Source organism: Methylophaga pinxianii, assembly GCF_020447225.1.
Classification (GTDB): Bacteria; Pseudomonadota; Gammaproteobacteria; order Nitrosococcales; family Methylophagaceae; genus Methylophaga; species Methylophaga pinxianii.
In genome coordinates, this window is the sequence record NZ_JAJAEO010000158.1 from 1 (window position 1) to 40585 (window position 40585).

Consider the following 40585-nt stretch of genomic DNA (forward strand, 5'->3'; position numbering starts at 1 on the left):
TGGTGGATGAGGATGATTGGCCGCAGTTTCTCAATATGTTGCAGCTTAAGGGTAAAGCCCGCATACGTGTGGCAGCTGTTTTGTCTGATGGCGACCAGCCAGCCGGTCAATTTTTGGGAGAATATGTTGCATTGTCTGATAGACAATAAATTAGCCGGTAAGCTGGACGATAGCCGGATAAATTACTGATACACTCAGAGAAGATACAAAGCAAGGATCAACCTCATGTCTGCCAAACAGCCCTTTGTTTATCCGGAAATGCGCGTGGTATTTGTGTTACTGATTACCTGTTTTGCTGCCTGGGGCGTGGCCGCGAATATGACCGATCCATTGGTGAAGGTATTTAGCAAAATCTTTGCGATGAGTAACTTGCAGGCGGCATTGGTGCAGTTTGCTTATTACGGGGCATATTTTTGTCTGGCAATTCCTGCCGCGTTTATTAACCGTCGATATTCTTATAAAACCGGTGTTTTATGTGGTTTGGGCTTGGCTGTAGTAGGGGCCTTAGCGTTTTATCCAGCCAGTCTGGCAATGGATTATCATTATTTTCTGGCCGCCTTATTTATTCTGGCCGCAGGCTTATCTATTCTGGAAACTTCAGCCAATCCGTTTGTTATGGCGATGGGGCCTTTAGAAAACGCAACGCGTCGGCTTAATCTGGCACAGGCCTTTAATCCGGTGGGGACCAATCTTGGCGTTTTTCTCGCCGCCACCTTGATTCTGCCAAATTTGCATATTGCCGAAGCGGCTGATCGGGCATTAATGACGGTTGAAGAATTACAGTTGGTGCAATCTGCCGAGCTTAAAGCCGTCATGTTGCCCTATGTCAGCATGGCATTGGCGTTATTAATTATTTGGCTGATGATTTTATTCTCAAAAGTGCCACAACCCCGTGAGGCCGTTGCCTCAAGCATCAGTGAACTGAATTTTGCTCAGATATTTAAACGCCTGATGGCCAATACCCATTATCGCTATGGTGTGATTGCTCAGTTTTTTAATGTGGCCGCACAAGTCTGCGTATGGACGTTCACCATCCAGTATGTGCAGCAGATACTGGGTGGCACTGCAGCCGACGCCAGCATTTATCTGCAATACAGTTTGCTGGTTTTTTTAGTGTCACGCTTTGCGATGACCTGGTTAATGGGCTATGTTCGGCCGACAGTGCTGATGACCCTACTTGCACTCACCGGAAGTGGTTTATGTGTCTTTGCGATGTTCAGTACAACAATTTTTGGTGTGTGGGCAGTTGTGTTGATCTCGGCCTGTTTATCACTGATGTTTCCAACTATATACAGTGTGGCATTAAAAGGATTAGCTGAAGATACTAAATTTGGCGCGGCGGGCTTGGTGATGGCGATTCTCGGTGGAGCCATCATGCCTTTGTTTCAGGGGGCATTGATTGATGTTTCTAATACGGCGTTGTCGTACAGTGTGCCAGCTGTGTGTTTTCTGGTGGTCGCGGCGTATGCTTATTTTGATGTGCGGTCAAAAAGAGCATGTTAGTGTTAACAATGCTGTGCTTCACAAGGTATGCCATCATTATCCCCATCCATTTCAGTGTTGGGGCAATGTTCAAGAAAATAAGCGGCCTCATCACATGACGTTATCTCACTACAATGGGTTCTCCCATCACAGGTAAATTGATTCGCATTCACCTCCGATAACGTTTGACTTGTGTTATTCGGTGCAGTGGATTGACTGGTTACTGCTGCCGGAGCAGAAGTAAATTTTTGAGCAACGCTCATCACAATCAAACCAATCACCAGCAATGCAATGACTGCACTTATTGATTTGGTGGCTTTTCCTGGTGTTTTACTGAGTTGAACCGTCGAAGCATGGGCTTTGTTTTTTGTGTTTCCTGCCCGGCTGATATTTATTGCTCTGGTTTTTCCATCAGCAGTAGTCTCGATTTCAAACCCTAATAGTTCTCCGACTTTGGGGCGCGGGCTACCGCTCGGAAAAGCGGAAATATGCACAAACACTTCTTGTTGATTTTGCTCGCAGAGAATAAATCCAAACCCTCTGTTGTCTTTCCATTTGACTAATTTTCCATGCATCTTCATTACACAGTCTTTTCATTAACAGCCTCGCAACATAACAAAGCTTCGGACTTTAAGAAAGTGTTAAGTGTTCACAAGACGAAATGTGATGCTGGTTTATCCTGCGTTAATCAACCTCCGAGCGAGCGGATTTTTCTTTCCCCGGAACCACAATACCTCTCAGGCTGGAGCGTGCTTGACTGTTTTCTTGCTGCACTACACTGAATGATCCGTCGGTTTCCAAAACCACAGCCTTAACATGTTCAAAGGTTTGCTTGCCCGCTGAACGCACAGCAGAGTGAATTTCAGCTTCCGTAACACGGGCATGCTTCATGGCTGTCGGGATAAGTTCTCCTTCATAAACCAGCAATGCCGGTTCGCCGGTTATTATCTTGCGAACCCATGGCACTCTTACACTGGTCCAGGTCACCAGAAACTGGATGCCGATAAGTAGTGCAAAAGCCAAGGTACCCTCTGCCAGTGCGACATCACGGTTTAATAAAATAGTAGCCAGCGTCGAACCCAAGGCAACGGTCACCACCAGATCAAAAGCATTCATTTTTGACAGAGTTCTACGGCCGGATATTCTCAGCAGTAACACTAAACTGATATAGGCCAGCAGCCCAATAATTAAGGTACGAAACAATGTCTCCCAATTATCAAAAAATAGTTGGCTCATAATTATCTCCACAGATATTTATTAGCGTTGAAAGGAGCTGGGACTTATGACCTGAAATTTAAGCAGTAAAGAACAGGTTATCTATCCTGATGACAAGCGTGACTGTCACCCAGTAAACAAAAGAGCGCCTGATTGGCTGATTCCAGCTGGATGGTGGCATGTTCAATAGCAAAATGGTCATGCAGATCATGCTGCAGCTGAGATAAAAAAGCGTTATCCAGCGGGATACCCTTGACTACCAGATGCACGGTGAGTGCGGTTTCACTGGTACTTAATGGCCAGATATGTAAATCATGCAACGAGTCGACCTGTTCCAAATCTAACAAATAACGCTGGATTTGTTGCAAATCGATATTTTTCGGAACAGCATCCATCGCATAATTTAATGATTCACGTAATAAGCGCCAGGTTCCTACCAGAATAATCGCCACAATCAGTAAGCTGACCATGGGATCAATCCATAACCAGCCTTTAAAAATAATAAATAATCCGGCAATCACTACCCCAAGGGACACCCCGGCATCTGCTGCCATATGGAGGAACGCCCCCCTAATATTCAAGTCATGCTGTTGTCCCTTGAAAAACAGCAATGCGGTAATGGTATTAATCACTACGCCAATACTGGCGACAATAATCACGGTTAAACCCTGAACAGGCTGGGGATCTAACATTCGGTTGATAGACTCCCAGGCAATGCCTCCTAAAGCAATCAACAGCATGATAGAGCTGATTAAGGCCGCCATCACCGTTGCTTTTCGAAAGCCATAGGTACGTTTTTCAGTGGCGGCTTTTTTCGCCAGAATATTAGCGCCCCAGGCCAGCAGTAAACTTACTACATCACTCAGGTTATGCCCGGCATCTGCTAATAGCGCCATTGAACTTGCCAGAATGCCATAGCTGGCCTCAATAATGACAAATGCGACATTGAGTGAAATACCTATCGCAAAAGCGCGATTGTAGTTAGCAACTTCGTGGTGATGGTGGTGACTGTGTTCCATTCTGCTTCCGGGATCAATTGATATCAAAAGCTATTGTCGGCCAAAACAATAGATTCACTTTGGATGAGCTTTCAGACAGGCAAGGATCACGCTTATTAAAGCGGATGTCTATAAAAATGCCTTTATTGTTCAGGAGCCGCTTTGTCTCAGAGCATTAATGATTCGGTTTTGTTCTTCTTCGGCATAAAAACTTGGGTCATCAAACAAATCACGTTGTTGTGGATCAAACATCATATTCAGCGCTTGAGCACTGGTTTGTAGCATGGGTTCAAAGTGTGCGCTTTTACCACTGACCAAGTCGACTACATGGCGACGGCGATAGATGGCGTATGCCGCCAGACCAATGAAAACAACCCCTATATAAATGGGTAAGCCATGCGCTCCGATAACCGTCATTAACCAGCCTGAGATAACCGGGGCGAAAGCACAGCCAGCGCCATGCAACACCAGCATGTCAGAAGACCCGGAAACGATTTCATCCGGATTTAACTGGTCAATCAACTGGGCGACAGCCAGAGGATAAATGGAAAATGATAGACCGCCCCAGATAAAGAACATGCCCAGCAAAATACGCTGGCTAGGCGCAATCGTCATTAATAGCGCCATGATGGCGGCCAGGATCACCACCCACGTCATGACTTTTGGGCGATCATGTTTATCCGAGTAGCGACCGATAGGGATTTGCAAAACCGCTCCACCGATAATGGTCAAACTCATGATCATTGCGATACCACTGATATCGTAGCCAAGTTGAGTGGCATAAATCGGTGTCATCGACCAGAAAGCACCCATTGCCAAACCGGACAAAGCCGCTCCGGCAACCGCCAGAGGAGCGATTTTTAATAGATTCTTCAGACTGCTTTTGGGTCTTTCAGTGGCGATATTGGGTTGATTGCGACGAGTCAGTGTCAATGGCAGAATCGCCCAGCTCACCAAAATGGAGACCAAAGCGAATAATAAAAATCCTTCAGGCGAATCAAGATGCAGCATTTGTTGGGCAATGGCGAGCGCGCCCAGATTGACCACCATGTAGAACGCAAAGATGCGACCACGCTCATGGCTTGCAGCCTGACTGTTTAGCCAGCTTTCAATCACCGTCATTAAGGTGATGTAGGCTAATCCATAAAAAAAACGAAAGCCCATCCAGGCCCATTGATCGATAAAGATAATATGCAACAGCGTGGTCGTCGCGCAGACTGAGGCACAAAAAGCAAACGTACGAATATGCCCCATACGGCGAATCAAGCGTCCACTGACCCAGGTGCCACAGATAAAACCGACAAAATAGGCCGACATAATCATGCCCATGACAGCACTGGAAAAGCCTTCACTGGTACCGCGGAGGGTGAGGAGAGTACTAATCAATCCATTACCCAGTAACAGCAGAGCGACACTCCACAAAATGGATTGGATTGGTTTGAGCAGTGCCAGAGATTGCATGCCGTGCTCCTTGATGAATTATCCATTTGTTTGTTTCTGAATCATTGCGCACCAAAATAAGGCTAATAATGATTCTGCGTCTTCAGCATGCTGAGAGTTGAACGGTTGCTCAACACGCATAAATAAATGTTCAGGGCGTGATCACAGCTTACCAGTGATGAGACCGAAATGGTTTATGCAAGGTCCTATGCAATTGTCGAACCGTATCGCGTCAGCGATATAGCGACGATGTGAATAATGCGAAACAGCTCAAAAAATAGAGTCTGACAGTTTAACCAATCAAACTGTGATAAAGCGGAATGCCGACAAGCACATTAAAGGGGAAAGTCAGCCCCAAAGAAGCCAGCATCGCCAGGCCAATATCCGCTTGCGGAATGGCTGCCCGCACGGCAACAGGAGCAGCGATATAGGAAGCACTTGCCGTCAAACTGGCCAAAATTAATATGGAACCTTCAGGTAAGCCAAGCAGTTTACCGGTGAATAATCCAACCAATGCCAGAATGGATGGTGCAATCACAGCAAAAAGCACCACGGGAATTTTCTCGCGAGACATGTTGCTTAACGCTTCAGCTGCGACCAGCCCCATTTCCAGAAGAAACAAGGCCAGCACGCCCATAAATGCACCCATATAAAGATCGGTCACGCCGGCACCTTGCCTCGGCCCATACATCCAACCAATAATGACCCCACCAATTAACAGGATAACCCCTCGGTTGGTTAACGATTCATGCAAAATACTGAATATCCCACCTGAGGAGGTCTGTTTTAACCCGCTAAATTGACGGTAAAGCATCAAACCGATAACAATGGCGGGTAGCTCCAGTAGCACCAGATAAAGTGTCACCTGACCACCAACGACCATTTGATGACTTTCAGCATAAGCCAGTGCTACTGCAAAGGTACCTGCACTCACCGAACCATAATGAGCCGCAAAGCTGGCGCTATCGGCCAAAGGCAAACGTACGATTTTTAACAAGAGCGGGAACAGGATAAGCGGGATCAGGAATCCCAGTAAGGCGACTGATAATAGCTCGGGTAAAAGTCCCCAACCCATATTGCCATGTAATGCCATGCCGCCTTTAAGGCCGATTGTCAGCATCAGTAACAGGCTTAAAACATCGTAAGCCGCTTTGGGGATGGCCAGATCAGATTTGACTAATCCACCGACTAAACCCAATATAAAAAACATGACAACGATATCTGGCATATAGAGTCCTCATTTCCAAGCCAGCGCACTTTAATGTAATTTGTGCAAAATTCCTACCTGGATCGTTCAAAAGTCACCATACTGCGAGTCATCTCTTGCCCAGGCCAATTGGTCATCACACCCCATGGCGTAAAGACTTGTAGCCGATCACCAGTTATTTTGAATTCACGAGCTTGCTCGGTATCAACCCATTGAGGGTTGCAAGCTACTTCAACGCTAGTGACCCATTGGTTACCTTCAATGCGATATCTCCCGGTATAGGAGATGATTGAATCCAACAAGCGGGCCTTGTCTTCTATCTTTTTTGCAGGCTTACGGCCTTCACCCGTTAAAACAAATCAGACACGTTGTTCTGCTGTGAATATGACATAGCCGGCTGGCTTTTTACCCATTGGATGAAATATTTCACCGGTTTTTTTCAACCTCGACTTCATAGGAAACCAGCTTCCACGCGCCGTGCATTTGACTTTGATCACTGGCAAAACTGTTTGACATCAACATGATGAAGAACAGGGCAGATAGGTTTCTCAGCATCTCTGTTTAATGAGACGGCTTAAAATTCAAAAGCGGCAATCAGAGGAGCGTGATCCGATAGCATTTTCCATGAAGAATGGGGAGGGCATTCACAAAATGTCGGTTCAAGACCACGGTAGTAAATTCTATCCATTTTGAAAATAGGCATCCAGGACGGCCAGGTGCGGGCATGACGCTTATGCAGGGTTCGAAACGCTTCTTTTAAATCAAGCCGTTGAGTAAAGTGTTTTTCTGCCTGTCCGTTCCAGTCATTAAAGTCCCCGGCAACAATCAGCGGGGCATCATGTGGTACATGTTCATCGATACGCTCACAAAGCGTCTGCAACTGGCGTTTGCGCTCGGTGCCGGTCAAGCCAAGATGCAGACAGATAATATGTAATTCATTTTGAGTGTCTGGAATATGAATGACGCCGTGCAATAAACTGCGGCTGGCCCAGGAATAGGGTGATACATTGATGTTTTCCCAGCTCTGCAGAGCATATTTGCTGAGAATGGCATTACCATGATGACCCACGCTGTAAACGGCATTTTTGGCGTAAGCAAAGTGTGGCCACATATCTTCCGCAATAAAATCACAGTGTGGACAATCCGGCCAATGCTGATGTTTTTGCTGATGGCCCGAGTGCTCACCCTGGATTTCCTGCAACAGCATAATATCGGCATCTGCTTCACGAAGTGCCTCACGCATTTCATGCAAAATAAACTGCCGATTGCCGGTATTAAAGCCCTTATGCAGGTTGTATGTCAGAATTCTAAGTGATTGTTTGGACATTCCATCTCTGAAAAAAAGCGAAAGTCATACAGTAACATCTCTTTATGACAGAGAGTATCACTCATGTTAAATACGACTAAGCCATGGTAAAAAAATGCCTGCTCATCTTTGAACAGGCATTTTAAACCAGATTGTTTTGACGGGGCTTAGCAATTTAAGGTTTCACGACAGGAAGTTCTTCCGGGTCTTTCTTAGCTAATTTCACTTCACATTCTGGCGAGGCAATCATTTTCTCTGCTGAACTCACCAGTAATGAGTTTTCGAGAAAATTACGACCAACCAGGATCGGGAAAGTCATGTTGCTACGATCTGCCAGAGTAAACCGGGTTTCTTCATAATAGTCACCCACACACAGTCCCATTTCGACAACATAGCGTGTTTGCTCACCACTGGCCTGGGTCACGGTGACCGTTTCAACCAAAGGTCGGGTAATGACATGCTCATTATCTTCATGATCCACAAACTTGAAGCGGATCATTTTTTCACCATCTTGCTCAAAGGTTTCAGTATCAACGGCATACATTGAATTGGTTGCTGCTCCGGTATCGATGCGAGCATTGGTTTTGATGTCGCCCGGAAATAAAGTCACGATTTCCTGATGACCGAGAACCGATTGTTCTTCAATATCAATTTTGTCTTCATTGGCATGTGCTGCGAAGCTGAAAGCCAATAACAAGCTCAAAGTGAGTTTACGCATGGTGTCTATCCTTTTCTAAATTATTTGAATTGGGTGGGCATCATGGCCATGGGTCTATTTATCTTTATATCGCCACCACTGCTGGTGGCGATATAAAGATAAATAGACCCTAACACAAGGTTTATTAATTCAAGCTTAATCGATGTTAAACAGCTGATTAATGAGATTTTTACGTTTTTTAAACTCAAATACTCTTGATATCCAATCTGACCAACCCCATCTGTGAGTCATCGTTAAAACAGCCAGATGGAGGCAACACAGAAATGGGCGTTGATGCACATAAGGAAACCATGGGGTTTCAGACAGAAGTTAAACAACTTCTTAATCTGATGATTCATTCGCTTTACAGCAACAAAGAGATTTTTCTGCGTGAGCTGATTTCTAACGCGGCCGATGCCGCAGACAAACTGCGCTTTGAAGCACTTTCCGATGATGCACTTTACGAAGAAGACGGTGAGCTGAATATCCACGTCGCCTTTGACAAGGATGCGCGTACCATCACCATCACCGATAACGGTATTGGCATGACCCGTCAGGAAGTGATCGAGAATATCGGTACCATTGCCCGAAGCGGCACCAAAGCGTTCTTTGGTCAATTAACCGGAGATCAAGCTAAAGATTCTCAACTCATCGGTCAGTTTGGTGTGGGCTTCTATTCCGCATTTATTGTTGCCGATAAAGTCACGTTAAAAACCCGCCGGGCCGGTACCACCAAAGAACATGGTGTGTTATGGGAATCTGCCGGTGAAGGCGAGTTCAATATTGAAACCATCGAAAAACCGACACGCGGTACCGAAGTTACTTTGCACCTGCGTGAAGGTGAAGACGAGTTCTTAAATGGCTGGCGTTTGCGTAATGTGATCCGTAAATATTCCGATCACATCAATTTGCCAATCATCATGTTGAAAGAGCCTGTGCCGGATGAAGAGGGCAAAATCGATGAAAGTATCATCGAAGAAGAGACCGTTAACAAAGCTACGGCATTATGGACCTTGTCGAAAAACGATATTACTGAAGAACAATACAAAGAGTTCTACAAGCAGATTGCTCATGACTTTCAGGATCCGTTGACCTGGAGCCACAACAAGGTCGAAGGTAATACCGAATACACATCCTTGCTGTATATCCCGTCCAAAGCGCCGTTTGATCTGTGGGATCGCGATCGCATGCACGGCATCAAACTGTATGTAAAACGTGTGTTTATCATGGAAGACAGTGAACAGCTGATGCCACGTTACCTGCGCTTTATTCGCGGTGTCATTGATACCAACGATCTGCCATTAAATGTATCACGTGAAATCCTGCAAAGCAGTAAAGTCATTGATACCATCCGTGCCGCTTCAGTGAAGAAAATTCTCTCTGAACTGAACAAAATGGCCAATAACGAACCAGAGCAATATGCGGAATTCTGGAAAGAGTTTGGTCAGGTAATCAAAGAAGGCCCAGGCGAAGATTTTGCTAACAAAGAAGCCTTGGCGAAGTTACTGCGTTTTGCCAGCACTGAAACCGGTAATGCTGATCAAACCGTTTCACTGGAAGATTATGTCAGCCGGATGAAAGACAAGCAGGACAAAATCTACTACATCACTGCCGAGAGCTATGCCGCGGCGAAAAACAGCCCGCATCTGGAAGTATTCCGTAAGAAAGGTATTGAAGTCCTGTTGCTGACGGATCGCGTTGATGAATGGCTGGTCAATTCCCTGACTGACTTTGATGGCAAACATCTGCAATCGGTTGCCAAAGGGGATCTGGATCTGGGTGAGCTGGAAGATGAGGAAGAGAAAAAAGCCCACGAAGAAGTTGAGAAAAACTTTGAAGATCTGGTTGAGCGGGTCAAGAAAACACTGGATGACAAAGTCAAAGATGTACGTATTACACATCGTCTGACCGATTCGCCAGCCTGTCTGGTTGCCGATCATTACGATATGAGCGGTAATCTGGAGCGTATGCTTAAAGCCGCTGGACAACAGGTTTCTGGCAGCAAACCGATTCTGGAACTCAATCCGGAACATCCCATGGTCGCCAAATTGAAAGACGAACAGAACGATGATCAATTTGCTGACTGGACATCCATCCTGTTTGACCAGGCCTTACTGGCAGAAGGTGGACAACTGGATGACCCTGCCAGCTTCGTGAAAAAACTCAACGCAATGCTGTTGCAACGCGCCTGATTTGAAACCAGTCCATGACTCCGTTTTGTAGGAGTCATGGACAATTTCATCGTCTTCTTATCGTGACCAGTTAATCCTAAACCCTAAATCGTGAATCCTGAGCACATTGGCTCTGATAGTTTGGGTTAAGCATGATGCCCAACCATCCACCTCTGCGTCTTACAGCAGCATATGGTCCATAAAGCTTTTATTCCTCTTGATAAAAAACAATCAGCCACTCACAATCAACCTCTCGATATAAATCACTTTAACCCTCGCGAGGGACAACGCTGATGCACCTCACTAAAAAACAGCTTGATTCTGCTGTAAAGCAAGATCTCATCTCGCAGGAACAGGCAGATAAGCTGTTCGTTTTTTTCAAGTCCCAATCAGCGACTGGCCCCAGCTTTGACTTTACCCATGTGCTTTATTACATGGGCGGATTAATTGCCATTGGTGCAATGACTTTATTTATGACCTTGGGCTGGGAAAGCTTTGGTGGTTGGGGAATCTTTTTTATCAGTCTGGCCTACGCTGGGGTGGCGCTGAAACTAACCGATCGTTTTCAGGCGAAAGGCTATGTTATTCCGGCTGGCATTTGTGCCACGTTTGTTGTGGCACTGACGCCTTTGGCAATTTATGGTTTGCAGCAGGCATTGGGCTGGTGGCCTGATGATAGCGTTTATCGAGATTATCATCGCTATATTCAGTGGCATTGGTTGTATATGGAATTGGGTACGCTGATAGTTGGGGGCGGCATCTTTTATCGCTATCGTTATCCTTTTTTGGTGATGCCGATTGCCGTGACACTGTGGTATTTGTCGATGGATATCGCAGCAATGCTTGTAGGGGATTATGCCCACTTTGAATTACGGGCCTTGGTATCTCTATACTTTGGTCTGCTGATTACACTGTTTGCCTTTTGGGTCGATATGCGCGGGCATAAATCCGTTGATTATGCATTTTGGTTATACCTGTTCGGTGTCGTTGCTTTCTGGGGCGGCATGACTTCGCAATACTCAGATAGTGAGCTGTCTAAGTTCATTTATTTCACTATCAATGTGTTGATGATTGGCATCGGTGTACTGATTGCTCGTAGAGTCTTTGTGATATTTGGTGCACTGGGTGTGGCGTTTTATCTTGGGCATCTTGCCAATGTTGTTTTTGAGGACAGTTTACTGTTTCCAGTTGCGCTAAGCGCCATCGGATTCGGACTGATTTATCTGGGGGTATTGTGGCAAAAACATGAACAAAAAATCAGTGAACGCATTCAGTCCTGTTTACCTGCTGCGTTAAGGGAATTTTTAGTGGCTAAACACTAACTGAATACTATGGCTTGATCTTCGCCAGCAGAAACCCCACTTGTGAACAGATACGTTAAAATGCCTTTATCAGCCGGCATTTTCAATTGCCACATCATTACTCGCTAGATGCAGAATGAGGAATCATCATGCAAGACGACGCCATTCAGGCAGATCATTTACAACGTTTCATCTTCGACAATGCCGCTATTCGCGGTGAATGGGTTCAACTCAAACAATCCTGGCAGACAGTTAAAGCGCAACGTGACTATCCACCGGCTGTTGCTGATTTACTGGGTGAAATGCTGGCGGCAGCTGCTTTGCTGGCCGAAACAGTCAAAATGTCCGGCCGCCTGGTATTGCAATGTCGCTCAGATGGACCAGTCTCTTTACTGATGGTGGAATGTACCAGTGACCATACCTTAAGAGGATTAGCGAACTGGAATGGTGAAATTACCAACGATGCCACCATGCAGGAATTGCTGGGCGAGGGCAATCTGGCGATCACCATCGAAAATGTCGAAGCCAAACAACCTTATCAAGGCGTCGTCAGCGTACAGGGCGAAACAATTGCCGAAATGCTGGAAATGTATTTTGCTCAATCCGAACAATTAAAAACCCGCATCTGGTTATCGACTGATGAGCAGACTGCAGGGGGGTTAATGTTGCAGCAACTGCCAGAACAGGATCCAGAGCAACACGATGAGAACTGGACCCGAATCAATATTCTGGCTGAAACTGTCACCGATGAAGAACTGCTGAACCTGGATGCGGTCTCGTTGTTATATCGTTTATTTAATGAAGAAATGGTGCGTCTATTGAGTACGACCGTATTGGAATTTGCCTGTACTTGTTCACGCCAGCGGGTGGCTGATACCATCAAACTGCTGGGTCGGCAGGAAGCTGAAGATATTATTGCCGAGCGTGGCGTTGTTGAGCTGGCATGTGAGTTTTGTAATACGCATTATCAATTTGATCCGGTGGATGTCGCAGGTCTGTTCAGTGACCCGCTGAATATCCAGAATGATTCAAACACTTTGCATTAAGCTGGAATAAATATGGCGCATATTGTCATTATCGGAGCGAGTACCGGTGGTTTACCGGCTGCATATGAATGCCGGGCTGCCCTCGACAAAAATCACCATATCAGTGTGGTATCTAACACACCGATTTTTCACTTTGTCCCGAGTAATCCCTGGATCGCGGTAGGTTGGCGGAAACGAGCGGATATCAGCTTTGAACTCGCTTCCGTATTATCCAGTAAAAATATCGATTTCTATGATTCCGGTGCGACCAAAATCAAACCGGAAACCAATCAGATCCTGCTGGGTGATAACACCATCCTCAACTATGACTATCTGATCGTCGCGACCGGTCCTAAACTGGCTTTTGATGAAATTGAAGGCTTCGGTCCAAAAGCCCATACCCATTCGATTTGTACCGTCGACCATGCTGAAGACAGCTATCATGCGTGGCGTGACTTGTTGAAAAACCCTGGACCGATTGTCGTGGGTGCCGTCCAAGGGGCTTCCTGCTTTGGACCAGCCTATGAATTTGCTTTCATCATGAACAGAGCCTTACGCAAGGCTAAACTACGTGACCGGGTCCCGATGACCTTCGTCACACCTGAACCGTATATTGGCCATATGGGATTAGGCGGGGTAGGCGATTCAAAAGGGCTATTCGAGTCTGAGTTTCGTAAAAATGATATCAAGTGGATCACTAATGCTCGGATCAAATCTATCAATAAGGGGAAAATGCTGGTCGAACAAGTGAATGATAATGCAGAGACCATCAAAACCCATCAACTGGCTTTTGATTACAGCATGTTAATTCCGGCATTCAAAGGGGTCGAATGTGTTGCCAGCCTTGGTGATGACCTGGTCAATCCTCGTGGTTTTCTTAAAATCGATGAGTTCCAGCGTAATCCGGCTTACCCGAATATTTATGGTGTCGGTGTTTGTGTGGCCATACCTCCGGTTGAGGCCACAGCATTGCCAGTAGGTGTTCCAAAAACCGGTTATATGATTGAAAGCATGGCAAAAGCCGCAGTGGCCAATATCAAAGCCACAATTGAAGATCGTCCTATAGCCACACGAGCCAGCCTCAATGCTGTTTGCCTGGCAGATATGGGACATACCGGGGCGGCGTTTGTTGCTTTGCCACAAATCCCACCGCGTAACCTGGCCTGGATGAAAAAAGGCCGTTGGGTGCAGTTGGCAAAAATCGCCTTTGAAAAATACTTTCTGTTCCGTATGAAACGTGGCCTGCCAGAATCTTTATACGAACGCTGTCTGTTGCGTTGTTTCGGGATCAGCAAAATCAAATAATCTGATGCCAATAATCCGTCTCAGACCTGACTGGTTGATCGTAATGGGTTTTACCATTTTGGTATCAAGCGGTTGCTCAGGCCGAATTATTCCGCCACCGGTTCCTGAAACTCCACGAGCAGTGTTTGTACTCGATCATGGTCAGCATTCCAGTTTGGTCCTTGAAGATAAACACGGATCTTTAACGCGCTACTCCTATGGAGATTGGCGTTATTATGCCGAAGGAAAAACTGGTTTCTGGTCAGGGTTTCGGGCATTGTTTATCCCAACTCAAGCGGCGTTAGGTCGTAAACAACTTGCCGGTCCGGCAACGCTGGACAATGTGCATCAGCAAATCAAAATCGGGGTTATTAATACTGTTTCACTGAAAGCTGAAGCTTCTGTGGTGGATACTCTACAACACCAACTCGACCTTATTTATCAGCAAAATCAGCATGCTAAACGATATCGTTACGATTTTGATCTGGAGTTTGTACCTCATCCAAGACCCTACAGTCTTCGGTATAACTCCAATCAGGCAGTAGGGCAATGGTTAACGACGCTGGGCAGTGAAATACAAGGCTGGCCTCTATTATCGAATTGGACAATCCAGCACTAGTCGTTCCAGCTTGACCCTCAGTCCAGCAACTGCCGACACTTTTGGAATGGCAGGCAACCTTATTTGTAAAACCCGCTGTTACCATTCGCTTTGCTCAATTTATCGGGATAGGTCATGGCACAGAAAATTAAAAATCTGGTAAACCACTCTTTGGCTATTGCCCAGGAAATAGGGCTGATCATCGTCGCAATTGCTACTTTGGTCGCCGTAGGCATTGAAATTGATTTTATGTTTGAAAACGGCACGGTTTTATTAACCGATTTACTGTTGCTGTTTATCTATCTGGAAGTGTTGACCATGATCGCGGTTTATTACCAGTCGGGTGAGCTACCAATCAAGTTCCCGTTGTACATTGCGATTGTGGCACTGGCCCGTTATCTGATTCTGGATATGAAAAATATTGATACCTGGCGGATTCTGGGGATTACGGTGGCGATCCTGTTGCTGGGGTTATCTATCATCGTTATCCATTACTGCAAAACCAATTTGCTTGAGAAAAAAACTAAACTGGATGACTAAACCGAACGACTGACCGAGCCCCCACGGCTAACCAGGCATAATAAAGGTTTAAACCAGTGCTGTCGCCAGGTGAGGATACTGGCGACACCTTTGGCGGCTAGACTGAGCAACATGATCCAGACCAGTACAGCCATAGAGGGGTGATCCGCTGCCAGACAAAGCAGTAAAGACGCGACTAAACTTAAGTAGCCAATAATGCGTAAGCTGAGCTGTTCAGAAGGCGAGGGCAGACTGGTTTCGATGCCGGTTACCTGACGCCAATGATTGGGCAAACTAAGTGAGAGACAGGCCATACCCAACATGGTGATGACTATGGCGGCGATCCAACAAATGACTTCAACCACGACTTGTCTCCAGCTTCTGTGTCGAAAATTCAATAGCTTTACTGACAGCAACGTTCTCACGTTTTTTCAGGTATCGCGCTGCGTATACCGCAATGGCACTGCTGACCAGCAAGCTTAGATCCACTCCGGCTACAGGCCAGTAATGGAACGCTGTTTTAAGCAAATGATCGCCCGTGGTAATCCAGTTAAGGACAACGGCTGCAACGGCAAGCACAGCGAATAAAATGCTCTGTTCGCGCCATGCTGGAGAAATACGCATATGACGCACGGCAGAACTGCGCCAGAAGGCATGTAATAACATGACAGCCCAGCTCGCCCAGAAAGCAACCTGTTCCCAATAGCCTTTACCAATCATATCTGCTGGTAGTAAACGGTTTGCTACCAGCATACTCACGGTGGCTACCAACATGCCTGTAACCGTAGTGACCGCCAGCGCATCAACAATTTGGCTGCCCGAGCTGCCTTGCAAGGTATGCTGACGTTTACGTTTTTCGACAAAGAAGATAAAACCGGTGGCAATACAGATAGCGCCGACCAGACCACCAAACACATACAACCAACGTAGCAGCCAATGCTCGAAATGCTGTAAATGCAGGCCAGTCAAGAATTCGTTAATTTCAGAAACAGCTGTGCGGGGTGGTTCTTCACGGATGAGCTCTCCAGTTGTTCCACTAAAATGCATGCCTTCACCGACTAACGCAACGCGGTCACTACCAGCACGATAAATACTGACAAAGCTGTTGGCAACATCCACATGCGTGATTTTCAAAAAGCCAACTTCCCCTGGCATATCTTTTTCTGTCCAGCGTTGTTTGGCCTTTGCGACCATGGCATCCACAGAAGCCATTTCAGCAGGGATACCCGCGCCATCATGAGGCAGCCCCGTCTCGCTGGCTTCGACCATTTCATGATAATCGTGTAACGGTTCCAACTGGGTGTGGGTGACCGGGAAAAAGTAAAAACTGGCAAAAATCAGCAAACCGGTAAAGGTAAAAAAGAAATGGAAGGGTAACGCCACCATGCCGGTGAGATTATGTAAATCCAGCACGCTACGTTGGGTTTGCTTAGTGGGACGGAAGGTAAAGAATTCACGAAAACGTTTACGATGAATAATCACGCCACTAACCAGTGCTGCCATCATGATAAAGGCCGCGATGCCGACGATATAGATGCCAATTTGATTCCAGTTCCAGTTCAGGCTGTAGTGCATTGGATAAAAAAATCGGCTGCCAATTTTCAATTGATCATCGGGCAATGCCTTACCCGTACGAGGATCAATGGTGATATCGCCATGAATATGGTTATGCCCTTCTGGATCAAGTGGTTGAGGAATACCGAAACCCACGCCCATGATTAACACCGGATCACGATGCGTTGTGTAAGCCCAGAATTCATCCGCAGGTAATTCGGTGCGGGGTGTCATTGGCCCCTGACTCAAATCATGCAGCAGCGGCATATTGGTATTGTAATCCTGCTCATCGGGTTCAACTGAGCGCAGGATAGGTAATAACATCTCATCAAATGAAGGCATCACCTGTGGTTCAAACCGGCTTTCAGGAATTGACCAGCGATCAATCTCACGGTCAAATACTGACAGGCTGCCAAAAAAGAAAACCACCATCAGAATAAAGCCGAGCGTCAGGCCAAACCATGTATGCAGCCAAGCCATTGCCTGTCGAAAACTACTGAACATGATTTAAATTCCTTGTAAAAATGACTGTTGAACAACACTGGCCAGCATAGTCATGGCCACACCACCACCAAACAGAATCAGCCATAAGCGGATGAGTTTATCAGTGGCCATGCCCCACAAAAACAGGCTTAAATAGGTCAGCAATCCCAGCATCAGCATGCCCATTTCGGCATCATGAAATTCCACGCCCAATGGAATTAACGCCGCGATAACGATGGCAATCAAACCCCAGGTGAACAGATAGCCACCCACAAGACTGGCAAAAATCCGACTGGCCATTGGCCAGGCAGGAGATGAAAAATTCGGCATGAAAACTGACCTGTTTGAAAAACAAAAACGCATCACCAATATTCTATTATCCAAATGCATATGGAGCTTAATGCTAAATGATAATTATTAACATTCACATTGTATAGCGATTAGTGACGTAATTCAAAGTAGAAAATGTGTCTGAAAATGACAAACCCCATTGAATTGTCAGTGAGGTGTTTGTGCTGGTATGGTTTGATTAAATTTTGAGCACTAACCATTGCATACCGACAAGGTGCTGAAATGAAACCATCCTAAGGAGCGCGGACCATGAACAATCGCTTCACTCGTAGACAAAGTCTCAAGCTGATCGGTGGCAGTCTGGCTGCGACGCTGCTGCCATCGATGCCGATCATTGCGGCAAGCAGTGAATTGCTTCACAAAGCTTATTCAGGTGATAAAAAGCTGCCAGTAATTGGTATGGGCACATGGCGGACTTTCAATGTCGGTACCGATCCAAAATTGCTGGACGCTCGTACCGAAGTGGTAAAGACATTTTTTGAATTGGGTGGTGGGCTGATTGATTCTTCACCCATGTACGGTTCCGCGCCAGATGTGATGGGGTATGCTTTGCAAAAGTTGGGTATTCCAGAAAGTCTGTTTTCAGCGGAAAAAGTCTGGAGTCCAGCCGGTGGATCAACTCGTCAGCAGGTCGCGGATCTGCAATCACGCTGGCACGTTGAGCAATTTGATTTAGTACAAGTCCACAACCTGACAGATTGGCGTGAGCATCTGGAAGCTCTGCGGGAAATGAAAGCCGAAGGCAAAATCCGTCATATTGGTATTACCACCTCGCACGGTCGTCGCCATCAAGAGTTCGAAAAGATTATGGCTTCTGAGGATATCGACTTCGTTCAACTGACTTACAACATTACTAACCGTGGTGTCGAAAACCGATTATTACCCCTAGCAGAAGAAAAGGGGATTGCCGTGATCGCTAACCGTCCCTTTGATGGCGGTAGTCTAATTAAAGGCATAAAACGCCGAGACCAACCCCTTCCAGAATGGGCTGAGGCAGAATGCGGCTGCACTACTTGGGCAGAATTTCTGTTGAAGTTTATCGTCAGTCACCCAGCGATTAACTGTGCAATTCCTGCAACTTCTCAAGTCGAACATTTACGTGAAAATATGCGTGCTGGAATGAACCCCATGCCATCAGCAAGCACCCGACAGAAGATGGCAAAATATTTCGAGTCTTTATGAACGACTGGGCCAGCTACGCACTGCAGGATTTTATTCCGTTTACGGCGGATATCTATTTCCGCCTAATCGAACGTATGAGCGAAACCTTCTGGCCGTTACATTTGCTGACGCTGATGTTGGCAGTCGTAGCAATCTGGCTGGCTTTCAAAAACCATTATCGGTTTGCCAGCTTGCTTATTGCACCTGTCTGGGCGTTTATCGCAGTTGCTTTTTTTATCCAGCGTTATGCCGAACTAAACTGGGCAGGTGGCTATATTGGTTATTTATTTCTCGCTCAAGCCTTTCTATTATTAGTGATAGCCTGGACTGGATTTGGGCTCGACAGCGGGCCACGCAAAAGACCAATTGCCGTTATGGCGATTATCATCATCCTTGTCGGGTTAATCGGGTTGCCATTTATGGGACCGCTCACCGGTGGAAACTGGTCCCAGGCTGAAGTGTTTGGTATTCATGCTGATCCCACAGCAGTCACCACGTTAGGATTATCATTAATTATATTTAGAGGATGGGCTTTGTGGCTTATTGCTCTCATTCCTTTGCTCTGGCTGCTGCTTTCTGGCTTAACTCTATGGGTATTGGGATCACCAACAGCTATTTTGCTATTCAGTGTAATGGCAATAGGACTGATCGGTTTGGTTTTGAAGAGCTTTGAATACCAATTGCTTAAACAGGAACAAAAATAACATGCAGCTTGAGTTTAAATGGTCCAGACTGGAGTCTTATACCGCGCTTGAGCTTTACCAGATCATCAAGGCCCGCGAATCCGTTTTTGTTGTGGAGCAACACTGTGCCTATCAAGAAACGGATGATTTGGATCTGCACGCTTGGCATCTAACGGCTTCGGTAAATGGTGAACTGGCCGCTTATGCCAGAGTGATTGGGCCAGGGATTAAAAACAGTCTGCCTTCCATTGGTCGGGTGATGACGCTGAAAAAATTCAGAGGACAAAATATTAGCCGTTCACTAATGGAAGAAGCCATATATTTCACAGAACAAACATTTCCAGCAAATGACATCAAAATCTCAGCACAGGTCTACTTGCAAACGTTTTATGAATCACTGGGCTTTCGTGCTTCCGGGAAACCGTATGATGAAGATGGCATAGCTCACATCGCGATGATTAAACCAGCAGCCAGCAGGGTATCCATTAATTGAAATGAAATGCTTGCCCCAGGCTAATTAAAACCTGTTGTCATGCCGACAAATAACTAATTAAATCATCGTCTTGGATTAATGAATTCCCCGGATTTTCTTGTCTCTGCGCTTTGAAAATTATTTTGGTAATGTTTAAAACGCATAGTTAAACCAGCAGTTGAGATCAATTCAGCGAGGAGGGGGTATGCAACCATCGCTTAACAGACTCAAACGTGATCAGTCTGGCGGGGAGGAAGCCGCCAATGCTATTAGTCATGCTCTGGGATTTATTGGTGCAGTGATTGGTACACCGATTTTAATTAACGAAGCTGTTCGTCATAGTGATACGGCTTTTGTCGTCGGGGTGAGCATTTTTTGTGTGTCGATGATCATTCTTTATTTCGGTTCCACGGTCTATCACGCTTTACCTGCAGGCAACGCAAAGCGGATTTTTTTGCGTGTTGAGCTTTCTGCCATCTTTTTATTAATTGCTGGCACGTATACTCCGTTTACTTTTGGTGTACTCAAAGGACCATGGGGCTGGACGCTGTTTGGTATTATTTGGGCGCTGGCAGCTATTGGGATTTTTCTTAAAGTATTTAAAAAACAGCAGCATCGCATCTTTTGCACGAGTTTATATTTATTGATGGGGTGGGTTATTGTGATTGCTATTAAGCCGTTACTGGAACTCTTACCCACAGCGGGTTGGATATGGTTAGTGGCGGGTGGTTTGTCCTATACACTTGGTGTCGTCTTTTTCTCTGTGGATTCAAGAATGAAATACGGTCACTTTATCTGGCATTTATTTGTGCTTGGCGGTACAACATGTCATTTTTTTGCCATCCTTTGGTATGCCGCTTAAGAGACTTCCGAATTCAAAGGGCAAAACAGTCAACATATTGGATGTATTTATCAATTGCTGATTTAGCCAGGATTATTACTAAAAAGGATTTTTATGATTAGGTATGCGCTATTAGCGACGATAATTGCCGTTGTCTCGACTTTTTGTATGGTTGCTGTTTTCAAGACTTATGGAATCGCAATCTCCATTGCTAGTGCATCGTTTACCGCAATTACTACTAACTTTTTGTGGTGGCGTTTTCGAGAACGTTCACCCACATATCATGAGAAAACAGTCTTAACCCTAGTTTATGGTGTCTTAATAGCATCATTACTTTTAGGCCCTGTCTCGCAAGCACAATATAATGCAATAGGCTTAACCATTATGTTTATTTATGCCTCTGTTTATCCAATCTTTATGGCTAATTTGTTTGGAGAGAGAAAAAATCTGAATGAACAGTTCCAAAGAGCAATGATTTTTTGCCTGGTAATCGGTGCACTTTTAGTCATTGCCATGACTTTCTATCATGGCTTTTTAAAAATCTCAGAGATTCTTGGTTAACCACGAACGGAACATTTACCACCACAGGAAGGCCAAATATTTACTTCTAGATTGGACTCGTAACGGTGAAAAAATTAAACAAGAAGTGTATGTTTGGTCAGAATAAATCATCTGGTCAATTAATTAGGTTTTTGCGACGCTGTTAGTTACATCCATTAACTTGATTAGTGTTATCGACGTAGTTGAATTAGGTACTTATAGTTTTATAACAGTGTCGCATAAGTTTCTTGAGTAATAACGCTATCCCACAAGGGAATAAATACTTGCAACACGCATTGTTAATTATTAATCCGCACAGCCGGAATGGCCGAGCCGAGGCATTGGAAGAAGCCGTGCGAATGCTGGAAGCTTCAGACTTTGAGGTCACTGTTTGTGAGTCTGAAAGTGAAACACATTTGGTTTCGCTGATTGATGATTATGAACGGAAAGACGGAATCGTGATTATCGGCGGTGGTGATGGAACTATTAGTTCGGCTTTGGAAGCGTTACATAACAGTAAGCGCACTTTGGCTATTTTCCCTATGGGAACAGCAAATGATCTCGCACGCTCACTTGGTGTTCCAGATGATCTGCTCGCGGCGGCGCAGGTTATTATGGATGGAAGGCGTGAACACATCGGTTTAGCGAAGATCAATAATGAACATTTTTTTGTCAACGTGGCACATCTAGGCTTAGGGGTTGATGTCACACGTGAACTCACCTCTGATAGTAAAAAGTTCTTTGGTGTGTTTGCCTATCTTGGCGCATTTTTTAAAGCGTTAAAACGTAACAAAAGCTTTCGGGTACACATTAAAACCGAGGACTGGAAATACTCAACCAAAGCGATTCATTTAGCGATAGGCAATGGTCGGTTTTATGGTGGTGGGAATATAGTTGATCAACGATCAACATTATTGGATGGGCGGCTCTATTTGTTTTTGATTAAGCCGCAACGGTGGTGGCAACTTTTGCTGCTTGGGCCGAGTTTACGTAATGGCGTTTTGCATAAAACAGACCGTATCATTAGTAAATCCTCTGAAAAATTTAGTATTCAGACTTCTAAACCAAAAGATTTGGAAGCCGATGGTGAATTTAAAACCACCACACCCGCCGAATTTGAAGTGATCCCGAGAGCCATCGAAGCCATTGTTGGCGATATTCCAACATTCACCTCAGGAACAGATTGATATGTCGATAATACGCACTGATGAGCAGGCTGATGCTCTGGATATTTTAAAATTAATTATCGAAACAGCCGACCTTTATCGGGCAATGGGTGAGTTATTAACAGAAGAAAATGTTCATCACCAGCTGTATGACATTGCCAAAGAACGCGAATCTTATATAGAGTCATTTCGGGATGTGGTCAGACTACTGGGCGAACTACCAGAGGCCCCCGATTCTGATAGAGAATTGGTGGAGCAACTGGGCGGCAAAGTTACCCAATTATTTTCTGCTGATTCAACAAAAGCTATTTTAGCGAAATGTCTTAAAAAAGATGATGTGTTAGCCGAGGTTATCAGTAACACCCGGTTAGATGAGCATTCAGCAGAATTCAAATACTTGCTTGAATCTCTTAACCACCATCTCACGACAACAAGACAACGCTTATCAAATCACTAAGCGATAACTTGATCTTCCTTAGCTATGTCGTGTTTCTCAAAATAAAAAATATCATGGCCAAAGCAGATGCCGCTGACTTGTAATGAATTAACTGTTATGGAACAAAAGAACGGTGAAAGATAAAAAGTTAAAAGAGAAATTACAAAGGGCGCTGGTTTTTTTTCTGGTCATAGGGGCGCTTATTTTTATTGCTGTTACTTTCTTTCAAGGCTTTTTAAAGATCTCAGCGATTCTGTCTTAGATAAAAGGAACTCGCCTTTTTTTCAGCAGCAAATTTATGCTTTGTAATCGGTGATAGTTAACGGGGAAGCATAAACATGTTTAAGCGATTAAAAGACTGGCTGGAAGCTCGGCGAATTAAAAGGATGGGATTCACCGCCGAACAGTGGGAGACAGCGATTGTTGGTTGGCAGGTGATGGAGCGTTATCAAGGGGCTGAACGCGATCAGCTTAGAGAGATGACTTTTCGTTTTCTTGCTCGGAAAACCATACTTTCAGGTGCGGAGTTTCAATTTACCGATGCAATGTGTCTGAAGCTTGCCACGATGGCCTGTGTACCGATTCTGCATCTTGGTCTTCACTGGCATGACCATTGGAAAACCATCATTCTCTACGAGGGTGATTTTGTGCCAAATCGTCCCTATCGCAGTGATGATGGCGTGGTGCATCCGAGAACTCCCGGTCTCAGTGGTGAAGCATGGCAACGCGGTCCGGTGATTTTATCTTGGCAGGCGATATGTGAAAGCGGACCGAACACTCGCCATGGCAAAGCCAGTAATGTGGTGATTCATGAGCTGGCACATAAGCTTGATATGCTGCGTGATGGGGCAAACGGAGCGCCGCCCATGCATCCAGATATGCGACCCGGCGAATGGCACGATATTTTTAGCGCTGCGTGGGATCGATTGAAAAATGACATGCAACATCATCGGTCGTTGCCACTTGATGATTATGCGTTAACCAGTCCGGCAGAATTCTTTGCCGTATGCAGTGAAGCCTTTTTTGAGTCCCCGGAAACCATGAAGGAAAAAATGCCAAAGGTTTATGGTTTGTTATGCCAGTTTTATCGTCAGCAACCGGTTGCTGCGTAATTAGGAATAACTAAAATTTTCAGTCTGATTTGTCATCTTCTCAACGAGATAATCAACGAATACGCGTATTCTGGCGGGCACATTTTTACCGCCAATATAGACCGCATGAATAGCCTCTCGATCTTGAGGATTGTAGGCCTCCAGTAACGGCACAAGTAGTCCGCTCTCCAAATCCTGCTCAACATGAAAACGACCGACACGGGTAATTCCCATACCTTGCCGGGCCAGTTCAACAAGGGTTTCACCATTATTGGCGATGATATTACCGCTCACCGATAACAGGTAACTCTGACCATTCTCACGAAATGGCCATCCTGGTTCCAAACGTCGAAAGCTGAAATCCAGACAATTGTGTTTTTTTAAATCGGCAGGTGATTGTGGCGTGCCCGCTTTTTTTAAATACTCCGGCGAGGCAATCACCACTCGACCTGTCTCACCCAGACGACGGGCATGCAGGCCACTATCAGGTAGTTGTCCGAATCGAATCGCTACATCAACATGGCCTGCGCTGACATCACTAATCTGGTCTGTTACATCTATTTCGATAGTGATATCCGGATAGCGTTGCAGAAATTCTTTTAATAACGGAACAATGGTCAGGCGACTATGGGCTGTAGCGGTGCTGACTTTGATATTGCCACTCGGGCTGCCGCGATTGGCAATGGTGGTTTCGGTGTCGTCCAAATCCTTTAAAATACGTCGAGCTGCCAGCGCATAAGACTCACCTTCGCTGGTTAAACGAAGGCTACGTGTGCTGCGAACAATCAACCTGACACCAAGACGCTTTTCGATACGGGTCATGATGCGGCTCACTGCAGAAGGCGTGAGTTCCAGTTCTCGGGCAGCGGCGCTCAAACTTCCTGCTTGTGCAACGGACAAAAAGGTTTCCATTTCGGCAGTTCGATCAGTTTTTCCAAATTTCATTTGTGATTCCAATGCAAAGCTGAATGTACCTGAAACGTCTTTTTAAGCATTTTATAAGTGCGTATATTCTTTTGCATCACAAATTAACGAGATATTGCATGAAAATCAATATTCCCTTACTTGCCTTGGCCTTCGGGGCTTTTGGTATCGGTGTCACCGAATTTTCCCCGATGGGAATGTTGCCGATCATTGCCAATGATCTTGCCGTTTCTATTCCAACCGCCGGCATGCTGATTAGCGCCTATGCATTTGGTGTACTTATAGGGGCACCATTTATGACATTGGTCTTTGCCAATATGAGTCGGCGCAATTTGTTGCTTTTATCAATGGCGATTTTTACGGGAGGTAACTTAATCTCAGCCATGGCGGAGAGTTACAACATGTTGCTGTTCGGGCGAATTGTCACTTCATTTAATCATGGGGCATTTTTTGGCGTGGGGGCTATTGTCGCCATGAGTATCGTGCCGGTAGAAAAACGTGCTGGAGCGGTAGCAGCCATGTTTTCAGGGCTGACGATTGCCACCATTGGTGGTGTACCGTTGGCGGCTTATATCGGTGAATTAATCGGCTGGCGGCCTGCTTTTTATGTGATGGCAGTGATTGGCGTTATCACGATGATTGCTTTAAGACTGTCATTGCCGCCCTTGGTTAATGAGCAAAAAGCGAATGTCCGTGATGAGCTTCGGGTGTTGAGCAAAGGGCCAGTTTTAGCCGCATTGTTATTAACGGTGGTCAGTTCCAGTGCGATGTTCACGGTGTTTACCTATATTGTGCCCATCCTGCAGGATGAAACGCATGCCTCGACCGTTTTTGTGACATCAATGCTGGTTTTATATGGCGTAGGTCTGGCAGTCGGCAACTATCTTGGTGGTCGTTATGCCGACCGATCTCTGGATTTAACCCTAATTGTCTCGTTAATGTCAGTCATCGTTTTATTGGTTATTTTTACTGCAGTGATATCGTCTGAATTAATTGTGGCGCCATTAATCTTTTTATGGGGAATCGCCAGTTTCGCCCTGGTACCGCCATTGCAATCTTTAGTGGTTCAAGAGGCTAAAGAAGCTCCCAATTTAGCGTCAGCAATGAATATTGGTGCGTTTAATCTGGGGAATGCGTTAGGTGCAATGCTAGGGGCTGTCGTGATCAATACCGGTTTGGGTTTGACCTCGGTACCACTGGCTGGTGCGGGTACTGCTATCTTGGGACTTCTTCTGGTGTTATGGTTTAGACGTGGTCGTCAACAAAGAGCACAACAAGCGTTAGATGCTGTTTGCTAACGTTTGGATGGAATAACCAAAGAGAGTCTCCGAACTTTCCTCTCTACAATTTAAGTAGGGACAGAATGAAAAGGAAATCAGCCTTGAAGTCAGTTATTCAGGAGGAAATATCAGGGTGTGGCATTGCTGCGATATCTGAAATTAATAGAAAAAACAATCAGTTTTTATAAATGATATGGAGCAACTTTCAAAATCCATAACGGCAAAAGATATCCCTGATGCATGGGGAAAAGGTTTATCTTGCTATCTCCAACGCATATTTTTATTTGGGGGATTGCCTCTTACTTTCTGTTTAGCGGAAGAAATGTTAGTTACTTTTATTTGTTTTTACCACCATTAGCATTTACGCTAATTGGTATTATGCCGCTTTGTGGATTTATGATAATCGCGGTAACGGTAATGTCGGTATGGTTCTGGTCGTTCTTGAAGACATTACCGTCAGCCGAATCATAGAACAAAAGGTTAGTCATTCACTAAGTCTTCAGACAATAAGCATATAAAGAACTTAGCTTATACACCGTGGGTCAGACTTAAAAATGGGTGAGTTGGCTGTTTAATAACTGACGGACCCATGCCCCTATTTAAGTTAATCTTAAATCCTGTCATCTCTCAAAGCGCTTTAGTGCTTTGCAGTATCGTCGTTATCGCGAGATAGCTAATACTGCAGCATATTCAAAATAGATTCGTGGTTTGCTGGCCTCGTCACTTAGAAACGTCCACTAATATTTAGAAGAGAGGTATTTCCATACTTTTTATCTTTAAAAGCATAAGCTCATAGTGTGACATACAGAATTCCGGCTTTTAAGAGGAGCAGATGCTGATGTGTAAGCAGAAATATTTTGTCTTGAGTGGGCAACGAAATATGTTGAGTTAGGTTAAGTGACCACATATTCAAAAGCTGTATTACGAGAATCACCGGTTCGAGTGAAGACCATTGTCGGGGTAGCGTTTGTAGTCTTTGTGTTTCTCATGCCTTTTTCAATCTATAACTTTTTCCTTGAACGATATATTTTGGGTGTGGGCTCGTTATCCGTAGTCCTGCTCATGGCGATCAATGCCTGGAACTGTTGGTACGGTCGTTATTATCCCTTAATGATTTTATTTGGGTTGGCGCCAATCAGTGTTGTATTCCTCGGCTTCACCATCTATCAGCAGGGACTGATTGGCTTGTTATGGTGCTATCCGGCGGTAATTTGTTTTTATTTTATGCTGCCGGAACGTTATGCCTGGGGAGCAAATATTATTTTACTGGTGATGGCACTGCCTATGTCATGGCAGTTTTTAGACATTGCTCTGGCGGCCAGGGCTACCGCCACATTACTTTGCGTCAGCGCTTTTGCCATTATTTTTGTTCGGGTGATCAATGCGCAGCAACATGAATTACATGAACTGGCTATGACCGACTCCTTAACTGGTCTGGCGAACGGGGTACAGTTACATGACTCACTGGAACAAGCTGTGCAGCAACATGATCGTCGTCAGGTGCCGATGAGTTTAATCGCACTGGATTTGGATAATTTCAAATTTATTAACGATACATTGGGTCATGATGCCGGTGATGAAGTGTTGCGTGGGGTAGGCAATTTACTTCAAAAGCGGATTCGCCGATCGGATAAAGTGTTTCGTCTCGGCGGCGAAGAGTTTCTGATTTTGCTATACGATACCGATGCAGCTCAAAGCAGGCTGGTGGCGGAAGAACTGCGTAAGACGATTGAATCAATGCCCTTACTGCCAGATAGGCGTGTGACGACCAGCCTGGGGGTCGCGACATTGCAACCAAAAGAACATTGGCGTGACTGGATGAAACGCAGTGATGACAACCTGTATCTTGCCAAGAAGCAAGGACGCAACCGCGTGGTTGGTTGAGCGAGTCTGTTTATTTCTCAGCCTTCAGTACTCAATAGTTTTTTTGTAAGTTTTCTGCGCAGGTTATGGAAACAGATCATTACGAAAATGGGGCCAAGGCCATGTCTTGGCCCTTTTTTTATGAGAATTTTGTGATTCTTTCAGCCATATAACAAAAAGAAATATAGAAAATTTCTTAATCTAAGCGTAAAACTGTCAGTAATAATTCCTTATAACTCTATATAACAAATTTCAAATTTAATCCCTATTTTCAAGATTTAATGAGTATAAGGGGACGGTCGGATATGGCTCAACAATCAACTGCAAGGAGCGGAAATGTTCGACAAGTCATTAAAAAATAAAATTAATGAACTCAGTTATAGGTGTGAAGCACTAGACGCATTAATCAATTCGATTAACATGAATGTTGCAACGATTCGTTTTGATCCCGAAGGAAATGTCAAAGATGTAAACGAGCTCTTTCTGAGTATGGTTGGTTATAGCAAGGAAGAAGTTTTAGAAAAACATCATAGAATATTTTGTGACCCGAAATATGTTAAAACAGCTGAATACAAAGTCTTTTGGGAAGCCTTACGTGCGGGAAACAGTAAAACAGGCACATTTAAGCGCATCACCAAACATGGCAAAGTCATTTGGCTAGAAGCCAGCTATTTTCCAATAAAAAATGCAGACGGGATGGTCACCGGCGTTTTCAAAATCGCTGCAGATGTTTCTAAAGACCAACAACGCATTCGTGATCTTGAGGCCGCTTATGGCGCATTAAATCGTTCGATGGCCATTATCGAGTTTGAACCTGATGGCACAATTCTCAATGCGAATGATAATTTTTTGTCGGCAGTGGGTTATTCGTTTGATGAGATCAAAGGGCAACATCATCGTCTCTTTTGTTTTGATCGTTTTTATCAGGAAAACCCCAACTTCTGGGCTGAAATTAGTGGCGGACAATTTTTTACCGGTCAATTTGAGCGCAAGAATGCTTCAGGTCAGGCAATTTGGCTGGAAGCGTCTTATAACCCAGTGTTTGATGAAAACAATCAGGTTGTGAAAGTCATTAAGTTTGCCAGCGATATTACCGAGAGAATAAAGCATCGAGAAAACGTGCTACATGCTGCAGAAATATGGGCTGCGACCTCTGAAGAGACTACACAAATCACCGAAAATGGTGTTCAGATGCTTCGTTCTTCTGTAAAGACGTCAGGTGTCATTCTACAAGATGTATCAGATACTTACGGCTTTCTGGAGCAGTTGAATCAAGAGTCAAAAAACATCGAAAAAATTGTATCGACGATCAGTGATATTGCCGAGCAAACGAATCTTTTGGCATTAAATGCTGCCATTGAGGCAGCCAGGGCGGGCGATCAAGGGCGGGGATTCGCCGTTGTTGCTGATGAAGTGAGAAAACTGGCCACCCGGACCAGTATTTCTACACAGGAAATTAGAGAAGTCGTGAAGCAGAATCATCAACTCACCCAAAACGTGACACAGAAGATGCAAAATGTGAAGTCGGGTGTGATTAACAATAATGAGCAACTGAACGCTGTTTCGGATGTGATGACGGAAATTCTGCAAGGAGCTGAAGAGGTCTCGCGAACCGTTTCATCTTTGCTTTAAAACTCGATAAAAAAACCGTCAAATTCTGGCTTCGTAGCTGAGATTAGAGGCATGGAATCGCTAACAAAGATTTATACGCCAAATATTTCAGGGTCAGGCCGGTTGGATATTGGCGTCGTTATCTGACGGAAGTATCAGTCAAAGCGCTGACGTTCCCTGTCAACCTGTTTCTAATTTTGATTGATTTCTAGAGGTGGATTCACGGTAGAGGATGAATATGCGTTCCCACGCTGAGCGTGGGAACGAGTAAGACTGATACTAAAAATATGGGAGCAGCGCATTTCAACTGCTTCCTTAATCCAATTAATTACTTATTTTCGGTGAGTTTGACGTAACTGTTAATCAGATTGCGATAATCGGGAATATGGTTGGAGAACAACTGGCCAAGTCCCTCGATATCATTGCGCCAGTCGCGATGTAATTCACAGGCTGCGCCAAACCAGGTCATTAACTGTGCACCGGCTTTGGACATGCGATCCCAGGCTGAGTCTCTGGTGAGTTCATTAAATGTGCCCGAAGCATCGGTGATCACAAATACCTCAAAACCTTCTTCAAGTGCTGATAGAGCTGGGAAAGCCACACAGACTTCAGTTACCACACCAGCAATGATCAACTGTTTTTTGCCGGTGGCTTTTACCGCGTTCACAAAGTCTTCGTTATCCCAGGCATTAATCTGTCCGGGACGGGCAATATAAGGTGCATCGGGAAACAGTTCTATTAATTCCGGTACCAATGGGCCATTCGGGCCTTCTTCAAAACTGGTGGTGAGAATGGTGGGGAGATTGAAATACTTTGCCATATCAGCCAATGCCAACACATTGTTTTTGAATCTATCTGGATCAATGTCCCTGACCAGAGATAACAAGCCGGTTTGATGATCGACCAGTAAAACAGCTGCATTATTTCTATCTAAACGTACATATGGTGTTGCCATGTTGAACTCCTTTTATGATAGTGCATGAGAAAAATGCGTTGCCCAAACCCGAAATTCAGTGAAGAGGACAAGTAAATTTAGCGATAAATCATTAAGAAAAAATGAACATCTGCAAGATAAGTTATAGGCACGAGGTTTAAAAGCTGAGCAACGTGAAAAGTAAAGCGAATAACTAAAAGGGGGCAGTGATTGCCCCCTGATTGATGGCGAAAAATATCTGTTTAACAGGTCACACTTTTGGATTCTTTCATCCTGCTTTGGGCCAGATAAACTCAGAATTTTAATGTTAAACCCGCATAAACCGATCTGCCCATGCCTGGTACAGTGACACCCCAGGGAATGTCAGTACCCATGGTGGCGCCTTGACCGACATACGCACCGGAAAGGGGATGGCTGTAGAGACGGTCAAAGACGTTTTCCATACCAAAATCGACACGCGCCTGTTTCCATTGATAACTGGTACGCAGATTCACCAAACCGTATCCAGCAGTTGCGATTTCATTGCGTTCGTTATTAACCTTGTTTTTACCGGCGACCAGCACCCATTCAACAGTATTACGCCAGCCGTTTTTACTGTGCTCCAGCGACAGCGTGGAATTGAGTGGCATGATGTTATACAGATCATCACCGGTATCGCGGTTTTTACCTCGCACATAACTGAGTGTGGCAGTACCGGTAAGTTGTCCCCATTTTTCGGATTGATATAAGGTTTTGATACCCGATACATCCATACCATAGAGTTTGGCCGAGACATTCTGATATTGCAGATAAACAAAATCATTATCAGTGGTCAGATTGGCTGTCGTACAAGCGCCACCGCCAGTGCTACAGCGTTCGGCATCAATAAAGTCATCGACATAAGAAATATACTGTGTCAGTGACACATGCCAGTCGTGTTGTTTGGCATCGTGCAAGTTGGCGGTAAAGCTCAAGGTATGAGCGATTTCCGGATTCAGATCAACATTGCCGACATAGCCATTGCCATCACCGACCAGATTGACCATCCGCATCGCCATGCCATTGGTTGACCAGGCAAAACGTTCATATAAGTTTGGCGAACGGGTTTTCTGGGCATAACCAAATTCATAATCATGGGTAGCTGCAGGTTTGAATCGCGCCAGCAAGGTCGCATCAATATTATGATCCGTAATATCACGGTCACTGGCATTAAACGCATCTGCCGCCGCCTGATACATCATCATATTGGTGTTATAACCTTGCACATCACCGGTATTCATCTTGACCGTTTCATGGCGAATACCCGCGACCGTAGTCCACTGACTGCTCCATGCAGCTTCCCATTCAGCGAACACACCATAACGATCCCGCTCGCCATTATTGATATTCCAAAAAGTGTTGGGTGCCATCATCATGCCACCTGATGCTTCCCAGAAATCATCCAATCGATAACGTTGCAGGTCAGCACCAACACGGAACATATCGCGTTGGTTTGCATTGATTTCGGCTTTAACCGATAGCCCACGGTTATCGCCTTCGGTTTCCATTGGCATACCGTCCGCGGTCATCATTCCAGAACCATAAAGAAACTGTTTATCATCACCAAACTGCATTTTGTGGTGGGTTTTTTCTCGGTACAGCGAGGTTTCCAGTGAACCCCAATCGAACATGCCGTTATAGATCAGATTAATTTGATTACTGCGGTTTTCCGTCATATCCATACGCTGATTGGGCCAGCCTTGATAGGGAATGTCCTGATGGGCAAATTTGAGCTGCAGCTGGTGGTTATCCAGTTTATAAGCAAAATCAATCGCATGATTACGGCTTTCATAAGCGGAGGATCCGACTTCATCTGCATCTAATGAACCGCGGTCGGTCGCCGTATTTCCCGCCGGTTTGAAACTGCCACCGGCATCATAATTATTCGCTTTGGCAGTGGAGCCAGTATAAGTGATACTGAAGTCTTCTGATGCCAAGGTCGTTGAAACATGGCCGCCACGCGCGTCACCATTGCTGCGATAGTAACTGCCGATTTCACCTTTGGTAATGGTTTCATCTTGCGCTGCAAATTCCGGTTGTTTGGACTTGGCGATAATAGTGCTGCCGATACTGTCCCCACCCAGGCTGACAGGGGCAATACCCGAATAAACCTGAATCTCTGAAACACGCGATGGAGTAAGGTAGGAAAGAGGCGGATTCATATGATTGGCACAGGCTGAAATCAAGTCCATGCCATCAACCTTGATATGCAGGCGATCGTCAGCAAAGCCCCGCATAAATGGCAGTCCGGCCACACCTCCACCCGAATACATCGCTATGCCAGCGACATCATTTAAAAATGCAGCAGTATCACTTTTATATGCCCGTTGGCTGTTAATGTCTTTTTCGCTTAATGTAGTGCTCTCTACCGTCGGGACAGAAGCGGCTGTCACCGTCACTCTGTCCAGCATTTCATCATCATGCTCGTGGGCGGCATATAGCGGGCTGTTTGCCAGCCCGGTCAAAATCATCAGGGCCAATGGAGAAAGAGGTTTTTTCATGGTGCGGTTATTCCGGTTTAACAAGTTAAACGCAGAATAAGCAATATATCAGCATAAAAAATGTGGGATTTAGGACTGGTATAAGTGAAATCACGCACTTTTGAATAATTGAAGATAAGGCCTGATAAACCGGCGTTCCCATGCGGAGCAGGGGAACGAGGTTTGTGAGTAACAGAGCTATTTTAGAAAAGCAGTTTGATGCCTACTGAAGCAATCCAGTCTTCTTCGCTTTCATCGGCATTTCTGGCGATAGACGCTGTACGGCCGAATTTGCGTTCGTATTTCAGATCCAGATAAGGCACAACTTTACGGGTGATTTCATAAAACAGTTTGACGCCAATTTCGCCTTCACTTAAGCCCCTGCCTAATTCCTGCCGCTCAACGTTCTGAGCAGTAAAATCGAGTTGGTAGTAGGGTTCAAAGCCAAACCGCTGGGTGAACAGCAGATGATTTTTCTGTTTCAATCGGGCGCTGACATCACCATAATCACTGATAAACAGATGCGCCTGGGTTTCAAACAGATACGGTGCCAGTCCATTAAAACCCAGCGTTAAATAGCGAGTGGATTCAGGTTGGGTATCAACACGCAGCCCCAGTTGAGCATCCCAGAAATCATGCACATTCCGGCTGTACAACGCCCAGACTTCACTTTGCTCCAGCTTGCCTTTGTGACCTTCCAGCTCACCTTTGAGCCAGAGTTTGTGATAGTCCCCACCGATCCAGCCATCCCATTCAATATGTGTTTTATCACCTTCACTACCACCACCGTGCTGGGCTTCAAACCATAAGGCATGGAAGAGTTGTGATTCATGCTCGTGTCCATGACCATCATAATGTTCATCGGCATGGCTGCTGGAGATAAACAGGCTCAACACGATGGATAAAATCAGATTAGATTTAGTGATGATCATGATGACCTCCCATATCGTGTTGTGCTGGTTTAATGGCTGGCGAACCGGCTTCGTCATACTCAGCAACCACTACGGTAGACATCATGCCGGCTGACATGTGAAACAACAGATGACAGTGAAACGCCCATTCGCCGGGCTCATCAGCAGTCAGTAGTACAGAATATTCGGTGCCTGGCGCGACATTGACCGTGTGTTTGTTGGGCAGCTTTTCAACCGGTTGACCATTTTCCAGTTGCACAAACATGCCATGTAAATGCATCGGATGCGCCATCATGGTTTCATTTTTAAAGATCAGCCTGACCCGTTCACCATAATTGAGTTTGATGGGCTCGAAGCCCGGATCGCCGAACTTATGACCGTTTAACGTCCAGATAAACCGTTCCATCGTGCCGCCCAAGGTCACCACAATTTCCCGTTCGGCAGGACGTAAATCTGTTTGAGTACCCAAAGCTCGTAAATCACTGTATTGCAGTGCTTTATGACCTTCAGGCGTACTGGCATCGGCCCAGCCACTTTGCATGTCAGCGGGTTCATCTTGCGGCATGGCCTGATGATTATCGCCATGCATATCGTGTCCACTATGATCCATCGAATCATCCTGGCTCATCTGATGATCATTGTGATCCATACCATGCCCCATATCGGCCATGGTTAATAACGAACGAGGTCTATGGTCTGGAACCGGACCTTTCATGCCTTCTCGAGGAGCCAGAGTGCCCAAAGCAAAGCCAGTCCGATCAATAGATTCAGCAGCAATGGTGTAAGCCTGATCAGCCTGTGGCGTGACTATCACATCATAGGTTTCGGCCACTGCAAAACGGAATTCATCCACGGTGACCGGCTCGACATATTGCCCATCGGCCTGAATCACGGTCATTGGCAATCCAGGAATCCGCACGTCATACATCGACATGGCCGAGGCATTGATAAAACGTAATCTTACGCGTTCGCCGGGCTTGAAGATTCCGGTCCAGTTCTGCTCATTGGTTTGACCATTGATCAGAAACGCGTCGTACCGAACATCGGCCAAATCGGTAGGTGACATTCGCATCTGACCCCAAGGGCGGACATCCTGCCAGGCGGAAGCTAAACCGTGCTCACGTACTTCACTAAAAAAATCCCCAACAGTACGTTGTGAATAATTGTAGTAATGGGGACTCTTTTTGATATTGCTAAGAATCTGCTGACCGGTTTCATTACTAAAATCCGACAGCAGCACCACATAATCCCGATCGGCTTGAACCACCGGTTCATCTTTGGGGTGAATAATCAATGCGCCATAATGCCCATCCTGTTCCTGTAAAGCACTGTGCGCGTGATACCAATAAGTACCGTTTTGACGAACGGTAAAACGATAAGTAAAGGTTTCACCGGCTTTGATGGCTTCATAACCACCCAGACCGGGCACACCGTCCATTTCAGGTGGCAGGAGTAATCCGTGCCAGTGCACAGAAGTCGGTTCATCCAGTTTGTTAACCACATGGATAACCGCTTCATCACCTTCGGTGAATTCCATTATCGGGCCGGGAATGCCACCGTTAATGGTAATGCGTTCAACAGTTTTGCCAGTAATATTGACCGGTTCACGGTCAATGATCAAAGTATATTCGGTCACATCCGCTATCGCGGAGAAGTGCAGTAATGCGGCTGAAATAGCGATCAGCCAGCGACTAAATTGTTTCATGAGATCTATCCTCAGAGTGTTTCGATTGGGTATCAGTGGATACCGGTCTGAACCAGAGGATTAGCTTCGCGGCGGACGTTCGAATTGGGGAGGGTTTTGACTCACAAGCTGCTCGGCAGCGACGGCCAAGCGGCTTTGTGAATAGAGAGAAGCCATAAAAACCGGTTGAAAACCTAACACACCAGATGCATGGCAGTTCGCTGCTGCACACTGGCAATGGCCACTGTCGCAATGGGAATTAGTAGCTTGTTCGGGTTGAGATTCAGCATCGGAATGACAATCATGCTGTTGCTGGCTCATCTCATGATGTACAGCCATATCATTATTTGCTGCATGCGCAGCCGGCATCAGCATCGACAGCATAAACAAGCCGATAAGCAAATAATGAAAAAGAGACTGTGGTTTTGTCATCAACTAATTACCAATAAATTACGTTTGGTTAGACACAGAATAAGCGAAAAGTTTTTTTGATGCCAAAATTCTGGAGAGAAAAAGGGGAGACTAACCTTATCTGGATGGGATTCGTAATCCGCCTATTTCACCAAGCGGTTTCAGACCAAATATTTTTCACTAAATTTTCCTTCTTGCAAAACTCCGTCAATGACGTATATTTTCCGTTATGTATACGATCATTGAAACTCCTACATTTGAAGCGGACGCTAATAAAATATGGACTGAAGAGGAGCGTAATGCTTTCTTTGCATGGCTGGCTGCCAATCCAGAGATTGGTGATCCCATTCCTGGTAGCGGTGGATGTAGAAAGGTTCGTTGGTCGGTTGCGGGTTCAGGGAAGCGAGGTGGAGTGCGAGTCATTTACTTCACCAGGTTGGCAAATGGAGAGATCTGGTTATTAGTGATCTACAAAAAAGCCGTCAAGGAGAACATCCCCGCACATATCCTGAAATCCATTCGTGAGGTACTGGAAAATGAGTAACGAAACATTGAGTGCTGAAGAGCTTGGTAACAAGCTGCTCCAATCAGTCAAAGAAATGAAAGCGGGAAAAGCCGCGAGGGTCAGTCGTGTTGAGCCCAATGAAGTGGCAGAGGCGCGTAGTAAAACGGGCCTGACACAGTTAGAGTTTGCGGAGGTCCTTCACATTTCTCCAAGGACCTTGCAGGAGTGGGAGCAGGGGCGTCGTAAACCTTCGGGACCAGCAAAGGCGTTGATTGATATTGCATTTCGTCACCCGGAGGTGATCCGGGAAGACCTCGCAAACAGAGGCTAAATGTAAGTGAATTACTTTAATTCATTATCAAGTTCACCCATAAAGTCGTCATACGAATAATCTTCAAAACCACTATCTATGCCTTCCTGTAGCAATATCCGAAGCGTGGTCAGTCGTGTCTCATACTCCTCAAGCAGGCGTAGTCCTGAACAGACAACCTCGCTAGTTGAGCTGTATCGTCCACTTTTGATTTGTTCAGAAATAAACGTATCAAAATGTTCTCAAAGGCAGACGCGAGTTTTCTTATGCATGACGACATCATAAAAATCCGTAATCGGTATATCGTTATCCAAGTGACTGAACAATTCAAGCCAATACAATCGTTACGTTTTAACCTCAATCATTTCGCCTACGACCATTCCACCTTAGAGTCTGTCATATCAATAATCTATTAAAGAGATGAACGTTGGTATGAGTGACCCGTCCAAACAAACTGATAGCGGGCAAACGTCCGATCCTGGCATAGTCCAGACGGAAGACGAGAGCGTTGATCAGTCTCCAATAAATCCAAAGAAACGAATCATACGACCGTGGTTACTTTTTGGTTTGTTAGCTTTATTAGTTGTTCTTCTGACTGTGCGTGATGACCTGAGGCAAAACACGGCTAAAAGCAGCGAGAATGCTGTCCGATACGTTGCCTTTGATATGTTGGGCTGGTCACCAAGAGATCTTTTTATCTGGCGTTTGCGAGTGGCAGGATTATTAGATAGTCCACTGGGGCAACGTTGGGCAGAGGCTGTAGATCGAGCGGGTGAGCAGCCGGTACAAGCTAGTGGTCAGTATTCCACAACAGAAACTTTTGCCAGTGACGAGGTTGAGGCACATATTTATCAGGTATCGCTTGAGAGAGGCGAAAAGCTGATATGGCAATTCTCACGTCTGGATACTGCTGATAGTCGACTTTATGCCAGCCTGGAGCGGCGCGAAAAAAATGATCGAGAGTGGTCAACTGTCACGGATCTGGATGCAGATGAATTAACTCACAGTCAGGTTATCTCCAAAGCGGGCGATTACCGTATTGTTCTGCAACCGGAGTTATTTGCCAATGCAGAATACTCACTGGCAATGGCCAATGGCGGTTCATTACCGTTCCCCGTGGAAGGTGCAACGCAGCGTGATATTGGCAGCGTCTTTGGTGTGGATCGTGATGGCGGGGCACGTAAACATCATGGTGTGGATATATTTGCAGAAAGGGGGACGCCAGTTACAGCAGTAATTGATGGTCATGCTCGGACCGGTACAAGTGACAGAGGTGGTAAACATGTTTGGCTATCCGGCAGCATGATTGGTCTTGGCAGCGCCCGTTATTATTACGCCCATCTGGATGCATTCGAAGTGGAGTCCGGCGATAAGGTGAAAAAAGGCGAGATCCTTGGATATATGGGCAACACCGGCAACGCTATTACCACGCCACCCCATCTTCATTTCGGAATTTACTCAGGCGGGCCGGTTGATCCTGCACCCTTTCTAAAACCAGAACCGATGTTACCTGATCGCTAAGCATACTTATAAGCAGTATCAAGTGATGCTTTAACAGCATCAGTTAATGACTATTTGATATTAGAAATATATCAGTTGGTTGCGGATAATACAGAGTTTGCTGAGCTGATTTTTTAAAGTGAAGCTCACTTCTACTCGTTACAAAATTAAGCGGATATGAAATTGATTAAAAAATACGGCCTGGTGAGGGGGCTTTGCCTGCTCATTATTATGATAAGCGTGCCCGGAATGGCTCTGGCACAAATTCAAGCCAACACCATCCTGAAATCGAAGTATATTTGGGGCGGCGTATTGATGGGTGATGGTGCTGTCGTGCAGGGTAACCTCAAATACACTGCTGAAAACGGTCTGTTTGTTGGTGGGATGTTTTCAACACTGGATTTCAGCCATCTTGGTAATAACCAAATTGATGTTAAAGCCGGATACAGCGGTTCGTTCGGTCGGCTTAATTATGAAACAGGCCTAGTCAGGCATGGTTTTACTGGCGATAGCCCCACCGATGAGGATGCCGGTGTCCTTCGAAGTTTTTTTTCGGGTTCTCTCGGAAACATGCATTTTATCGTGTTAAGTCCGCTTAACGATTCGAGTTGGACTTCAGCAGGTGATGTTTATACCAAGATCGGCTTTGTACAACCTTTGCCAGCCGACTTTCGCTTTGCTGCCAGCGCGGGGGCGTATTATTTTAATGATGATGCGGTCTTTAGCGATGGCAGAGTCGCTTTTGAGAAGACGCAATCATTTGCCTTTCGCGATGCCACATTGAGTATTGAGCGTGCCATCCCCAGTTTGCCAGTGGATTTTGGGCTTCATTACTCGATTGGTGGCGAGCGGCAGAATGGATTGGAACTGGACGACCATGTCTGGTTTAGCATTAACATGCGTCTGCCCTGAAAGGATTGATAGCTCCAACTTGTTATTGCAAATAACGAAAACGATTTCAGACGTTAAACTCACTGTGGATAATGCTATTTAGCATATCCAGCCATTCACCCGTTTGATCCGCCCGGGTGATGCAACTGAAACGTATCTGCGGCGTTGGCGATATCAGTGGTCGGTAACAGGTTCCCTTAACGCACATATGTTGCTGGGATGAAGCAATTGTCGCCACACCTTCACCTGCAGCCACCAAGCCAACAGCCATCGAGCGCGGTGCCACTTCACGAATTGAAGGCGGGCTGAAGCCTGCCTTTTGGCAAGCAAAGATGATTTCGTCATACAGCGATGGATTCATGCTGCGTGGAAATAAAATCAGAGTTTCATTTTTCAGATCTTCCAAAGATAGCTGCTCGTGACGTGCCAGTGGATGGTCATCTGGCAATATCAGGCCAATGGGTTCACAGCAAATCGGTAATGTGGTTAGTAAGGGATTATCCGGACAATACAGAATAAAGCCGATATCCAAACGCCCAGATATAACGCTCTCAATCGTTTTGTCTGAGGTGTCCTCAGCGAACTCAAAACCACACCCCGGGAGTTGTTGCCGGATTTGCCGGATGATCTCGGGCAGGAAGCTCGACATCGCCGCGCCAGCATAGCCCAACCGTAATGACACCACGTGACCGCTGGCTACTTTCAGTGTTTGATCGATAGTGGTTTGCAGATTGTTAAGGGCTGACGGTAATTGCTTATATAGATATTCCCCCGCGGGTGTCAGACGGATCCGCTGTTTGTCACGATTAAATAACTCACAGCCAAATGCTGCTTCCAATTGAGCTATTTGACGCGAAAGGGCAGGTTGAGCGATATGTAAATCTTCGGCTGCCTGACGAAAACTGAGGCGTTCAGCTATAGCCATAAATGTGCGTAGCTGTCGTAGATCGTATTTTAAGTGATAACTATTCGACATCAGACAACACTAATTCTATATTCGATCGATATCAAATATTCGTAAGATATTGCCTATGCCAAATCTTCACTTTGGAGTTGATTCAAACAGCCATGTTGACAAGTCACTTGGCTCCAAGCTGATGGGCCAACCTACTAAACGTCTCAGCAGTTGCTAGCAATTCAAAACTGTGGAAGGGTTCTACCCCGTTTCTACGGACGGTTTAAAAACGGTTGAAAACGTCATATCGCTTCTTGCGACTCGTCTTCTCATGCGAGGATTATGGA

41 protein-coding genes and 1 pseudogene are annotated in these 40585 nt (G+C 45.5%); 23 read left to right on the forward strand and 19 right to left on the reverse strand.

The window, feature by feature from the left end; translation table 11 throughout:
• Window positions 1–2 precede the first annotated feature (2 nt).
• Window positions 3–149 carry a YiiD C-terminal domain-containing protein gene (locus LGT40_RS05250; protein WP_226343169.1) on the forward strand — a complete coding sequence of 49 codons (147 nt, stop codon included), beginning with the start codon at window positions 3–5 and terminating at the stop codon, window positions 147–149.
• Window positions 150–225: 76 nt separating this feature from the next.
• The gene (fucP, locus tag LGT40_RS05255; RefSeq protein ID WP_226071037.1) at window positions 226–1503 is read left to right on the forward strand and encodes an L-fucose:H+ symporter permease; all 1278 of its coding nucleotides are present in this window, start codon (window positions 226–228) and stop codon (window positions 1501–1503) included.
• A 2-nt stretch (window positions 1504–1505) separates the two neighbouring features.
• Here the strand turns inward: fucP and LGT40_RS05260 are convergent, their stop codons facing one another.
• The 8 genes from LGT40_RS05260 to LGT40_RS05295 form a co-directional block, all read right to left on the reverse strand.
• Window positions 1506–2063 carry a cold shock domain-containing protein gene (locus tag LGT40_RS05260; protein WP_226071039.1) on the reverse strand — a complete coding sequence of 186 codons (558 nt, stop codon included), beginning with the start codon at window positions 2061–2063 and terminating at the stop codon, window positions 1506–1508.
• A gap of 103 nt (window positions 2064–2166) precedes the next feature.
• A complete protein-coding gene (locus tag LGT40_RS05265; RefSeq protein WP_226071041.1) occupies window positions 2167–2718 on the reverse strand; it encodes a DUF421 domain-containing protein in 552 nt (183 codons plus the stop codon).
• A gap of 77 nt (window positions 2719–2795) precedes the next feature.
• A complete protein-coding gene (locus tag LGT40_RS05270; protein ID WP_226071042.1) occupies window positions 2796–3716 on the reverse strand; it encodes a cation diffusion facilitator family transporter in 921 nt (306 codons plus the stop codon).
• 129 nt (window positions 3717–3845) lie between these two features.
• On the reverse strand, window positions 3846–5156 hold the full coding sequence (locus LGT40_RS05275; RefSeq protein WP_226071043.1) for an MFS transporter: 1311 nt from the start codon (window positions 5154–5156) through the stop codon (window positions 3846–3848).
• 271 nt (window positions 5157–5427) lie between these two features.
• The gene (locus tag LGT40_RS05280) at window positions 5428–6363 is read right to left on the reverse strand and encodes a sodium-dependent bicarbonate transport family permease (RefSeq protein WP_226071044.1); all 936 of its coding nucleotides are present in this window, start codon (window positions 6361–6363) and stop codon (window positions 5428–5430) included.
• A gap of 53 nt (window positions 6364–6416) precedes the next feature.
• Window positions 6417–6662: a lipocalin-like domain-containing protein gene (locus tag LGT40_RS05285; protein WP_226071099.1), complete on the reverse strand. Its 246-nt coding sequence runs from the start codon at window positions 6660–6662 to the stop codon at window positions 6417–6419.
• 254 nt (window positions 6663–6916) lie between these two features.
• Entirely contained in the window at window positions 6917–7669 is a 753-nt protein-coding gene (locus LGT40_RS05290; protein WP_226071045.1) for an endonuclease/exonuclease/phosphatase family protein, read from the reverse strand.
• 154 nt (window positions 7670–7823) lie between these two features.
• A complete protein-coding gene (locus LGT40_RS05295) occupies window positions 7824–8366 on the reverse strand; it encodes an ATP-dependent zinc protease family protein (protein ID WP_226071046.1) in 543 nt (180 codons plus the stop codon).
• A 263-nt stretch (window positions 8367–8629) separates the two neighbouring features.
• Between LGT40_RS05295 and htpG the strand changes: the two genes are divergently transcribed.
• From htpG to LGT40_RS05325, 6 genes are all read left to right on the forward strand, one after another.
• Window positions 8630–10537: a molecular chaperone HtpG gene (htpG, locus tag LGT40_RS05300; protein WP_226071047.1), complete on the forward strand. Its 1908-nt coding sequence runs from the start codon at window positions 8630–8632 to the stop codon at window positions 10535–10537.
• Window positions 10538–10809: 272 nt separating this feature from the next.
• On the forward strand, window positions 10810–11838 hold the full coding sequence (locus LGT40_RS05305; protein WP_226071049.1) for a DUF2157 domain-containing protein: 1029 nt from the start codon (window positions 10810–10812) through the stop codon (window positions 11836–11838).
• Between the two features lie 128 nt (window positions 11839–11966).
• A complete protein-coding gene (gene hslO / locus LGT40_RS05310) occupies window positions 11967–12863 on the forward strand; it encodes an Hsp33 family molecular chaperone HslO (RefSeq protein ID WP_226071051.1) in 897 nt (298 codons plus the stop codon).
• Between the two features lie 12 nt (window positions 12864–12875).
• The gene (locus tag LGT40_RS05315; RefSeq protein WP_226071052.1) at window positions 12876–14147 is read left to right on the forward strand and encodes an NAD(P)/FAD-dependent oxidoreductase; all 1272 of its coding nucleotides are present in this window, start codon (window positions 12876–12878) and stop codon (window positions 14145–14147) included.
• A 43-nt stretch (window positions 14148–14190) separates the two neighbouring features.
• Window positions 14191–14745 carry a DUF2459 domain-containing protein gene (locus LGT40_RS05320; RefSeq protein WP_226071053.1) on the forward strand — a complete coding sequence of 185 codons (555 nt, stop codon included), beginning with the start codon at window positions 14191–14193 and terminating at the stop codon, window positions 14743–14745.
• A 114-nt stretch (window positions 14746–14859) separates the two neighbouring features.
• Complete coding sequence (locus tag LGT40_RS05325; RefSeq protein WP_226071054.1) at window positions 14860–15264, forward strand: phosphate-starvation-inducible PsiE family protein; 405 nt, start codon at window positions 14860–14862, stop codon at window positions 15262–15264.
• Here the strand turns inward: LGT40_RS05325 and LGT40_RS05330 are convergent.
• Genes LGT40_RS05330 through LGT40_RS05340 form a run of 3 tightly spaced genes read right to left on the reverse strand, consistent with a single transcriptional unit; the run spans window position 15261 to window position 17610 of the window.
• Window positions 15261–15608, reverse strand: a complete 348-nt coding sequence (locus tag LGT40_RS05330; protein WP_226071055.1) for a DUF3325 domain-containing protein — start codon at window positions 15606–15608, stop codon at window positions 15261–15263. The two genes, LGT40_RS05325 and LGT40_RS05330, sit on opposite strands and share 4 nt — an antisense overlap.
• Window positions 15601–17301 (reverse strand): PepSY-associated TM helix domain-containing protein, encoded by a 1701-nt coding sequence (locus tag LGT40_RS05335; RefSeq protein ID WP_226071056.1) that lies wholly within the window; start codon window positions 17299–17301, stop codon window positions 15601–15603. The genes LGT40_RS05330 and LGT40_RS05335 overlap by 8 nt, the downstream gene beginning before the upstream one ends.
• Window positions 17302–17304: 3 nt before the next feature.
• Entirely contained in the window at window positions 17305–17610 is a 306-nt protein-coding gene (locus tag LGT40_RS05340) for an iron uptake protein (protein WP_226071057.1), read from the reverse strand.
• A gap of 270 nt (window positions 17611–17880) precedes the next feature.
• Between LGT40_RS05340 and LGT40_RS05345 the strand changes: the two genes are divergently transcribed.
• The 8 genes from LGT40_RS05345 to LGT40_RS05380 all read left to right on the forward strand — a co-directional run bounded on the left by LGT40_RS05345 (window position 17881) and on the right by LGT40_RS05380 (window position 24042).
• The gene (locus LGT40_RS05345) at window positions 17881–18813 is read left to right on the forward strand and encodes an aldo/keto reductase (protein ID WP_226071058.1); all 933 of its coding nucleotides are present in this window, start codon (window positions 17881–17883) and stop codon (window positions 18811–18813) included.
• Window positions 18810–19496: a DUF6064 family protein gene (locus tag LGT40_RS05350; protein WP_226071060.1), complete on the forward strand. Its 687-nt coding sequence runs from the start codon at window positions 18810–18812 to the stop codon at window positions 19494–19496. The genes LGT40_RS05345 and LGT40_RS05350 overlap by 4 nt, the downstream gene beginning before the upstream one ends.
• Before the next feature lies 1 nt (window position 19497).
• Window positions 19498–19968 (forward strand): GNAT family N-acetyltransferase, encoded by a 471-nt coding sequence (locus LGT40_RS05355; protein ID WP_226071062.1) that lies wholly within the window; start codon window positions 19498–19500, stop codon window positions 19966–19968.
• Between the two features lie 184 nt (window positions 19969–20152).
• Window positions 20153–20809: a PAQR family membrane homeostasis protein TrhA gene (trhA, locus tag LGT40_RS05360; protein ID WP_226071064.1), complete on the forward strand. Its 657-nt coding sequence runs from the start codon at window positions 20153–20155 to the stop codon at window positions 20807–20809.
• Window positions 20810–20902: 93 nt separating this feature from the next.
• The gene (locus LGT40_RS05365) at window positions 20903–21349 is read left to right on the forward strand and encodes a hypothetical protein (protein WP_226071066.1); all 447 of its coding nucleotides are present in this window, start codon (window positions 20903–20905) and stop codon (window positions 21347–21349) included.
• Between the two features lie 263 nt (window positions 21350–21612).
• Complete coding sequence (locus tag LGT40_RS05370) at window positions 21613–22515, forward strand: lipid kinase (protein ID WP_226343167.1); 903 nt, start codon at window positions 21613–21615, stop codon at window positions 22513–22515.
• Window position 22516: 1 nt separating this feature from the next.
• Window positions 22517–22951 carry a hypothetical protein gene (locus tag LGT40_RS05375; RefSeq protein WP_226071070.1) on the forward strand — a complete coding sequence of 145 codons (435 nt, stop codon included), beginning with the start codon at window positions 22517–22519 and terminating at the stop codon, window positions 22949–22951.
• Window positions 22952–23268: 317 nt separating this feature from the next.
• Entirely contained in the window at window positions 23269–24042 is a 774-nt protein-coding gene (locus LGT40_RS05380) for a M90 family metallopeptidase (RefSeq protein ID WP_226071072.1), read from the forward strand.
• Here LGT40_RS05380 and LGT40_RS05385 read toward each other — a convergent pair whose 3' ends face one another.
• Window positions 24043–24966, reverse strand: coding sequence for a LysR family transcriptional regulator (locus tag LGT40_RS05385; protein WP_226071074.1), 924 nt, complete (start codon window positions 24964–24966; stop codon window positions 24043–24045).
• Window positions 24967–25064: 98 nt separating this feature from the next.
• Between LGT40_RS05385 and LGT40_RS05390 the strand changes: the two genes are divergently transcribed.
• From LGT40_RS05390 to LGT40_RS16355, 3 genes are all read left to right on the forward strand, one after another.
• Window positions 25065–26243, forward strand: coding sequence for an MFS transporter (locus LGT40_RS05390; RefSeq protein ID WP_226071076.1), 1179 nt, complete (start codon window positions 25065–25067; stop codon window positions 26241–26243).
• Between the two features lie 879 nt (window positions 26244–27122).
• Window positions 27123–28109 carry a GGDEF domain-containing protein gene (locus LGT40_RS16350; protein WP_226071078.1) on the forward strand — a complete coding sequence of 329 codons (987 nt, stop codon included), beginning with the start codon at window positions 27123–27125 and terminating at the stop codon, window positions 28107–28109.
• A 315-nt stretch (window positions 28110–28424) separates the two neighbouring features.
• Entirely contained in the window at window positions 28425–29720 is a 1296-nt protein-coding gene (locus LGT40_RS16355) for a methyl-accepting chemotaxis protein (protein WP_285229324.1), read from the forward strand.
• Between the two features lie 307 nt (window positions 29721–30027).
• On the opposite strand, the gene ycaC is transcribed toward LGT40_RS16355, so the two are convergent.
• The 5 genes from ycaC to LGT40_RS05430 all read right to left on the reverse strand — a co-directional run bounded on the left by ycaC (window position 30028) and on the right by LGT40_RS05430 (window position 36158).
• The gene (gene ycaC / locus LGT40_RS05410) at window positions 30028–30654 is read right to left on the reverse strand and encodes an isochorismate family cysteine hydrolase YcaC (protein ID WP_226071080.1); all 627 of its coding nucleotides are present in this window, start codon (window positions 30652–30654) and stop codon (window positions 30028–30030) included.
• Window positions 30655–30926: 272 nt separating this feature from the next.
• Window positions 30927–33152 (reverse strand): TonB-dependent receptor plug domain-containing protein, encoded by a 2226-nt coding sequence (locus LGT40_RS05415; RefSeq protein WP_226071081.1) that lies wholly within the window; start codon window positions 33150–33152, stop codon window positions 30927–30929.
• A gap of 182 nt (window positions 33153–33334) precedes the next feature.
• Window positions 33335–34063, reverse strand: a complete 729-nt coding sequence (locus LGT40_RS05420; protein WP_226071082.1) for a copper resistance protein B — start codon at window positions 34061–34063, stop codon at window positions 33335–33337.
• Entirely contained in the window at window positions 34050–35747 is a 1698-nt protein-coding gene (locus LGT40_RS05425; protein WP_226071083.1) for a copper resistance system multicopper oxidase, read from the reverse strand. The genes LGT40_RS05420 and LGT40_RS05425 overlap by 14 nt, the downstream gene beginning before the upstream one ends.
• Before the next feature lie 60 nt (window positions 35748–35807).
• Window positions 35808–36158, reverse strand: coding sequence for a hypothetical protein (locus LGT40_RS05430; protein ID WP_226071084.1), 351 nt, complete (start codon window positions 36156–36158; stop codon window positions 35808–35810).
• Window positions 36159–36366: 208 nt separating this feature from the next.
• On the opposite strand from LGT40_RS05430, the gene LGT40_RS05435 reads away from it, so the two are divergent.
• The gene (locus LGT40_RS05435) at window positions 36367–36681 is read left to right on the forward strand and encodes a transcriptional regulator (protein WP_226071085.1); all 315 of its coding nucleotides are present in this window, start codon (window positions 36367–36369) and stop codon (window positions 36679–36681) included.
• Window positions 36674–36973, forward strand: coding sequence for a helix-turn-helix domain-containing protein (locus LGT40_RS05440; RefSeq protein WP_226071086.1), 300 nt, complete (start codon window positions 36674–36676; stop codon window positions 36971–36973). Before LGT40_RS05435 ends, LGT40_RS05440 begins: the two co-directional genes overlap by 8 nt.
• Window positions 36974–36984: 11 nt before the next feature.
• Here LGT40_RS05440 and LGT40_RS05445 read toward each other — a convergent pair.
• A pseudogene (locus tag LGT40_RS05445) lies at window positions 36985–37182 on the reverse strand (type II toxin-antitoxin system ParD family antitoxin); the annotation flags it as partial.
• Between the two features lie 202 nt (window positions 37183–37384).
• Between LGT40_RS05445 and LGT40_RS05450 the strand changes: the two are divergent.
• Both LGT40_RS05450 and LGT40_RS05455 read left to right on the forward strand, forming a co-directional pair.
• A complete protein-coding gene (locus LGT40_RS05450; RefSeq protein WP_226071088.1) occupies window positions 37385–38473 on the forward strand; it encodes a M23 family metallopeptidase in 1089 nt (362 codons plus the stop codon).
• A 156-nt stretch (window positions 38474–38629) separates the two neighbouring features.
• On the forward strand, window positions 38630–39364 hold the full coding sequence (locus LGT40_RS05455) for a TorF family putative porin (RefSeq protein WP_226343168.1): 735 nt from the start codon (window positions 38630–38632) through the stop codon (window positions 39362–39364).
• Window positions 39365–39410: 46 nt separating this feature from the next.
• Here the strand turns inward: LGT40_RS05455 and LGT40_RS05460 are convergent, their stop codons facing one another.
• Window positions 39411–40319, reverse strand: a complete 909-nt coding sequence (locus tag LGT40_RS05460) for a LysR family transcriptional regulator (protein ID WP_226071091.1) — start codon at window positions 40317–40319, stop codon at window positions 39411–39413.
• Window positions 40320–40585: the final 266 nt, after the last annotated feature.

What these genes read in the sequence shown, in the direction of transcription:
- LGT40_RS05290 (WP_226071045.1), bottom strand. Translation starts at nt 7,669, where the DNA reads ATGTCCAAACAATCACTTAGAATTCTGACATACAACCTGCATAAGGGC.
- LGT40_RS05425 (WP_226071083.1), bottom strand. Translation starts at nt 35,747, where the DNA reads ATGAAACAATTTAGTCGCTGGCTGATCGCTATTTCAGCCGCATTACTG.
- LGT40_RS05320 (WP_226071053.1), top strand. Translation starts at nt 14,191, where the DNA reads ATGGGTTTTACCATTTTGGTATCAAGCGGTTGCTCAGGCCGAATTATT.
- LGT40_RS05335 (WP_226071056.1), bottom strand. Translation starts at nt 17,301, where the DNA reads ATGTTCAGTAGTTTTCGACAGGCAATGGCTTGGCTGCATACATGGTTT.
- hslO (WP_226071051.1), top strand. Translation starts at nt 11,967, where the DNA reads ATGCAAGACGACGCCATTCAGGCAGATCATTTACAACGTTTCATCTTC.
- LGT40_RS05260 (WP_226071039.1), bottom strand. Translation starts at nt 2,063, where the DNA reads ATGAAGATGCATGGAAAATTAGTCAAATGGAAAGACAACAGAGGGTTT.
- LGT40_RS05455 (WP_226343168.1), top strand. Translation starts at nt 38,630, where the DNA reads ATGAAATTGATTAAAAAATACGGCCTGGTGAGGGGGCTTTGCCTGCTC.
- fucP (WP_226071037.1), top strand. Translation starts at nt 226, where the DNA reads ATGTCTGCCAAACAGCCCTTTGTTTATCCGGAAATGCGCGTGGTATTT.
- LGT40_RS05390 (WP_226071076.1), top strand. Translation starts at nt 25,065, where the DNA reads ATGAAAATCAATATTCCCTTACTTGCCTTGGCCTTCGGGGCTTTTGGT.
- LGT40_RS05295 (WP_226071046.1), bottom strand. Translation starts at nt 8,366, where the DNA reads ATGCGTAAACTCACTTTGAGCTTGTTATTGGCTTTCAGCTTCGCAGCA.
- LGT40_RS05430 (WP_226071084.1), bottom strand. Translation starts at nt 36,158, where the DNA reads ATGACAAAACCACAGTCTCTTTTTCATTATTTGCTTATCGGCTTGTTT.
- LGT40_RS05375 (WP_226071070.1), top strand. Translation starts at nt 22,517, where the DNA reads ATGTCGATAATACGCACTGATGAGCAGGCTGATGCTCTGGATATTTTA.
- LGT40_RS05325 (WP_226071054.1), top strand. Translation starts at nt 14,860, where the DNA reads ATGGCACAGAAAATTAAAAATCTGGTAAACCACTCTTTGGCTATTGCC.
- LGT40_RS05450 (WP_226071088.1), top strand. Translation starts at nt 37,385, where the DNA reads ATGAGTGACCCGTCCAAACAAACTGATAGCGGGCAAACGTCCGATCCT.
- LGT40_RS05365 (WP_226071066.1), top strand. Translation starts at nt 20,903, where the DNA reads ATGATTAGGTATGCGCTATTAGCGACGATAATTGCCGTTGTCTCGACT.
- htpG (WP_226071047.1), top strand. Translation starts at nt 8,630, where the DNA reads ATGGGCGTTGATGCACATAAGGAAACCATGGGGTTTCAGACAGAAGTT.
- LGT40_RS05435 (WP_226071085.1), top strand. Translation starts at nt 36,367, where the DNA reads ATGTATACGATCATTGAAACTCCTACATTTGAAGCGGACGCTAATAAA.
- trhA (WP_226071064.1), top strand. Translation starts at nt 20,153, where the DNA reads ATGCAACCATCGCTTAACAGACTCAAACGTGATCAGTCTGGCGGGGAG.
- LGT40_RS05380 (WP_226071072.1), top strand. Translation starts at nt 23,269, where the DNA reads ATGTTTAAGCGATTAAAAGACTGGCTGGAAGCTCGGCGAATTAAAAGG.
- LGT40_RS05385 (WP_226071074.1), bottom strand. Translation starts at nt 24,966, where the DNA reads ATGAAATTTGGAAAAACTGATCGAACTGCCGAAATGGAAACCTTTTTG.
- LGT40_RS05440 (WP_226071086.1), top strand. Translation starts at nt 36,674, where the DNA reads ATGAGTAACGAAACATTGAGTGCTGAAGAGCTTGGTAACAAGCTGCTC.
- LGT40_RS05420 (WP_226071082.1), bottom strand. Translation starts at nt 34,063, where the DNA reads ATGATCATCACTAAATCTAATCTGATTTTATCCATCGTGTTGAGCCTG.
- LGT40_RS05460 (WP_226071091.1), bottom strand. Translation starts at nt 40,319, where the DNA reads ATGTCGAATAGTTATCACTTAAAATACGATCTACGACAGCTACGCACA.
- LGT40_RS05415 (WP_226071081.1), bottom strand. Translation starts at nt 33,152, where the DNA reads ATGAAAAAACCTCTTTCTCCATTGGCCCTGATGATTTTGACCGGGCTG.
- LGT40_RS05305 (WP_226071049.1), top strand. Translation starts at nt 10,810, where the DNA reads ATGCACCTCACTAAAAAACAGCTTGATTCTGCTGTAAAGCAAGATCTC.
- ycaC (WP_226071080.1), bottom strand. Translation starts at nt 30,654, where the DNA reads ATGGCAACACCATATGTACGTTTAGATAGAAATAATGCAGCTGTTTTA.
- LGT40_RS05280 (WP_226071044.1), bottom strand. Translation starts at nt 6,363, where the DNA reads ATGCCAGATATCGTTGTCATGTTTTTTATATTGGGTTTAGTCGGTGGA.
- LGT40_RS16355 (WP_285229324.1), top strand. Translation starts at nt 28,425, where the DNA reads ATGTTCGACAAGTCATTAAAAAATAAAATTAATGAACTCAGTTATAGG.
- LGT40_RS05265 (WP_226071041.1), bottom strand. Translation starts at nt 2,718, where the DNA reads ATGAGCCAACTATTTTTTGATAATTGGGAGACATTGTTTCGTACCTTA.
- LGT40_RS05315 (WP_226071052.1), top strand. Translation starts at nt 12,876, where the DNA reads ATGGCGCATATTGTCATTATCGGAGCGAGTACCGGTGGTTTACCGGCT.
- LGT40_RS05345 (WP_226071058.1), top strand. Translation starts at nt 17,881, where the DNA reads ATGAACAATCGCTTCACTCGTAGACAAAGTCTCAAGCTGATCGGTGGC.
- LGT40_RS05275 (WP_226071043.1), bottom strand. Translation starts at nt 5,156, where the DNA reads ATGCAATCTCTGGCACTGCTCAAACCAATCCAATCCATTTTGTGGAGT.
- LGT40_RS05340 (WP_226071057.1), bottom strand. Translation starts at nt 17,610, where the DNA reads ATGCCGAATTTTTCATCTCCTGCCTGGCCAATGGCCAGTCGGATTTTT.
- LGT40_RS05350 (WP_226071060.1), top strand. Translation starts at nt 18,810, where the DNA reads ATGAACGACTGGGCCAGCTACGCACTGCAGGATTTTATTCCGTTTACG.
- LGT40_RS05355 (WP_226071062.1), top strand. Translation starts at nt 19,498, where the DNA reads ATGCAGCTTGAGTTTAAATGGTCCAGACTGGAGTCTTATACCGCGCTT.
- LGT40_RS05270 (WP_226071042.1), bottom strand. Translation starts at nt 3,716, where the DNA reads ATGGAACACAGTCACCACCATCACCACGAAGTTGCTAACTACAATCGC.